The sequence below is a fragment of the Neobacillus sp. C211 genome, from assembly GCF_051842875.1.
GTDB lineage: Bacteria > Bacillota > Bacilli > Bacillales > Cytobacillaceae > Neobacillus.
This window is the reverse complement of record NZ_JBPXRO010000002.1, coordinates 1-57671: the sequence shown is the minus strand read 5'-3', so window position 1 is coordinate 57671 and position 57671 is coordinate 1. Positions and strand designations below refer to the sequence as shown.

The 57671-nt window shown below is 38.1% G+C and carries 47 protein-coding genes (1 of these 47 running past the window's edge); 15 read left to right on the top strand and 32 right to left on the bottom strand.

Annotated elements, in window-relative coordinates; genetic code table 11:
* From ACSU6B_RS02060 to ACSU6B_RS02035, 6 genes are all read right to left on the bottom strand, one after another.
* Positions 1-997, bottom strand: partial view of a DEAD/DEAH box helicase gene (locus tag ACSU6B_RS02060; RefSeq protein ID WP_410882341.1) — the 5' portion only. 491 nt of this gene lie to the left of the window's left edge; 997 of the gene's 1488 nt are visible here — the first part of the coding sequence; its start codon is at positions 995-997; its stop codon lies off the left edge, out of view.
* A complete protein-coding gene (locus ACSU6B_RS02055; protein WP_410882787.1) occupies positions 982-1974 on the bottom strand; it encodes a nuclease-related domain-containing protein in 993 nt (330 codons plus the stop codon). Before ACSU6B_RS02055 ends, ACSU6B_RS02060 begins: the two co-directional genes overlap by 16 nt.
* Before the next feature lie 284 nt (positions 1975-2258).
* On the bottom strand, positions 2259-2402 hold the full coding sequence (locus ACSU6B_RS02050) for a hypothetical protein (RefSeq protein ID WP_410882339.1): 144 nt from the start codon (positions 2400-2402) through the stop codon (positions 2259-2261).
* Between the two features lie 446 nt (positions 2403-2848).
* Positions 2849-3697: a DegV family protein gene (locus ACSU6B_RS02045; protein ID WP_410882337.1), complete on the bottom strand. Its 849-nt coding sequence runs from the start codon at positions 3695-3697 to the stop codon at positions 2849-2851.
* Positions 3698-3833: 136 nt separating this feature from the next.
* A complete protein-coding gene (locus ACSU6B_RS02040; RefSeq protein ID WP_168246289.1) occupies positions 3834-4517 on the bottom strand; it encodes a response regulator in 684 nt (227 codons plus the stop codon).
* Between the two features lie 69 nt (positions 4518-4586).
* Entirely contained in the window at positions 4587-5729 is a 1143-nt protein-coding gene (locus ACSU6B_RS02035; protein WP_410882335.1) for a sensor histidine kinase, read from the bottom strand.
* A 329-nt stretch (positions 5730-6058) separates the two neighbouring features.
* Between ACSU6B_RS02035 and ACSU6B_RS02030 the strand changes: the two genes are divergently transcribed.
* Together ACSU6B_RS02030 and ACSU6B_RS02025 are read left to right on the top strand one after the other, a co-directional pair.
* Positions 6059-6691, top strand: coding sequence for a YigZ family protein (locus ACSU6B_RS02030; protein ID WP_410882333.1), 633 nt, complete (start codon positions 6059-6061; stop codon positions 6689-6691).
* A gap of 146 nt (positions 6692-6837) precedes the next feature.
* Positions 6838-7848: an LCP family protein gene (locus ACSU6B_RS02025; protein WP_410882331.1), complete on the top strand. Its 1011-nt coding sequence runs from the start codon at positions 6838-6840 to the stop codon at positions 7846-7848.
* 114 nt (positions 7849-7962) lie between these two features.
* Here the strand turns inward: ACSU6B_RS02025 and ACSU6B_RS02020 are convergent, their stop codons facing one another.
* From ACSU6B_RS02020 to ACSU6B_RS01965, 12 genes are all read right to left on the bottom strand, one after another.
* Entirely contained in the window at positions 7963-9012 is a 1050-nt protein-coding gene (locus tag ACSU6B_RS02020) for a glycosyltransferase family 4 protein (protein ID WP_214998971.1), read from the bottom strand.
* Between the two features lie 235 nt (positions 9013-9247).
* Positions 9248-9979, bottom strand: a complete 732-nt coding sequence (locus ACSU6B_RS02015) for a WecB/TagA/CpsF family glycosyltransferase (RefSeq protein ID WP_410882329.1) — start codon at positions 9977-9979, stop codon at positions 9248-9250.
* Between the two features lie 87 nt (positions 9980-10066).
* Entirely contained in the window at positions 10067-10876 is an 810-nt protein-coding gene (gene tagH / locus ACSU6B_RS02010) for a teichoic acids export ABC transporter ATP-binding subunit TagH (RefSeq protein ID WP_088089635.1), read from the bottom strand.
* Positions 10877-10892: 16 nt separating this feature from the next.
* Positions 10893-11696: an ABC transporter permease gene (locus ACSU6B_RS02005; protein ID WP_246869604.1), complete on the bottom strand. Its 804-nt coding sequence runs from the start codon at positions 11694-11696 to the stop codon at positions 10893-10895.
* A 136-nt stretch (positions 11697-11832) separates the two neighbouring features.
* On the bottom strand, positions 11833-12981 hold the full coding sequence (locus tag ACSU6B_RS02000; protein WP_410882327.1) for a CDP-glycerol glycerophosphotransferase family protein: 1149 nt from the start codon (positions 12979-12981) through the stop codon (positions 11833-11835).
* A 46-nt stretch (positions 12982-13027) separates the two neighbouring features.
* Positions 13028-13426, bottom strand: coding sequence for a glycerol-3-phosphate cytidylyltransferase (gene tagD / locus ACSU6B_RS01995; protein ID WP_410882325.1), 399 nt, complete (start codon positions 13424-13426; stop codon positions 13028-13030).
* 168 nt (positions 13427-13594) lie between these two features.
* Positions 13595-15901: a bifunctional glycosyltransferase/CDP-glycerol:glycerophosphate glycerophosphotransferase gene (locus ACSU6B_RS01990; protein ID WP_410882323.1), complete on the bottom strand. Its 2307-nt coding sequence runs from the start codon at positions 15899-15901 to the stop codon at positions 13595-13597.
* Positions 15902-16026: 125 nt separating this feature from the next.
* Positions 16027-17223: a CDP-glycerol glycerophosphotransferase family protein gene (locus tag ACSU6B_RS01985; RefSeq protein ID WP_410882321.1), complete on the bottom strand. Its 1197-nt coding sequence runs from the start codon at positions 17221-17223 to the stop codon at positions 16027-16029.
* A gap of 31 nt (positions 17224-17254) precedes the next feature.
* Positions 17255-18421, bottom strand: a complete 1167-nt coding sequence (locus ACSU6B_RS01980; protein ID WP_410882319.1) for a CDP-glycerol glycerophosphotransferase family protein — start codon at positions 18419-18421, stop codon at positions 17255-17257.
* A gap of 22 nt (positions 18422-18443) precedes the next feature.
* Positions 18444-19469 carry a ribitol-5-phosphate dehydrogenase gene (locus ACSU6B_RS01975; protein ID WP_410882317.1) on the bottom strand — a complete coding sequence of 342 codons (1026 nt, stop codon included), beginning with the start codon at positions 19467-19469 and terminating at the stop codon, positions 18444-18446.
* Complete coding sequence (locus tag ACSU6B_RS01970) at positions 19466-20179, bottom strand: IspD/TarI family cytidylyltransferase (protein ID WP_410882315.1); 714 nt, start codon at positions 20177-20179, stop codon at positions 19466-19468. The genes ACSU6B_RS01975 and ACSU6B_RS01970 overlap by 4 nt, the downstream gene beginning before the upstream one ends.
* Positions 20180-20425: 246 nt before the next feature.
* On the bottom strand, positions 20426-23401 hold the full coding sequence (locus ACSU6B_RS01965; protein ID WP_410882313.1) for a PA14 domain-containing protein: 2976 nt from the start codon (positions 23399-23401) through the stop codon (positions 20426-20428).
* 251 nt (positions 23402-23652) lie between these two features.
* Between ACSU6B_RS01965 and ACSU6B_RS01960 the strand changes: the two genes are divergently transcribed.
* Positions 23653-23901: a hypothetical protein gene (locus ACSU6B_RS01960; RefSeq protein ID WP_410882311.1), complete on the top strand. Its 249-nt coding sequence runs from the start codon at positions 23653-23655 to the stop codon at positions 23899-23901.
* A gap of 74 nt (positions 23902-23975) precedes the next feature.
* On the top strand, positions 23976-24170 hold the full coding sequence (locus tag ACSU6B_RS01955) for a hypothetical protein (RefSeq protein WP_410882309.1): 195 nt from the start codon (positions 23976-23978) through the stop codon (positions 24168-24170).
* Positions 24171-24208: 38 nt separating this feature from the next.
* On the opposite strand, the gene ACSU6B_RS01950 is transcribed toward ACSU6B_RS01955, so the two are convergent.
* From ACSU6B_RS01950 to ACSU6B_RS01925, 6 genes are all read right to left on the bottom strand, one after another.
* Positions 24209-24520: a hypothetical protein gene (locus tag ACSU6B_RS01950; protein ID WP_410882307.1), complete on the bottom strand. Its 312-nt coding sequence runs from the start codon at positions 24518-24520 to the stop codon at positions 24209-24211.
* A 53-nt stretch (positions 24521-24573) separates the two neighbouring features.
* Positions 24574-25545 (bottom strand): glycosyltransferase family 2 protein, encoded by a 972-nt coding sequence (locus ACSU6B_RS01945; RefSeq protein ID WP_410882305.1) that lies wholly within the window; start codon positions 25543-25545, stop codon positions 24574-24576.
* A gap of 272 nt (positions 25546-25817) precedes the next feature.
* Positions 25818-26996, bottom strand: coding sequence for a C39 family peptidase (locus ACSU6B_RS01940; protein ID WP_410882303.1), 1179 nt, complete (start codon positions 26994-26996; stop codon positions 25818-25820).
* A 211-nt stretch (positions 26997-27207) separates the two neighbouring features.
* The gene (locus ACSU6B_RS01935) at positions 27208-28410 is read right to left on the bottom strand and encodes a DHHW family protein (RefSeq protein WP_410882301.1); all 1203 of its coding nucleotides are present in this window, start codon (positions 28408-28410) and stop codon (positions 27208-27210) included.
* Between the two features lie 17 nt (positions 28411-28427).
* A complete protein-coding gene (locus tag ACSU6B_RS01930) occupies positions 28428-29846 on the bottom strand; it encodes an MBOAT family O-acyltransferase (RefSeq protein WP_410882299.1) in 1419 nt (472 codons plus the stop codon).
* A 370-nt stretch (positions 29847-30216) separates the two neighbouring features.
* Positions 30217-30651 (bottom strand): hypothetical protein, encoded by a 435-nt coding sequence (locus ACSU6B_RS01925; RefSeq protein ID WP_410882297.1) that lies wholly within the window; start codon positions 30649-30651, stop codon positions 30217-30219.
* A 269-nt stretch (positions 30652-30920) separates the two neighbouring features.
* On the opposite strand from ACSU6B_RS01925, the gene tagU reads away from it, so the two are divergent.
* Positions 30921-31850, top strand: coding sequence for a polyisoprenyl-teichoic acid--peptidoglycan teichoic acid transferase TagU (gene tagU, locus ACSU6B_RS01920; RefSeq protein ID WP_410882295.1), 930 nt, complete (start codon positions 30921-30923; stop codon positions 31848-31850).
* A gap of 270 nt (positions 31851-32120) precedes the next feature.
* Complete coding sequence (locus ACSU6B_RS01915; protein WP_410882293.1) at positions 32121-32696, top strand: 3D domain-containing protein; 576 nt, start codon at positions 32121-32123, stop codon at positions 32694-32696.
* 62 nt (positions 32697-32758) lie between these two features.
* Here the strand turns inward: ACSU6B_RS01915 and ACSU6B_RS01910 are convergent, their stop codons facing one another.
* A complete protein-coding gene (locus tag ACSU6B_RS01910; RefSeq protein ID WP_410882291.1) occupies positions 32759-34162 on the bottom strand; it encodes a L,D-transpeptidase family protein in 1404 nt (467 codons plus the stop codon).
* Positions 34163-34545: 383 nt separating this feature from the next.
* Positions 34546-35472: a CPBP family intramembrane glutamic endopeptidase gene (locus ACSU6B_RS01905; RefSeq protein ID WP_410882289.1), complete on the bottom strand. Its 927-nt coding sequence runs from the start codon at positions 35470-35472 to the stop codon at positions 34546-34548.
* A gap of 428 nt (positions 35473-35900) precedes the next feature.
* On the opposite strand from ACSU6B_RS01905, the gene ACSU6B_RS01900 reads away from it, so the two are divergent.
* Positions 35901-36200, top strand: coding sequence for a DUF4359 domain-containing protein (locus ACSU6B_RS01900; protein ID WP_214999006.1), 300 nt, complete (start codon positions 35901-35903; stop codon positions 36198-36200).
* 180 nt (positions 36201-36380) lie between these two features.
* Here the strand turns inward: ACSU6B_RS01900 and ACSU6B_RS01895 are convergent, their stop codons facing one another.
* The 3 genes from ACSU6B_RS01895 to ACSU6B_RS01885 are packed head-to-tail and all read right to left on the bottom strand — an operon-like array spanning position 36381 to position 39254.
* Entirely contained in the window at positions 36381-38162 is a 1782-nt protein-coding gene (locus ACSU6B_RS01895; protein WP_410882287.1) for a hypothetical protein, read from the bottom strand.
* Positions 38163-38179: 17 nt separating this feature from the next.
* Positions 38180-39112 carry a hypothetical protein gene (locus ACSU6B_RS01890; RefSeq protein WP_410882285.1) on the bottom strand — a complete coding sequence of 311 codons (933 nt, stop codon included), beginning with the start codon at positions 39110-39112 and terminating at the stop codon, positions 38180-38182.
* Positions 39105-39254 (bottom strand): hypothetical protein, encoded by a 150-nt coding sequence (locus tag ACSU6B_RS01885; RefSeq protein ID WP_168245755.1) that lies wholly within the window; start codon positions 39252-39254, stop codon positions 39105-39107. The genes ACSU6B_RS01890 and ACSU6B_RS01885 overlap by 8 nt, the downstream gene beginning before the upstream one ends.
* 222 nt (positions 39255-39476) lie before the next feature.
* Here ACSU6B_RS01885 and ACSU6B_RS01880 point away from each other — a divergent pair, with 222 nt between their 5' ends.
* The 8 genes from ACSU6B_RS01880 (at position 39477) to ACSU6B_RS01845 (ending at position 53451) form a co-directional block, all read left to right on the top strand.
* Positions 39477-41240, top strand: a complete 1764-nt coding sequence (locus tag ACSU6B_RS01880) for a VWA domain-containing protein (RefSeq protein ID WP_410882283.1) — start codon at positions 39477-39479, stop codon at positions 41238-41240.
* A gap of 93 nt (positions 41241-41333) precedes the next feature.
* A complete protein-coding gene (locus ACSU6B_RS01875) occupies positions 41334-44726 on the top strand; it encodes a tubulin-like doman-containing protein (protein WP_410882281.1) in 3393 nt (1130 codons plus the stop codon).
* Positions 44727-44840: 114 nt separating this feature from the next.
* Positions 44841-47186, top strand: a complete 2346-nt coding sequence (locus ACSU6B_RS01870) for a hypothetical protein (RefSeq protein ID WP_410882279.1) — start codon at positions 44841-44843, stop codon at positions 47184-47186.
* A gap of 192 nt (positions 47187-47378) precedes the next feature.
* On the top strand, positions 47379-48653 hold the full coding sequence (locus tag ACSU6B_RS01865; RefSeq protein WP_410882277.1) for a vWA domain-containing protein: 1275 nt from the start codon (positions 47379-47381) through the stop codon (positions 48651-48653).
* Positions 48654-48719: 66 nt separating this feature from the next.
* Positions 48720-49358 carry a beta-mannanase gene (locus ACSU6B_RS01860; protein ID WP_214999024.1) on the top strand — a complete coding sequence of 213 codons (639 nt, stop codon included), beginning with the start codon at positions 48720-48722 and terminating at the stop codon, positions 49356-49358.
* A gap of 13 nt (positions 49359-49371) precedes the next feature.
* Positions 49372-50640 (top strand): TRAFAC clade GTPase domain-containing protein, encoded by a 1269-nt coding sequence (locus tag ACSU6B_RS01855; RefSeq protein ID WP_410882275.1) that lies wholly within the window; start codon positions 49372-49374, stop codon positions 50638-50640.
* Positions 50637-53168, top strand: a complete 2532-nt coding sequence (locus ACSU6B_RS01850; protein ID WP_410882273.1) for a GAP1-N2 domain-containing protein — start codon at positions 50637-50639, stop codon at positions 53166-53168. Before ACSU6B_RS01855 ends, ACSU6B_RS01850 begins: the two co-directional genes overlap by 4 nt.
* Positions 53149-53451: a hypothetical protein gene (locus ACSU6B_RS01845; protein ID WP_410882271.1), complete on the top strand. Its 303-nt coding sequence runs from the start codon at positions 53149-53151 to the stop codon at positions 53449-53451. Before ACSU6B_RS01850 ends, ACSU6B_RS01845 begins: the two co-directional genes overlap by 20 nt.
* Before the next feature lie 244 nt (positions 53452-53695).
* Here ACSU6B_RS01845 and ACSU6B_RS01840 read toward each other — a convergent pair whose 3' ends face one another.
* The 3 genes from ACSU6B_RS01840 to ACSU6B_RS01830 are packed head-to-tail and all read right to left on the bottom strand — an operon-like array spanning position 53696 to position 57393.
* Positions 53696-55051 carry a hypothetical protein gene (locus tag ACSU6B_RS01840; RefSeq protein ID WP_410882269.1) on the bottom strand — a complete coding sequence of 452 codons (1356 nt, stop codon included), beginning with the start codon at positions 55049-55051 and terminating at the stop codon, positions 53696-53698.
* Positions 55052-55088: 37 nt separating this feature from the next.
* A complete protein-coding gene (locus tag ACSU6B_RS01835) occupies positions 55089-55832 on the bottom strand; it encodes an OmpA family protein (RefSeq protein WP_410882267.1) in 744 nt (247 codons plus the stop codon).
* A gap of 16 nt (positions 55833-55848) precedes the next feature.
* Complete coding sequence (locus ACSU6B_RS01830) at positions 55849-57393, bottom strand: MotA/TolQ/ExbB proton channel family protein (protein ID WP_410882265.1); 1545 nt, start codon at positions 57391-57393, stop codon at positions 55849-55851.
* Positions 57394-57671 lie beyond the last annotated feature (278 nt).

Below are 57671 nucleotides of genomic sequence, written 5' to 3'. Positions count from 1 at the left end.
ACCATACAAAGTTGGGGACCGGGAGCGGATGGCGATGGAAACGAGCTGGGATCGTGGTGAATGCTCGTTTCCCTGTACGGCATTCCCTTTGCCACTTTTCATTGGGCGTGGCGGTTAGGTAGATCATGGCCGATGATGGCTTTCTCGCCTGAATGGCGGCATACTGGAGAGATTCCTCAACAGTATAAGGAAAGGCATCGACTTCGTCTAAAATGATCGTATCAAAGGCATGGTGGAAGCGGAGCAGCTGGTGGGTGGTCGCAATCGTGAGAGGAGCATAGAGGTGACGGTCCTCGCTTCCGCCATAAAGAGAAGCAACTTTTATTTCCGGGAAGGCGGCTTTTAGTCTAGGAGTGAGCTCTAAGACGACATCCGTTCGCGGTGTGGCAATACAGATTCTTTTTTTAGCAGCAAGTGCGGCTTCAATTCCAGCGAATAGGACCTCAGTTTTCCCTGCCCCGCAAACGGCCCAAACTAAGTGCTCCTGATTTTGTTGAATGGCTTCAATTACATGCTCTGATGCTTCTTGCTGTCCTTGTGAGAGTGTCCCCTGCCAATGTTTGATTTTTGCAGGGAGATGGGTGTCAGGCACCGGGCCATTCCAGCCGATGAGTGGCGTGCATTCGTTAATTCTTCCCATCATGATGCAATGGCGGCAATAGAGACAGGTTTCGCCACATCGTGAGCATGGGTAAGATGCAAAATGCTGTGGGTCCTTATTTCCGCACCGGGAGCATATGGGCTTTTTTCCGTTGTACTCGATTCCTTTCCGGTAGGTGACATAGCCATTTTCATAATGTGCTTGCACTTCATCTAATGGAATTGGGATATCTTCTAAGAGGAGTTGTTTGCCCGTGAGAAGCTCCTGAAGATCAGGATTGTATTGGAAGTTTGGATTTAGATGCGGCTGCGGGATGCTGGCGATGTGCGTAATTTGGAGTGAATCAACGTCTTTGATGCTAGGAATTAGGAGTTTATTTTTTATAACAAAACGCACGAGGACACCTCCTCCGGAGTCAGATAATAGAGTCGATCTTTTGTTTTACCTGTTGTTTGCAGGTTTAATTTATGAACAACTTTTTGAGTGGTATCAGGGGATGGGAGATGTAAATAGTTTCTCAATTCTAGATTGGTCATTGTTGGCTTGTATAGGTAGAAATAGTGACTGAGGCTTTTTAGGATGGCATCTTTTGAAGAGGTTTGACAGGCGGGACAAATCCATTTTCCTCTTTTGAAATTCATTGGGATATAGTTACATTTATCATCTGGACAACAAACTCCGCTCCGGATATCTTTTTCGGTAAGATTGTATTCTTTTAAGATATCAATTGGTTTTGGACTGTGTTGACTTAAGAGCAATTTTCCGATCTTAGTCAAGGTATCGGTATCTACCTTTTCTTGATGATTTCGTTGTTCCATTGATTCGATTTTATTAAAAAGGTCTCTTCCCTTGCATACTTTACTAAAATCTGTTTTGTCTCCGGAGTTAGTTTTCAAGATCGTACTGGTACTTTTGAAAAAAACAAGGGTGTCTACCGGGAGAAGATTGCAGCCGTTTTGGACCAGCCAATTGCGTAAGAGGGATTGCAGTCGTTGGCATTGAACGCGCGGGTCCTCGAATGATTCTTCAGTTCCATCATCATGGGTACGAATTAGCTGCTTGAAGACATTATCAAAAGTTAATGTGCCTGCGATGTTTTTTGCTTCGATGATTAGGATGTAGTTTTGTGAGAGGAGAAGTGTGTCGATTTGAAAGTGTATGCCATTGTATTTTAATTGGAGGTCATGGAAGATAAGGTATTTATCATGTGGAAGTTCTTTAACGTAGTTTGCTAAGGCAATTTCGCCCCAGTAACCTGCCCATCGTTTGGCGAGATCCTTTTCAATTTCTTGATATTTGCTGTGACCGAGTATTAGTCTTATTTTTAAGATTTGGGTTAAGAATAGTCTTTGCGGAGGGGTTAATTTTTTCATGATCAATTCATTCGTCAGCTCCTTATTCTTTTTTGGAAGATTTCTTCAAAAAATGGAGGAATTCCTGCTAATTTGTCGAAGGTTTTTATATTTTTTGTAGATATGTGACGGTCTGGTGTCTTTACAATTGTTGCTAGGGGATTCCGCCAACTTTTGGAGTTATTCCGCCAATCTTCGTACGGATTCCGCTAACTTCGGAACCTTTTCCGCCGATTCTCCTGATGATTCCGCCAAACCCCTTTAAATTACCTTTTTTTAATATCTCAAGCCTAGCCTCTGGTCATTTACGGCCTGGCTCTCAGCCGTTCGATTCCGACAACTTGGGCCGGGATTCCGCCAACTTTCGGAGTTATTCCGTCAATCTTCGTACGAATTCCGCTAACTTCGGAACCTTTTCCGCCGATTCCCCTGATGATTCCGCCAAACACTTTTTAATTACCTTTTTTTAATGTTTCGAGCCTATTCCCTGGGCATTATACTCCTTGGTCCCTGCCAATGGATTCCGCCGAAATGGTCCGGGATTCCGCGAACTTTTGGAGTTATTCCGCCAATCTTCGTACGGTTTCCGCTAACTTAGGAACCTTTCCCGCCGATTCTCCTGATGATTCCGCCAAACACTTTTTAATTACCTTTTTTTAATGTTTCGAGCCTATTCCCTGGGCATTATACTCCTTGGTCCCTGCCAATGGATTCCGCCGAAATGGTCCCGGATTCCGCGAACTTTTGGAGTTATTCCGCCAAACTTCGTCCAGATTCCGCCGACTTCACAACCTTTTCCACCGATTCCTCTGATGATTCCGCCAAACCCCTATTTTCCCACCAACCGCTTAAAATTAAAAACCATTCCGGCCGAAAGGACGGAATGGTAACTCACTTACTTTTCTAATTTTTTCATCCAGCCTAGGCCCATGGATCCTTCGCCGAGGTGAGTACCGATCACTGCACCGAAGTAGCCTATCGAGAATTCAACGTTTGGATACCTGGCAGCCAATTCATCGCGCCACTCCTTGGCGGCTTCTTCTCGATTGGCATGAATAATGACGGCTTGATATTCGCTGCCGCCTGACACATCCTCACTTAGCAAATCGACCATTCGATTCATTGCTTTTTTCCGGGTGCGGATCTTTTCAAACGGAACAATCACCTTGTTGTCAAAATGAAGCAATGGTTTGACCTGGAGGAGGCTCCCGATAAAAGCCTGAGCACTTGAAAGGCGGCCGCCTCGCTGCAGGTGCTGTAAATCATCTACCATGAAATAGGCACGAGCCGTTTTTTTCAATTCTTCTAAGCGGTCCATAATGGAAGCAGCGTCCTTGCCTCGGGATGCCAGCTTTGCTGCCTCGATCGCGTAAAAGCCTTGAACCATGCAGCTGATTTCTGAATCAAATGGGTAAACGACGATGCCTTCAACCATCGTACTCGCTGCGTTAGCCCCTTGGAAAGTGCCGCTGATCCCACTTGATAGGTGAACACAGATGACGGCATCATATTCCTTTGAAAGGTCTTCAAATAGCTCGACAAATTGGCCAATTGGCGGCTGAGAGGTAGTAGGCAGCGCTTTTGTCTTCACCTCATCATAAAACCGACTCCAAGATATATCAATTTCTTCCTGGTAAACCTCGTTACCGAAGATGACATGTAACGGGATCATATGTATATTCCATTTATCACGTACATCCTTTGGGATATACGCAGTACTATCCGTGACAACAGCTGTCTTCATAAAAACTACCATCCTTATCTATATAACCACTCTATTGATTTTACTATTTTATATGAAATAGAGCTAAATTGCATTACTTCGCAAAAAAACAAAAAGAGCATACCGTGAAGTATGCCCTTTACTATTTTATTAAATCTTACTTTACTTCAACCCAGCCATTTTTAATCGCAACAACAACTGCTTGGGTACGGTCGTTGACATTCATTTTTTGTAAAATGTTTGACACATGGTTTTTGACTGTTTTTTCACTGATGAATAAACCTTCACCGATACCACGGTTGCTTTTTCCATCGGCAAGCATTTGGAGCACTTCGCACTCGCGTCGTGTCAATAAATGCAATGGTCGGCGAATTTCCATTGTTGGCATATAGCCGCCGCCGCCACGAGCCACACCCGCAGCAAGCTTGCGATATTCGTTCACCAAATTATGGGTGACCTTTGGATGTAGATAGGAACCGCCATCCGCCACAACACGCACTGCTTCAATCAGGGCATCGGCATCCATTTCTTTTAATAGATAACCTTGTGCACCCGTCTGCAGGGCATGGGTCACATAGTTTTCATCATCATGTATGGATAAGATAATAATCTTCGTTTTCGGATATTTTTCAACCAACTCACGAGTTGCTTCGATCCCGTTCTTTTGCGGCATGTTAATATCCATGATAACAACGTCGGGTTGGAATTCTTCTACTAATCTTAGTGCTTCACAGCCATCATCGCCTTCAGCCACAACTTGGAACGATTTTTCAAATTCTAGTATTCTCTTAACGCCTTCTCTAAATAGTTGGTGATCGTCTATAATGACAATTTTTGTAATCAATTGGTACGCCCCCTAATCCTTCTAATTTCGAAATTTTTCTCCATTGGCGGTAGGTTCATTTATTTTTTAGTTAATTAGTGGAACTCGAATGAGTACTACGGTTCCCTTGCCTATTTTTGAATCAAAGGTAATTTCGCCTTCAAGCAGGTCGACACGCTCGCGCATCCCTATCATGCCAAATGACTCAGGTTTCTTTTGCATGATATCAAAACCGACCCCATTGTCCTTGATCAAGACGGTAACTGAGGCATTGGTTATTTCTAATCGGACCTTGATTTCACAAGCATTTGCATGCTTCAGTGCATTTTGCACCGATTCCTGGATCATCCGGAAGAGCGCGACTTCATACTTAGTAGGGAGCCTGCGTTCTAGGCCTATATTCACAAACTCGATTTTCGAATGGTTATGATATTCTTCGATGGTTTGTAAGTATTTTCTGAGGGTAGGGACAAGACCTAAATCATCCAATGCCATCGGACGAAGGTCATAAATAATGCGCCGGACCTCATAAAGTGCCGATCGGACCATTTTTTTAAAGCTTTTGACCTCAGAAAAAGCCTCATCCGCGCCCTTTTCCCTATAAACACGTTCGATTAAGTCGGAGCGCATGATGACATTGGCAAGCATTTGGGCGGGACCATCGTGAATCTCCCTTGAAAGCCGCTTGCGTTCCTCTTCCTGTGCTTCAATTATCTTTAAGCCAAAATCTTGTTTGGCTTTCGCATGTTCTAGGACTTTACCAACCTGTTTCAAATCACTCGTTAAGTAATTCATCACGACGGAAATTTGCGAAATAAGCTGGTCGGCACGATCAATTGTTTCATCTAATCCTACTAGACGGTTTTCAAGGTCTGCCCGTTTATCCAAAAGCTGCTTTTTGTACTGCCAATTAATCGAAAGATCCATTTGCAGTTGATGGGCCTTTTCGTAGGCATCACGGACCTCTTCTTCAGAGTAATTTTTAAAATTCATACTGACTTCTGACAGCATACTCCGCGCCTCGAGGACTTGTTTCTCGAGCTTCTCGCCTTCTTTTATGAGTTTGCTCATCATTTTCTTGATATTGTCTAATTCATTGATCATATTTTCGTAATCTTGACGGCATTGCTCGCCTATCTGGAAAATGTCGGTTTTGCTGCAAGTAACAGTTTCAATCATTTCTTCACGAATTTCATCAATTGATTTCATATTAATCTGCTTAAGCTTCATACACATTCCTCCGATAAGAAAAGCAATAAGCGCCTGGACGCTAAGCTAAACAATAATCTAATTTCAGTGAATGATATTTTATTATCTTTGGATTTCAAAATTCATCATACTACCTTTTAACATATTTTACCTTGAATTTTATCAATATGCGAATATGAACTTAGATTGTATCCTTAATTTCAGTAAAAAAGTAGTATAATGGTAGTATCTCTTTTTGTCTATAAAAATAGGTTTTCACTACCTTTATCTTTTTTATTATAACACGGAAACTTTACTGCCATATTAAAGTTATATTACACCAATATGATATTAAGGAAGGAGTGCGCAATATGTTGCCTCGTTACCATACAGTAAAACAAACTGGTGAACATGAAATTATTATTCAAAAATCAAGATTTATTGCCCACATCAAAAGAACCGAATCGGAAGCGGAAGCCCAGGAATTCATTCAAACATTGAAGAAAAAATATTGGGATGCCACGCATAACTGTTCTGCCTATCTGATTGGCGAGCACGATCAAATTCAGAAAGCCAATGATGACGGCGAACCAAGTGGTACAGCCGGCGTTCCAATCCTTGAAGTTTTGAAAAAAAGAAAGCTGAAGGATACAGTTGTGGTCGTTACCCGCTATTTTGGCGGGATTAAATTAGGTGCAGGCGGTTTAATTCGTGCCTATGGGAAAGCCACGTCGGAAGGCTTGGATGCAGTTGGGATTGTCGAAAGAAGGCTAATGCGGGTCTGCCATGTAAAAATTGATTATTCTTGGCTTGGCAAGATTGAAAATGAATTGCGGTCGTCCATCTATATCCTTAAAAATATCCAGTACCAGGAGAATGTCGAAATTGAAGTATTTGTCGAAGAAGAGAACCAACCGGCTTTCACAGAATGGATGATTGAAATGACAAATGGACAAGCCGATATTACTGCTGGAGAAGTTACCTATCTTGAGTCAGATAACTAGGAAATTTCTTTCCCCCCTACCTATTGAGAATAGTAATAATATTGTAAAGAAAATTTCATTTTACCAATCTCAATAAATATTATAAAATAGAGTAGATTTTCAACAAAAATTGACAATTTTCTATTTAAACTACTAGGAGGCAATCTATGTCTATCAATAGACAAGTGTATAAAAATAATAACAAGGGTAAGGTAAAGAGAAGACTAAGACGAAAACGAATCTTACTATGGATCGTAATGCCCCTTCTACTATTAATAATAGGCGCAACAGCTTACGGCGGATTTTTGTATAATAAGGCTGAATCAGTGATGAATAAATCCTACAAGCCAATTGATCGTGATACCAAAGCGAGGGCCAATGTAAAACTTGAAAATACATCAATACTATTTATTGGTGTCGATGATAGTGAAAAGAGAAAATCAAATGGCAGATCTCGTTCAGATGCCTTGATGCTGGCTACTTTTAATAAGAAAGAAAAATCTATTAAGCTATTGAGTATCCCGCGTGATTCATATGTTCACATCCCCAAGAAGAATATTTATACGAAAATTACTCATGCCCATGCTTATGGCGGCGTGAAACTTACGCTTGAAACAGTCGAAGAATTGCTTGATGTACCAGTCGATTATTATGTTAAAATGAATTTCAACGCGTTTATTGACGTTATTAATGCGCTAGATGGTGTGAAAGTAGACGTTCCATTCACATTTTCTGAACAAGATTCCCAGGACCACGCGAAAGCAATCACCTTGAAAAAAGGCGTACAAGAATTAGATGGTGAACAAGCTCTTGCGTTTGCACGGACAAGGAAAATGGATAGTGATATTCAAAGAGGACAGCGCCAGCAGCAGATCTTTAAAGCCATCCTCTCAAAAGGATCATCCATAAAGTCTATTTCTAATTACACAGACGTGATGGAAGCTGTTGGGAAGAATATGTCAACAGACTTAACGTTTGACCAAATGAAATCGTTTATTAGCTATATCCAGGCTGGTAGTGGAATCGATGTTGAATCACTATCACTAAAAGGGTCCGATTCATATATTGATCGTGTTTACTATTATCAGCTTGATGAAACGGCCCTAGAGGAAACAAAATCAACACTTAAGACACACCTTAACAGAACAAATACAGCAAGTGCAACGAAAGTTGAATAAGAAGCAACCCGGATTAGATAGTATCCGGGTTCTTTTTTTACATAAATGTCAAATAAAAGAAAACAATAAAAGGGTAAATCACAACGCCTTCCTCTGTTGTGATTTACCCTTTTATTATCTATTTTTGTTCAAAATCCCCATGATTCGAAGGAGCGGCCGGTAATTCTTATTAATTAAACCAATCGTTTCAACAAATAATTCAATGGCCAGCACGATAATGGTAATGATTAAGATCGAGCCCCATACGGTTGTAATCGTAAAAATAAAGGCTGCGAGGCCAAACATGGCGCTCATAGCATAAATTAACAGAACCGTTTCTCGATGCGTAAAACCTAATTCTAGTAAACAATGATGTAAATGGGACTTATCTGGTGCGGATAATGATTTCTTATTGTAAATACGACGGATGATTGCAAAAAAAGTATCTGAAATCGGAACACCTAAAATAATGATTGGAACAACAAACGAGATCAAGGCAACATTTTTAAAACCGAGCAAAGCTAGAACTGAGATCATGTAGCCAAGGAAGAGTGCCCCGGAATCTCCCATAAAAATTTTTGCCGGATGAAAATTAAATAGTAGAAAGCCTAACGTACTCGCAAGCAGGATTGTCCCCATGGCAACTACATAACCATTTCCCATCACAATCGCCATCCCGGAAATAGTGATAAAGGCAATCGAGGAAACGCCAGCTGCCAAACCATCAAGTCCATCGATTAAATTGATTGCATTGGTAACGCCAACAATCCAGATGACTGTAATTGGAATACTAAAGATACCAAATTCTAAGGTCCCATTAAACGGTAAGTTAATAAATTCAACTTCCACCCCGCCCCAGATCACAACGATCAGGGCAGAAACAATTTGTAAGGTAAATTTTATTTTGGCCGATAATTCAAAGATATCATCTAAAATACCGGTAACTAGTATGATTAAACCACCAGCAACAATAGCTGCATGGTAGGGACTGCTTGGGTGCAGGATTAAAAGACCGAAGAGAAAACTAATATAAATCGCCAGTCCGCCTAAACGCGGCATAATCTTAACATGTACCTTACGCTGATTAGGACTGTCCGTTGCTCCTAATCTAAAAGCCAATTTTTTTACGATTGGAGTGATTAATACGGAGCATAAAAAACATAATATTAAGGTCAGATATAACATGAAGACCCTCCCTATGAATATAATGCCCCATTAATAAATTTTAGAAACAGGCACATATTTCTAAGTACACAACGAACATATTATAGCACATATTTTTTACTTTGGTATATTTTGTTGAATTGTCGGAAAATTTCTTCTTAATAAGCTAGCGTTACTAGGATTTATTAGTCACGATCCCACACCATGTAAGACGAATGGTTACTCCAAAAAGTTACATTTATTTTAGAATAATCGCTTATTTGGTGAACTTTAATTGGAAGATTTCCTGTAAAAAACGGGGGATGGCTAACATTCTCCTCCACCTCGACGGCTGCGAAATCAAGCGATAGAACCATTCGAGGTTCATTTTTTGCCAGAAACGAGGGGCACGCTGGACCTCTCCAGCGAGGACATCGATGCTGCCGCCAACCCCTATACATACTCCTTTTGGAAATTGAGCCAGATTTCTTGCAATCCATTGTTCTTGTTTAGGGAACCCTAATGCCACGAAAATCAAATCGGGGCTTGAGGCTTTAATCTCAGCAGAGATCGGATTGTTCTCCCAATCAAAAAAGCCATTATGACTGCCCACTATTTGAACATGCGGAAATTGACTATTGATATTAGCCACAGCTTTTTGATTGGTCTCTTCGCGCCCGCCCAATAGATAAATTTTCAACTTATTCTCGTTCCCAAGTTCCAGTAGACGGATCATTAAATCATAACCTGCGACCCTCTCCTTAATCGGGGTATTTAATATTTTTGACGCTAGAATAATCCCATAACCATCAGGAACCACCATGTCGGCTGATTGAATGATTTTTTTATAGTCGGGATGTTCATGAGCGTACATGACAATTTCCGGGTTGGCTGTGACAATGAAAGCTTTGCGATTACTTTTTATCATTTCATTAAGAATGTTAACTACTTCATTAAATTGTTTATTGATAAAATCAATACCTAATATATCGACGGTGTTGTTCTGCATGGTTTTTATCCTTTTGTATTTTTTCATATTTATAAAAAAAAGGCTCAAAAAAATGGATCTAGCCAATTATTTTTGAGCCTCTTTTTATTATCTAGCTGTATTTAATACTAATCTGCTCTGCTTTTCTAAGGCTGTTTCTCTAAACTTTCGCTGTTCCTCTTTAGACATGGCCTTAAATTCTTTGAGAAACGCTTCATATTGCGGAACCACTTCCGCAGTCGTCCCATATGCTTTGATTTGACCAAATTCTAACCATAAAGCTTTTTGGCAAAAATCTTTAATCTGGCCAATCGCATGGCTTACAAAAAAGATGGTTTTGCCTTTCTCTTTAAAGCTGTACATTTTTTTCTTTGATTTTTCTGCAAATGCTTGGTCCCCAACGGAGAGCGCCTCGTCGATAATTAATATATCGGGATCCACTGTCACGGAGATGGCAAAACCAAGCTTTGATTTCATACCACTTGAATAGGTTTTTACAGGCTGATCAATAAACCTTCCTAGTTCGGAGAAATCAATAATTTCGGGTTCGAGCTCCCGGATTTCTTTTTTACTAAAACCGAGCATTAAACATTTCAGCTCAATATTTTCTCGACCTGTTAAATTATTGTTTAACCCAGAGGCAATCGCAATTAAAGATGTTTGTCCAATCGTTTCGACCTTTCCATTTGTAGGTGGAACTACGCCTGCAATAATGTTGGATAGAGTCGATTTTCCGGAGCCATTTACACCAATTAAACCAATCACATCGCCTTGTTCAGCGGTGAAACTTATATTTTGCAACGCGTAGAAATCATCACCATAGCCATTGGGCAAAATGATATCAAGAAGCTTATCAGATGTTCTATTATACAATTTGTATTTCTTTGATACATTATCAATAATAACTGTTTTAGTCATTTTATCCACTTCCACTTTACAAGTAGTCTACAAATCGGTTTCGAAATTTCAAGTGCAGTGCGGAGCCTATAAATAACAACACGAAAACAAGTCCCCAAAAGTAGGCGGTATATTTAATGTGTTCAATTAGATACCAGCTATGCCCTAACAGAGCAGCGCGATAACCTTCAGCAATATAGTATAATGGATTAAACTTCATTACGCTTTGAACGATATGTGGAAGTCTTTCAGGCGTCCATAATAATGGTGTCAGATACAGCAGCATTCTGACAATCGCTTGGACAATCATTTGTACATCCCGTACAATCGTCGCTAAGGTAGAGGTAATTAATGAAATAGCTACCAGTAGAATAATGGTGGCAAACATATAATAGGGTAACGACAAATAATAGATCGATATAGGATAGCCAGTAAATTGAAAGATAACCACAATGACTCCAACTAACATGAGATGCTGATAAAATTTCGATATAATGACATAGGTTGGAATAACACTCATCGGAAAGCTCATTTTTGCGATTAAGGCGATCCTCGTATAGATCGACTTTGATGCGTCCAAGATTGCTGGATTAACAAAGAACCAAACTAAAATACCCGCCAGCATCCAATAGAAATACGGAATCCCCTCTACTGCACGTCCACCACGGATACCATATCCGAATACAAAATAATAGATACCTATTTGAATCATGGGATTGATTAATTCCCATAATATCCCTAAATAATGACTGTTATTTGCACTTTTTAATTCAAAAAGGGATAATCTTCTGATGAGATAAAAACTGCTAATCTGTTCCCTTATGACCTTAAACATTGACATCGTGTTGATCCTTCCTAAACGATTTAATTGGGGATATAAGATAAGACCTTTTCATAAAATGAATCATTCCCCCTCAAAGACCATAACATTTTACCATAAAAAAAGGATAAATTCTAACTCAATTAGACATATGTAGTTAGTTTGAGTTCTTATCCCTTTGATACGAGTCGCTTTGTGATTCTTTAAAAATGTAATCTACGAGCTTCTGGCTGGATATCCCGTTTGAATATTTATTCCAAATGTCAGAAAAACTGGTAACCTTCTGATAATCAAATAAGTTATCTTTAATAATCGTAATGATTTCATCCGTATGTTTCGTGATCGGACCTGGAACGGTCTCTTCAAAATCCTCCCACAATCCTCTTTCCACTTTGTATTGTTCAATATCATAAGTAAAGAAGATCATGGGTTTATTTAATAATGAAAACTCATATGGTATGGAAGAATAATCTGTAATCAGCAAGTCAGTGATAAGTAACAGTTCATTAGCATCATAACGTGAGGATGAATAATCATAAACAAAATTAGAATATAATTCATTGTTTTCTAATGAACTTTTTATCGCAGGATGGAAACGGAGCAACAAAACATATTCATCACTGAGCTCCTGATACATTTTTTCTAAATCCAATTTTAATTCAAATTGATCTAATTGATGATCCCTGTAGGTTGGGGCATACAAGATCACCTTTTTGGATGTTAATTCAGGATTCTCATCTAATAATTTAGAAATAATTGCTTTATGTTTGTTCTCATCAAAAAAAAAGTCAGTTCTCGGTATTCCTGTTCGAAGAATGTTTTGATCCTTTAGGGCAAATACCTGTTTAAAAATATCAGCCATTTTGTCTGACCCAACAACAACCTTATGAAATTTTTCGTAAACTCGTAGAAATCGCTTATGAGCCCTTTTACTACGATTGACATTGGACTCATCCTCCAGTCCAAACTTTTTAATCGCACCTGCTGCGTGCCAAAGCTGGATACATTCCACACCCGTTTTAAAATTAGTTGAAGCCAAAACCCCAAAATAGTTATCAATAATAATTTTTTTGGAAGTAGCGAGGTGATAGATGGAACGCAATAGATCGATAAACGATGTTTCAAATGGAATGACAGGAAGAGCAGGATATTTCTTAAAAAGTGAAAGTGAAGAACCCTTACATAAAAAGACAATTTCCTGTTGGATATTCTGGTGAAGAATTTCCTCGTACACATATTTGGCATTATCCCCAAAGGAAACCAGAAAGGTGACCTTATTTTTTAATGGGAATGTTTTACAAATCATAAAAAAACACTTAAATATAAACAAATAAATGGATATGACAATTTCTCTAATCATTTTTCACATAATTTAAATCGGATTTAATTTTGGAGGTTGAGATACCGGTAGTTCTTGGCAAATAAACCACTTCACAATACCTTTTTAGAAAATCAAAATGACCTTTCCAATCATCACCCATTACAAAGACATCAATATTATGGTCAATTACGTCCTGGATCTTTTGTTCCCAGCAGGATTCCGGAATGACGTGGTCAACATAGCGAATTGACTCCAAAATTAATTTTCGGTCCTGATAACTATAGTAGGCTTTTTTATTCTTTTCGATATTAAATTCATCTGTTGATAGACCAACGATTAGAAAATCTCCTAATTCCTTAGCTTTTCTTAATATATTGATATGACCAACATGGAGCAAATCAAAAGTCCCGTACGTTAATACCTTTTTCATTCTTTTCAACTCCTCACCGAGTTTTCATTGCAGCGTTTATTCACCACTTGAAAACTCTTGCAGAAAAACAATCCAGTTCCCATTATATATCCCACTAGTTTTTATTTCAAACACTAGTGAAAGGATTCACGTTCGGTCTATGTAAAAATAAAACCATGATAGTTACTATCATGGTTTTATTAGTATATCCACAAATCTTTTTGCAGATTCTCCGTCAAGATCATCGAAGAATCGATGTTTAAAGCTTTCAATCTTTTTAAAATCAAACTGTTTTTCTTTCACCGTTTTGATAACCTCGTCAGTAGTTTTTACAATTGGCCCTGGAACAAAGTCAGAGTATTCATAGTAAAAACCACGATCTTCGAGATACTCATCAAGGTCATATGCAAAGAAAATCATTGGTCGTTCCAATAAAGAAAATTCAAAAACTAAAGATGAATAATCACTAATTAAAATATCCGTATTGATTAATACATTATTTATTTCATTCGAACTCATATTTATAACAAAGTCTGCAGCTTCCTCCGGTATTTGAACTTTTTTGGTAACAGATGGATGAAGCTTTAATATCAGTACATATTCATCTGAAAGTTCTTCAGCCATTTTTACTAAATCCAATTTAATATTAAAATTAGCCCGCTTACCTGGACCACCTCTAAACGTAGGTGCATAGGTAATCACTTTTTTATTTTTAAGTTGTGGATAGGTTCCCAGATATCGCTGGTGAACGAATTCCATTAAATCCTTATCAAAAAAGACATCCGTTCGCGGCAACCCTAATGAATAAATATTTTCTTCCGGCACTTCAAATGCCTCAGCATAGTGAGGAATAATTTCTTTACTTGTAACTACGGCTTTTGTGTAAATTTGATGAGCACTGCGTTCAAATTGGGCGGAATTACTTTCACGATACCCTACGGCACTATGGCCAAATTTCTTAAAAGCACCAGCTGCGTGCCAGGTTTGAATCACTTCCGTTTGCTTGCGCACACGAAGCTTATATAATGGACGATAATAATCATCTAAGATTAAATAACGGGAAGTCGCGATATCATAATACAGTCTACAGAAATCCCTGAAATTTCGCTTTTTCTTGAAATGACCTCTAATTTTGTAATCTGGGCGCTCATTAATTAATTCATCATAAATATGCTCAAATGAATCCGTTAATCTCGGAAATTTGTTGGTCGCCATCGTAATTTTCTTTTGTACAGGCAGGGTGCTAAAAAATGGAAAAGCTGCCCGCCGGACAAGGGCCGTTTTCACCTTGGTTTTTATTTTTTTAAATTTAACTTTTACTAGATAGAAAAAGATCGGGGAAAGATTATTTCTTTTCCATGCTTTCTTAACCGCCATGAACACTTTTTGTTTTTTCGAAGTCTCTAAGGCATGCAAAGAACCTGGATCCAGTTTTGAGAAACAAACCTTTAGCCATTGTAGATATAGTTTTTTTGCAGCTGGACTAACCAGTTTATACCGATCTGCAATTTCATAGGTCATCACTCTATGTAACGACGGAATCTGATTAAATAAATGATAATCTAAAGTTTTCACCCACTTCAATACCAGGGTAAATGATTCTACTTGAGTTTTTTGATCCTTGCTTACAAGCGCACTTCGAATAGCAGGCCAAATATCTGCTGAAATAATTCTGGTATAATAACTTTTCTTTAAAGCAAATCGGGTATGTTGATTTGAAATATATTTATCCCATAATTGATCGGAAATACGTAAACTTTTAAAAATATCGGTTAAAACCTTTACTGAATTCACGCGCACAGTTTGTGATAAGGATAAGTTCTCCTCCGCTTCCCTAGACCGATATTTATAAATGATTTTATCAACTGTATATATTTTATTTGCCTTCATATAGGCTTCAATCACAAATGGCTGATCCTCGGTTACATGAATATCTGCAGGAAACCGTATTCCTTTAACGATTTTAGAATGGTAAAGCTTATTGCACGGTCCCAATGAGAATAGTAACCCTGGATTGGAGACAAGGCTCTTTTCACCTGGAATGTATACACCATTATTCACGTGACTAGCGATAAACCATGTTTCTGTACTATTAAAGCTTAAAGAAGTTCCTAAAACGATATCTGCCTTTTCTTTTAACGCACTATTATACATGGTTTCTAAGGCATCTAGTGGTAAGAGGTCATCTGAATCAACAAAACTAATGAATTCACCTCTCGCAACTTCTAAACCATTGTTCCGAGCTACCCCGGGTCCTGAATTTTCTTGTTTAATAAAGACAATATTTCCGTATTTATTTGCAAATTCCTCAATGATTTCTGGACTTCGGTCACTTGACCCATCATCAACCATAATAATTTCAATGTGATCTAACGTCTGGTTGACAAGAGACTCCAATGTCTCCGTAATATATTCTTCCACATTAAAAACTGGGGTAATTATACTTACCTTTACATCTTCTAATTCAGGATGAATGATATATTGAAGTTTACTCATATAATATCTCCTCTGTTGTAAAAAAAACAAAGCACCATTTTTTGAAACGCTCATCTTTTTTAACTATTATTTACATCATTTTCCTCTTTTATTATTAAATATAAGAATACGGATAAAATTCGATTCTATTTGGAATCTGCATCTACGATGAGTTGGTCTACTACACGATCGCTTGATTTCCCATCTGTATGATCAAAAAAGTAATCAACAAATGTCTCGATTTTTCCCATTTTGAAGTCTTTATTTTGAATGGTTTCAATTAATTCATCTAATGTCCTTGCTAATGGACCAGGGATAAATGAATCATATTTATAATAAAAATCTCGTGTTGCTATATATTCCTCTACATCTGGAGAATAGAAAATCATCGGTTTATTTAATAATGCATACTCAAAGCAAACAGAGGAGTAATCGGTTATTAATAGATCTGAGATAAATAATAAATCATTAATTTCCCGATAATGTGAAATGTCGTAGAAAAAATCTTTATATTCTTCAGGGATTTGCCAATAGTCTTTTACAAATGGATGCATTTTAAATAGAAAAACATACTCATCATGTAAGGCATGATAAAGTTTATCTAGATGAAGATAATCCTTCGGATAATAGGCAGACTGCTGGCCGTCCCCTCGAAAGGTCGGTGCAAACATAATGACTTTTTTTTCAGATAAAATGGGATACTTTCTGTATAATTCTTCTTTAACCTTCACTTGGTAAGCTTGATCAAAAAAGACATCCGTTCTTGGTATCCCAGTTGCAAAGACTCGATTTTCACTAATCCCAAAGCCTTCAGCATAATGCTTTGCCACACTCTTCGAACTTACGATTACCTTCGTGTAATTGCGATGATTCAAAGAATGAGGGTCTGGACCGCCTGGAAGACCTACACGGCTGTATCCAAAGGTTTTAAACGCACCGACTGCATGCCATAACTGGATAAGATCGGCATCTTTCCGTATCTTTAATGGATAGACCATCGGATAAAAGTCATCCAACAAAATAAATTTTGCGGTTGCCAGATGAAAAGCTAAACGAACCATTTCCCAATAGGTTTTATAAGCACGCGTACTCTCTTTTAAAAAAAAATGGTATTGGTAATTTACATTTTTTCTTTTTAATGTCTGATATACAAATTCAAAGTTACCGCTTAAATCGGTTCGGCTATCTGATGCAAATAATATTTTTTTTTTATTTAACGGAAATAGGCAAAAAAGTAGGTAAAGCAATCGAAACATAACTTTACGGAAAAAACGGTAAACAAGACTAAATTGAGAGCTGTTTCCTTTACTTTCCGCTTGGTTTTCCATTTTATTTTTTAACATTATTAATCTCCTACTGGAAAATTTATGCGATCTAGCTTTTTTCAATTAAATTATCTACGATTCTTTTACTTGTTTTTCCATCAAAGTATGTAAAAAAACGATTTCTAAATTGCTCAATTTTTTTCAGATCAAATTCATCTTGTTGGATCCACTCAATCAGATCTTGCGTTTGATGAAAGAACGGCCCTGGAATGAATGACAGGAAAGGAAAATAAAAATCTCGTTCCTTTATATACTCTTCAAGGTCATCAGCTATAAAGGCAATTGGCCTGACTAATAAACTATAATCAAAAATAACCGATGAATAATCTGTTAAAAGAATATCAGCTAGAACTAGTAATTGTTCGATGTTGAATTTTTCCTTTACATGAAAGACAAAATCTTTATCTTCTTCCTTAATGGTGATCTCCGAACGCATATATGGATGTAAATGAATCAGTAGTACATATTCATCTCCGAGAGTTTCCCTCATAGCTGAAAAATCGATAGGACAGTGAAATGATTCTTGATAATGACTTTTCCCTCTAAACGTAGGAGCATATAAGATAATCTTTCTTCCCTGAATCTCAGGAAATTCACTCTGTAATTCTCCCATCAATCTGAACTGCTCTCGTTTATTAAAAAAATAATCTGTTCTCGGTACACCTAATGGGAATATCCTTGAGGATGGCATATCGAAGGCTTCAGCATAAAAAGGAATGACTTCCGAGGAACTCACAAATACTTTACTATAATTTGAATGAACCTTAACATGTCGTAAATAATCTGAACTTGGACCAAATTCTTTATCTACGGTGCTTAAGCCAAATTTCTTGAATGCACCTGCTGCATGCCAAAGCTGAACTATATCCGTTCCCTGTCGAGGTTTTATCACATAAACGGGGAAATAATAATCATCGATGATAAAATAACGGGATGTTGCTAAATGATAACTCGCTTTAACCATATGTAGGACATAGTGGAATTTGCCTAGAAATGAGCTGCTATACTTTTTAAAAAGAAAATTACACGTCCAATTGGGATATCTTCCGTGTAATTCCTTATAAATATAATAGAGATTTCCCTGAATCTCAGTGGCCCGATAGGAAGCAAAGGTGACCTTTTCATTATTTACTTTAAAAAGAAGGCATGACAGGTAAAAGATCATCTGAATGAATCCCTTCACCATAATTGTTGGAAAAATTCTCACTAAATACATCGCCATGCCTGCCTTTTTTATTTTATATTTTCCATTCGAGAATGGTTTTTCCCCACGAGTTTGTCAGGTCTTTTTCAAATGCATCAATAATATCTTGGATGTTCTTTACTTGGTGAACTTCTCCAATCAACATGCCAAAATAATCGACCACTTCCGGGTGCTCAACCATGAAATTTACAGTGTTGACAAAATCATTTCGTCCACTTCGACTGCTGCCAATCATTGTAAGACCTTTTTCTAGAATCATTCTAGTGTTTATTTCAACAGGATATTCTGAGACACCGAGAATACAAATAGATCCCTCTGGATTAATATAATCAATCATTTGATTAATCGCAGATTGGCTGCCATGCCCGCCAACACATTCAAATCCATGATCAATCCGTAAATCATCCGGAATCTCATCAATTTGATACGCTTCATCAACAAACGAAAAATGATCCATTTTATATTTTGTTTTCCCAAAAATATAAACTTTGCTATCCGGATAGCGTTTCTTTAAAATCAGCGTGGTTATATAACCTAAATTCCCATCTCCCCATACCCCGAACGTATTTTTTCGAGCATGTGCCCTTGCCTCAAAGCGCACTAATGCATGCATACTGATGGTGATTAATTCCATAAAAGCTGCAACCGATGGATTAATTTCTTCTGGTAAAGGGACAATCCGATCCCTATTAAGAAAAACATAGTCCTGCATAAATCCATCGTAACCACTTGAACGAAATTTACTTGATCGCAAGTAATTTTCTGCAATAACTTCATCTTTTTCAGTTGGGGTATTCGGTACCATTACGACCCGGGTACCAGGTGCAAACTCATTATTTGGATCATAAACGACCTTACCAATCCCTTCATGGATAAGCGCCATTGGCAGTTTCTTTGCCATTGCTTCCTTTCCACGAGTGCCGGTGTAATACCTTTGGTCCGCCGCACATATGGAGAGATGGGTGGGACGCACCACAATTTTATCGGACTGAATGGAACGATCTTTATAGGTCACTTCAAACTGCCGTGGCGACACTAAACGATACACTTGATTAATCATCGTGAAACCCTTTCTTGTAGGATTGCATTAGCAACCTTCAAATCATATGGGGTTGTTACCTTTATATTAAATAATTCACCCTTGACAATCTTAACCTTTTCACCTGCAAGCGCGCAAATTTTACATGCATCCGTAAGAATCATTTTTTGTTCCTCGGTTAGTGCATTATAATAAGTAACCAATTTCTTGATATTAAAGCTTTGTGGCGTTTGTCCCTGGTACATAGTATCCCTTACCGGAATGTTTGAGATAAATTCTCCATCCTCAGATTGGATAATCGTATCAATCGCCTCGATCACTGTATCAACAGCCCCAAACTTAATGGCCGCTTCAATATTCTCTTCAATAATTCGATGCGTTAGAAATGGTCTAACAGAATCATGGGTAATAATCACATCATCATCGTTAATTCCAAAAGTTTTTTCGATATATCGGATGCCGCTCATGATCGATTCATTGCGATCTTTTCCGCCTTCAATCACAACAATCCTTGCGTCTTTTCCAATATATTTATTAATAATATCTTTGGCATGATTGACCCATTCTTTCGGTGTAACGACTAGAATCTTCTCAAAACGATCATTCAGGATAAACTTTTCAATTGTATGTATAATGATAGGTTTACTATTTAAAGTTAAAAACTGCTTGGGCATATTAATATTACCCATTCTTGTTCCTTTTCCTCCGGCAAGAATTTCTGCAAAAATCATTGTCCACACTCCTTATCATACTTAACATGCTTAATTTATTTAAAGTAACTTTATTATTAAAATGATACATAATTAACCGTACCACTCTTCATCCTAATTAACAAAAAACGACAAATTTCTTGACAAAAACTCAATTAAAACTATACACTCTTTCAAATACATTTTCAAGCGAGGTAAGATTTCAGTTCAGTGACTTTATTGCAAAAAAAATGAAGGGAAGAAATCTTCCACTTCATTTTTTGGGGCTTAATAATATTTAGGGACATCAAAGACTAAAGTATAGCTATCTAGTATACTATAAAGATTGAAAATGTTAGGTGTTTGTTTCACAGCCCAGCCAATGTCAGTTGCATATTGATGTGTACCTGGAGCTGCAGGATTCCATTTCATTTTATAAAGCGTGTCCTGCCCTTTATCAATATAATTCAAGGCAACGAATTTTGCCCCACCCACAATCGCTTTATCCGGTGTAGTCCAGCCCTGATTAAATGCCCTTCTTGCTCCACAATGAAGCGGACACTTATCAAAAGCACCAACACCATACATATTATAAACGATCGCATCATAGGAGGCTGCATCACTTGCTAATTCGGTAATCTCTTCTTCTCCTGTAGCAGGATCAATGACAGGATTCCCATTACTATCAATCTTTTTCTTTACCTTAACCCCTTTTGCTAACGTAGAACTGCCATTGCCTGTTTCAAGCAGCGCGTGGGAAATCAAGTAAATTTCATTGATGTTATACAGTGCACCTGCGTTAACAAAAACTTGTCCTTTTCCTGTAAGAATTCCTTTATTGGTCAATATTTTTTGATTCACTTCGTACGCATCTGCTCCAGCAATTTCGGAAAGCTTAAGAAATTGATAATAACTTGAAGTGCCAATTCCAAAATTGGTAGGGTTAATATAGTAGCTAATATCAGTTGGACTTGGATTAACCCATTCTTCATTATACTGAATCTTATACCAGTAATATCCATCCTTTTGCATCGTCTTGGAATAGATGGTCACTTTTTCATTTAAATCTAACTTTCCAAGGATCCAACCATCAACTGGTATTCCTCTAGCATTTGTATTGTCTGTGTTTACAACCCCGACATTCGGTGTTGAGGCATTGACTGTTAATAAATCACTTCGTACATAGGCGTCATATTTTTTATCAGTTTGTGATACACCAATTTGTTTATCGAGAAGTTCTCCTAATGAAATATCATAATTGGTATTTTGAGTAGTGGTTTTCTTAATGACCTCTAAAAAGTTTACTATTAATGAGGCACTATACTTACCATCATAATACTCAACCTTAATGGTGTGGATTCCTTCCGACAATTGTTGGGGGGAAGAACTATAATTATTTACCCCGTCCTTCCAGCTATCCACTTTACGTACACCATCAACATATATACGCACGCCATCATCGGCTTTACCTGATAGTTTATAATTACCTGATTTTGCGATATATACCTTTTTTTCAAAAACAGCAGAAAAATTATCTGCTGGGATATCGGTTATAGGAGATCCACTCCAATAAAAATTCAGCGCATCAAACGTTTTTTGAACAGGAGTCCCTGTCAAATTATTGCTAGGATAGAATTTCGCTTCCCAAAAATCTTCAATGAGGTCTAATTTCATTGTGGCACTATATTTTGAATCATAATACTCAACCTTAATGGTATGGGTACCCGTCGTAAGAGTTACCTGATCATCGATGATATTCACGCCATCTTTCCATTTATCGACATTGAGTACTCCGTCTACATAAACTCGTACACCATCATCTGCTTTTCCTATGAATCTATAGTTTCCAGGTTTCGTCACAACATATTGTTTTTCAAAGGTTCCAGAGAAACCATCAGTTGGGAGCATAGGATCTGGCGAGCCATTTCCCCAAGAAAATTGTAATTCATCATAAACTTTTATTAATGGGGTACCTGTAAAATCCTTTGATGGATAATAAGTTGCTTTCCATTTTGTAGGATCAATCGTTTCATTCTCTTGATTAATTGGTTCTAAATTTAAATTCAATGAAGCGCTATATTTTGAATCATAATACTCGACTTTAACGGTATGGGTCCCAGGCTCTAGCGTAATCGGAACATCAATGTAATTCACGCCATCTGTCCATTTATCCACATAACGGATTCCGTCAATATACACTCTTGCTCCATCGTCCGCTTTTCCTACGATTTTATAATCGCCTGTTTTATCAACAACATAATTTCTTTCAAAAATACCTGAGAAATTATCAGTTGGAATAGTAGAATCTGGTGAGCCGCTTCCCCAAGAAAATTGCAATTGATCATATTCTTTCTTAATAGGTGTACCTGTAAAATCCTTAGTAGGATAAAATCTGGCACTCCACTTATCAACTGGAATTGTTACCACTTCTTCTGGGATGGATTCCACTACTTCATTCATGTTAAATGCAAAGGAAGAACTCCATTTGTCATCAAAATACTCTATTAATATCGTATGACTGCCAGATTCTAGATAAACCTCTTGATTAAATGAATTAATTCCCGACTTCCACTTATCAACTTTTTTGGTACCGTCGACGTAAACACGCACTCCATCATCTGCCTTGCCTGTTAAGCTGTAATTTCCAGATTTAGTAACCTGTACTTGTTTTTTAAATACAGCCGTAAAATGGTCAGATGGAATGCCTGAAATTGGTGATCCGCTCCCCCAATGAAAGTCTAAGGTTGGATAAAATTTCTTTACTGGACTCCCAGAAAAATCAACTGACGGATAAAATTCTGCTGACCACGAATCTGATCCGATACTTTCAGAAAGTTTTACCAAATCAATGGCTAGAGCAGCGCTCCACTTTTTTTCATAATATTGAACCTTTAGCGTATGAGTGCCTGCGGTTAAATAGATTTCTTGATTAATAGAATGTACACCGTCACTCCAAAAATCTATTCTTTTCTTTCCATCTACATAAATCCGTACCCCATCATCAGCTTTTCCTGTTAGGCGATATTTCCCCGGACTTGAGATAGTTACCGTTTTCTCAAATACTGCCGAGAAATTGTCTTTTGGAATTTTTGGATCAGGCGAATTAGCCTTCCAATCGAATTTTACATTTGTATATGTTTTAGTTATCCCAGTTCCAGTAAAATCAATTCTGGGGTAGAAAGTAGCTTTCCACGCTCCATCCTCAGCCTTAGCGGAATCATCGTTTATAAAAAATAATCCGAAGAATCCAAGAAAGAATATCATTAATGGAATATTCAATTGTCGAAATTTGATTTTTAAGCCCTCCTAAATAATTTTTTTGTCGATATATAAACTATTATCTTAAAGTTTCATAGAAATGTTAATACATAATATAAATATAGTAAAAAAGACCCAGCATAACAACTGGAGATATGCCCCAACTAGGGAATATTCAGTTAAAATGGTAAAATTTATGTACATTTATTAAATAATATTGAATAAGTTATAGATAATCCTAGAAAGAGGTGGAAGATATGAGTAATCAAATGTTGGAAATTCAAAAAATAAGAATTTTTTTTGAAACTGTTGATCAGGATACTTCCGTCGAGAAAATAAGAGCAATGGGACTAAATTTGATTTCCATTATTGATGAAATGATACAACAAAATCAGCTCCTCAAGGATAAATGGCTTGAGGCCAATGAAGATCTCCACTGGCTAAGAAGAAGGGCTGATGACTGGATGTTAAGGGCTATGGAAAAGGATTCCCAAGTTAATAAATAAAATCTACTTTAGTATGATTAATAATTTTTAGGACAAAATATTATACAAAGTTAACTGAAATAGAAGGTGGTACTATGGCACTATGCGCTGATTGCGGACGGGAAGATATTTCATACTACTTAATAAATGGTTTTTGTGAGGATTGTATTGAATATAATAGTATTTCTGAATGGAATGATGAGGATGAAGATGGAGATGAAAATGGAGATACTGGCAATGTAATGCCCTTAGATCCTGTCCTTCATTTATTACAAACAGATGAAATTTGAGTTGAGTTTTTTGGAATCGGTGAGGAGTATAGTATTCCTCACCTTTTGCTTTTTACCATTGCACTTCTAAGAAATTTTATTGTTAGAGGTTTAATTCTCATTAGACGTCTGGCTTTTTCTTTCATAACAAAGATCAAATATTCCGTACTGTACCGGATATCTTCTTTCCGAATAAATTCTACGGTCTTTATATTATCCTTATCGACTCGCCTGATCTCAAACCAACCTCTTATACATGGATAAACAATATGCTCCTGCCCAGGTATTTCATAGTGATTGGCTGGAATAGATTTAATGGAAGGTCTAGTATAAGTGATTACATTTGCCCTTTTTGTTTTCATTTTCCACATGGTGGTCACCTCTATATTTTTTCTGTATTCCTCTCATGTCCAGAATAACGATTCTACATTTGGACTGAAGCCAGTTTATGAATATCATTTTCTTTTGCCACTTCCATAAAGTAATGGAACCGAGGTTCTAGAGAAGTAAGTAAGCTGTCATCCACATGGTTATCAATAAATCTTTTTGTTTCACTTAACCAGTCTTTTTTTTGTTCATGTGTTAACCGGGAAGTTAATAGATGCCCACGTAAACGGCTGGCATGTAGAAACCGATTTAAGAAAGCAACCTTTAACCTTGTTTTATATGATTCATCATGGTTACATTCATGTAAAAATTCCATGAGTCGATTAAAGGAAAAAAAGAATTGCTCTGCAGGGAAATACTTTACACTCAGATTCTCTTTCCCACGCGATACAACGAAGTAATAATGATAATCCGCGAGTACGGTAATAACCTTAGCTGTCACATAGCATTGCATGACAAAAAGCTGATCTTCACCCACTACAGCCTTTGGATGGAATCTAAAATCATTTTGTCTCAGAAAAGAGCGCTTAAACATCTTGTGAGGTGCTAAAGAGTTAACTAAATTATCTTTGATAATATCAGCCTTCGGACGGTTCCCTTTTTTAAACATAGACCCAGGTACTTTGCGCCCATTGATACCAACATACTTGCCATAAATGACATCTGACTGATTTTTTTTTGCTTCTATATAAAGGCGTTCTAGCGCTTCTTCTCCTAGGAAATCGTCATTGTCCAGGAAAAGAATATATTCACCACGAGCCGCATCTATCGCATCGTTTCGTGGAATCATTGGGCCTCCTGAATTACCAATCCGATCAATTAGAACAATGTTACTCATAAACTTACTAAAGTTCTCAATAACTTCCTTACTATTATCTGTAGAGCAATCATTCACACAAATGACCTCAAATTCTGACGCATCCATCGTTTGGTGCATTAAGGAATCCAACGTTACATTCAAATGTCTTGCCGCGTTATATACAGGTATAGCCACCGTAACCTTTAACAAGTCCATTCCTCCAACTAGGTAGTCCAAAATAAATTTATATGTATTACTTTTTCACTTTTTGTATCAATATATAACAGAAGCATAAAAATAAGAACCTAACTTCGGGTTACATTCATTATTCCCGTATTAATCTCGTATTAATCTTGATTGTCTGTGTTATAACGCAAAAAAGGCCGCCAAAAGGCCGCCTTATGTTTTGTATTCACGTATTTAATACCATAAATTCCTGGAAAGCACGCGAATAAGCTGACAAGCGGATAAAGGATTTTTAATTAATAAGATATGGCTCGCTTACTTTGGTTGCCCCATAATCTATTAAATTCCGCTTTGCTGATTTTGGCATTCTTTTCCCCTGTCCAGCAATCATTATAATAATAATTAAATTGATCAAGACCTGTTAGCACCAATGCATGCACTGAAAAACCATGCATACGTGAAACCAAAACAACAACCGGTTTATTATTTACTAATTGTTTTTCTATTGTTCCATTACTAGCACCTGTTAGGTTTTTGGCACTTCCAGCATATTCCTTTACTAATCCCATTAGGGCAGGAGGATAAATAGTCCATCCTGATCTTGTAAACGGATTCCCAACATAACCAAGGTTTGGATTACTTGAATGCCTTGGCATTTTTTTCGCTAAGGTGACTTTATCGACATGCACTCCTTTATACTGGAGCATCATTGTGACTGCAGTAATTTCACAACCTGTTGGCAGCTCTGGCCTTTGATTGATCAAGGGTACATTTAATTTAAGACTACTGACCTTAGATGCGTGGTTCCCGTAAACCGTTTTTGCTTGATATTGATACCACGAAAGAACGCGTTGTGTTCCTTTTTCTCTTTGAGTAGCCTGGGTCACATACCCTAAATTATTTAGGGTATAGCTAAACTTGATATTTTTCCCATGGGTGCCATACACCGTATTAGGGTAATACTCGTATCTAGTAAGATTTCGCTGGGTTCCTTTTTCTCGTAATATAGCATTTGACACATACCCGGAGGCATTAAAGTTCAGGACATATTTGATATTTTTCCCATGGGTACCATACACAGTGTTTGGGTAATACACATACCTCGAAAGAATTCGTTGCGTCTGTTTTTCTCGTAAAACCGCATTGGTCACATATCCAGAGGCATTAAAGTTCAAAACATACTTGATATTTTCCCCATGGGTACCATAAACCGTTTTGGGATAATAAACATATCTAGCTAGAATTCGCTGCGTTCCCTTTTCTTTTAAAACAGCATGGGACAAATACCCGGAGGCATCAAAATATAAGATATACTTAATATTATTTCCTTGTGTTCCATTTACAGCGGCTGGGTAATACACATATTTTTGAGTGGACTTATTTGGTGTCGTCGGGCTTATTGCGTGAGCATAATTCCCTAAAGCAGGGAATAAAAGCACAAGGATCAGTAAAGAAACAGATAATTTTTTACTCATTATTTTCCCCTTCCTAAAAAAACTTAGATACTATTATTATAGCATTATACACTTATAAGGCTTTCTATAAATTTACCAAAATTCAAAAAATTAAAAGCCATACTATACGGGTGAAGTTTGCCTAAGAACAACATCCTTATCAGAACCTGTCAACGAAAAAAGCCCTCCATTTCAGCAAAAGGCTTAGATGGAGAGCTTTTTTCAAAGTTGTTTATTGATTTTCACCCTGCCCTGGATGGTCAAAATTTGTTAAAGCAGGAGTGACAAAAATCGAGTTAATATTATTTAACAGGACAATTTGATCAATTTTATTTTCATCTACATATTTCTCGATTGGCATTTTATTATAATGGCGTAAATCCAATACATGTATCTCTTTATAGTGAGGAACTAGAAATTGAACAAATGCATTGGCATAGGAATCCTTAATGACTAAAAGTTTTTTATTATTCGTTTGATTCGGATTTGTAATCGTCAGTTGCGCAAAATCTCCGCCTAAATAGGCCTGGTAACGATTTGTATACAGATCCTCCATGGTTAAAAAGTCCGTATTGTATAAGCCACTGCGTGATTTTATTCCCCACTTCATTACGTACGGCTTGTGGTTTTCTTTAAGCTCCGCTACAAGGATTTTATCCGCTTTTTTTGCATTTGCACTTGTTGTTTTCCTTGCATCTGAACCATAGAACGGTTTGCCTTTTAATTTCCAAGAATAATCGTTATACTGCGAAATTGAATCCTTCATATTTTCCTTATCAATAATTTCAGACATTACATTCTGGTACGCGTAAAAAGCGGCCTTAGCTTGCCAGTGATGGTCTGAATAGAAAAACATATAGTCCTCATTCATATGTTTTTCTAAAGTAGCACGCGAGTCAATCGGATGGGTATTCTCATCTAGCTCCTTATATAAGAGGTCCATATTTTTTTGACCATAGCTTGGAAAATAAGAGGGAAATTTATTCTCCATCATCGTCGGTTTATTTGGCATTAATGCGGTATAAACACCAATGTTCTTTTTAGCTAAACTATCGGCCAACTCATTGATTCCAATAGCTATTTTTTGGGCATCGGCCGACGTTCCCTCTGCTATCTGGGATAACAAATAACCGTCATCCGATACATAGACATCATCAATAATATTTTGTCTAAGAACATTCTTATTAATTCTACTGTTGGTTTCAATAAACGTATCACGCATCGGAAATTGATCATTGTAATACTGCTCAAATCGCTTGGAATACTCACCGGTAAGTAGATTTTCAGAGTTTAAATCAGGTCTTTGTGCTAAATTTCTATTTTCTAAAAGCGACATTGACTTTGATGGCGTTACAAAAGTAAAGATAAAGAATCCAAAGATCGTTAGTAGGAAAATTGTAATTAAGGCGAGACCTTGTATATTAGCTTTTTTCATAATATCCTCCATACTTATTAAAACCGAAAATAAATAAATGGATTGAAGGTGGATGAAACCACGCTTATAAGCGTTAAGAAGAAAATAACAGCGTAACTTGCTGTGACAATGAAATCCCTGCTGCTTGTGACACCGACTGTTCCCTGCTTTAAGAATCTGTCTTTGATGAATGGGATAACAGGCATGGAAGCGATGATCGCAATCAAAAGGATGATTCCATATTGTGAAATATAAAAACTAGCCTGGCGGTCCCAGACAGGGTTCCCATTGGCACCGAACAAAACCTTCAGATAATTAAACCCATAAGTAAATGTCTCTGCACGGAAGAACACCCAGCCAATCATAACGGCTAATAGTGCATAAAGATGTTGGAATACCCTCGGAATACTTCTTATAAATTTCAGCAAAAAGGCTTTTTCTAACATAATCAATACACCGTAATAAACACCCCAGGCAATAAATGTCCATGCGGCGCCATGCCAAATCCCTGTAGCCAGCCAGACAATGAACAAGTTCCGATAGGTCTTAAAGGTTCCGCCGCGGTTCCCGCCTAACGGAATATATAAATAATCCTTAAACCAGGTACTTAGTGAAATATGCCACCTTCTCCAAAATTCCGTGGCCGAACGAGAAATATAGGGATAGTTAAAGTTTTCAAGGAAATCAAAGCCAAACATTTTTCCTAAACCTATCGCCATATCGGAATAACCCGAAAAGTCAAAATAGATTTGTAAGGAATAAGCAATGATGCCAATCCAGGCCAGACCAACAGATAACTCACTTGCAGGCATTGAGAAAATTTGATCAGCCACCCAGCCGCAATTATTGGCTATAATCATTTTTTTCGCTAACCCTATGATAAATCTTTTGGTACCTTCAGCAAACTTCGGTAACGATTCTTTTCTGTCGGTAATTTGGTCGGCCACCGTTACATAGCGAACAATTGGTCCTGCAATAAGCTGAGGAAACAAAGCTTTATACATCGCCATGTTAATCAGATTTTTTTGCGCCTTCCCGTCTTTCCTGTACACATCAATAACATAGCTTAGTCCCTGAAACGTAAAAAAGGAAATCCCTAACGGAAACGGGATGTTGCCTAATTCAATCGTCGTTCCAAACAAGTTATTTATGTTATCTACAATAAAGTTGGCATATTTAAAAATAATCAGAATGGAAAGGTTTGCAAAGACAGTAAGGCCTAACACCCACTTTACCAATACACGTTTCTCTCTATTTTGATCGACTAACAGGGCAAAAACATAATTAAGAAGAATGGAAAGAAATAAAAACAACACAAACTTTGGTTCGCCCCATGCGTAAAAAAACAAACTTGCCAAAAGTAAGACCGTGTTCCTTAACTTTCTGGGTGAAAAAAAATATATAGTTAGTGTAAGAGGCAAAAATAAAAATAAAAATACTGTTGAACTAAATAGCACGATTCTTATCCTCCGTATACGTACCTTTTAAGCCTTTTGGGCTTTTAACCGCATTTTACAAGTTTCTTGCTTGATTATAACTGTTTCGTTGTAAGTCAGGATTTGATTGATGCCGTCTAGACTTGTTTAGTTTTCATACAAATTTTGTCACACTCCCTGAAATTTCGACAATATTTATATAAGATTTTATCAATGATTAGTTGATATGTATAGAATTTGTTAACTTATTAAAAATATACAACTAAAGGAATACACTACTTCTAAAACCATACGGTTACCGTTTTTCCCTTTAAATTTTAATACCTTAAAGGGCTCCCAAACGGAAGCCCTTTTGACAGATATCCAATTCGCTTTTGCTAAAACGGTAAACTTAATTGCCAACACTAAGAGCCGTAATATATTTACTAGCTACATAACCAACTCTTCCACCTATGTCAACAACATAGTAGTCTTTTTCCTTTTTGAAAAAATAATATTCTTGATATTTATTAATATAGCCAATTACCTTACCTGCAGTGGATTTGTCGACAATAGGTGCCTTTTCCCTCATTTTAATCATACCGGTTTTCGGCTGATTCGTGACCCAGCCGCTTTGTGCTTGCTTGATCAGCGCGATCACCGATTTCTTTTCGATATAACCGGTTCCTTTACCAAATTTGATCCCATACCATGTACCTTGATTCGAAACAATATGAAGGATTTGGTATTTCGTCAAGGTTCCAATTGCAGCTGTTTTTGATATACTTTGATAGATTGTCACATCTGCTTTACTCGTTTTGAGTAGAATCTCATCGATTTCTTGCAAAAAAGGCCTATCTAAAAATCAATATTCTTGATTTTAGATAGGCTCTTCTTAAATAAACTTCATTTCTAGCATATTGTCCCTAGGGAATTTTTGTTTAGCATACTCTATTATGATGGATTACACTATTTAGTTAACAACAATTTGTGTAAAAAGTTTTTCCAAATTATCCAGTTAAAGAATATGTAAGTACTTCAAATAAATGTATTAAATTTCGATAATTTCTGCTATTCTATAGGTTGGTCCAAAATAACGTTATGGAGGAAAACTAGATGAGAGCTGAAAAGAATAAAAAGAAAAAGAAAACATGGCTCCGCGTAACTGGAATTGTTTTATTACTACTTATAATTGGAATCGGGGTTTACGCCTATTCAGTATATAGCTCATTAACAACTGCTGTCGAAACGATGCATCACCCTGTCGATCGAAAATCCGACAAACGTACCGAGGAAGTATCATTACAAGAAAAGGAGCCTTTCTCGGTATTGCTCTTGGGTGTGGACCAGCGTAAAGGCGATAAAGGTCGTTCTGACACCATGATTGTTTTGTCAGTGAATCCAAAACTAAATTCTGTAAAGATGTTAAGTATTCCACGTGATACCCGAACAGAAATAGTTGGTAAAGGCACCGAGGATAAAATCAACCATGCTTACGCATTCGGCAACGAAGAAATGGCAATGAACACGGTTGAAAATTTCTTGGACATTCCCATTGATTATTTTGTAAAAATAAACATGGAAGGCTTTGAGGATATTGTCGATGCGGTTGGCGGCATCACGGTAAACAATGATTTAGACTTTTCTCAAGGCGGTTACCATTTTCCTAAAGGTCAAGTAACTTTAGATGGCAAAAAAGCGTTAGCCTTTACTCGAATGAGACATGAAGACCCTCGTGGTGATTTTGGGCGCCAATTACGTCAGCGTGAAATTATTCAAGGTGTTTTAAGAGAAGGTGCGAGCCTCTCATCGCTTACTAAATATCAAAGTATTTTTACAGCCCTTGGCAATAATGTGAGAACAAATCTAACATTTGATCAAATGATGGATATTCAAAAGAATTACCGTAGTGCGGCTGGTAACGTTGAGCAAATGACAATAAAAGGCGGCGGGACGAAAATTAACGGAATCTATTACTACATCGTTCCGCAAGACGAAAAACAACGGATTCAAAGTGAACTGAAAACACAATTAGATATTAAATAGTATTAAAACCTCTGCCGAGATAATAATTGGCAGAGGTTTTTTTGCTATTTTATTATTCACCCGAATCGAAACACAAAGGAACAAATTATATTAAAATGAACTTCCTTGCCTTCAGTGTCCGTCATCTGCGGACAAATTAGGAGTTTTGTCCACGGCTGGTGCCTGACACCTTATTATCACGGTTTTGTCATGAAACTAGTAAGCTATTGAAATATTTGTGTAATATTATTGTGGTAACTTTTATATAACAGAAGGAAGGGGTTTTCAATTATGAAGAAATTCCTAGTCATGTGTAGTTTGGCAGGTATGTTATTATTCGGAAGTAGCAACGGCGCATCAGCAGCATCCAATACATATAAAGTTAAGAGTGGCGATTCGCTTTATCGTATTGCAAAAACATATAAAATCTCCGTGAACACATTAAAACAATGGAATAAACTTAAATCAAATACTATTCACCCGAATCAAATATTAAAGATTACTAATGTACCAGCTAGTAAACCGGTTGTTAAGAAGGCCAGCACTAGTACGAGTAAAGCACCGAAGTTAAAGGTAGTAAAGACTTTAACAGTAAGTGCAACTGCCTATACAGCGAATTGTAAACGATGCTCTGGCATCACAGCGATCGGTTTAAATCTAAAGAAAAATCCAAACCTAAAGGTCATCTCTGTAGACCCGAAAGTAATTAAGCTCGGAACAAAGGTCTATGTTGAAGGTTATGGCTATGCAGTTGCCGGCGACACTGGCGGTGCCATGAAAGGTAAAAAAATTGATATTTTTGTCCCCTCTCATAAAAGCGCGATACAATGGGGAAGGAAAACGGTAAAAGTACAAATATTAAAATAAGCAAAGTCCCAAGTGAATGAACTCACTTGGGACTTATTATTGTTTTAATGAAATGTTAAAACTTAAGGCAATATTGGTTCTGTTATTGGTTCTGCTATTTCAATAATAAACACTACAGTTGTCTTGTTGCCGGCCGCATCAGTAACCACTAATGTATGTGTTCCCTCTGCACTAACAACTGTTCCTGTATTCACTGCTACTCCATCCAATGTTGCTTTTCCTTCATTAAAAGAGATCTTCACATCTTGGCTGTAGCTTTCGTTATTACTTACTCCGCTAACCACTGGTGCTGTTTTATCAATTGTAAACACAACAGTTCTCTTATTGCCAACAGCATCAGCTATCGTAACTCTGTGTGTTCCTTCTGAAGTAACAGCCTTTCCTGTTTTCACTCGATTTCCATCTAACCACGCTGTTCCTTCTTTAAAGGCGATGGTAACATCCTTGTTGTAGAATGCGTTATTACTTACTCCGCTCACAACTGGCGCTGTTCTATCAATCGTAAAAATAACAATTGTTTTGTTGCCGGCCGCATCAGTTAACACAACTCTGTGTGTTCCTTCTGAAGTAACAACCTTTCCTGTTTTTACTCGATTTCCATCTAACCAAGCTGTTCCTTCTTTAAAGGAGATAGTAACATCCTTGTTGTAAACTCGGTTATTACTTACTCCGCTAACCACTGGAGCCGTTCTGTCAAGCACAACAACCGTTTTAGTCTTACTGATATTTCCAGATTTATCTTTAGCAGTAAAAGATAATTTTAGGCCAGCCCTTTGTTTCGGAATATTGACCTTAAATGTTCCCTTGGAATCTGCAGGTTTTGCTGTATACCTTTTTGACCCAATCGCAACAGTGACCGTGGCTCCTTTTTCTGTTTTACCAGATACTTCAATTGTTTTGTCTGAAACAGTATTAACCGTTGGAACGGCGGGAGCTTTGATGTCCATATTTTTGTAATACGGTGCTGCTAACTGATTAAAGCTTTTTTTCGAGGAAACGATCATTACTTTCGTCCTCGTCTTTACCTTACTGAACAATTCTCTTACCTCATTATTATGCATCCGGATACATCCGCCAGAGACATATTTTCCAATCGAATTTTCATTATTGTTACCATGTATTGCGTACGGATATCCGCCATTCTCTTTTTTACTTAAACCTATCCAGCGGTTTCCTAATGGATTACGAGGATCGCCGCCAGCAATATGTTTTTTATAGTAAGGTCTGTTTACAATTTTTTCTCTTATGTAAAAAGTTCCTTCCGGGGTGAGTCTTGAAGTTCTTCCTGTTGCCACCCTATATGTTTTTATTAATTTACCATTCTCGTAAAATGCGAGTTTATTAACCTTTTTGTTAATAATAATTAATTGATTCTTAGTTGTACTAGCCTCAGCCTCTTGGGAGTTGGGAAAAACTGAAAATCCCAAGCATAAAATAATAAATCCAATCAGAAAACGTTTAAACACAAGTACATCCCCTTTGCAATTTCCATTTATTACTACAATACCATAATTAATGTTTTAATAGAAAAGATTAACTATATATATATTTCGGCAATTTATTACAAACTTCTCACATCATAATAAAACAAAATTCGCCATAAAAAATATGAAGATCCATTGAATCATGGTGCCTGACACCACAGTGACACCAAAAACACAAAAAACGTCATTTCTCGGGAAATACCACCAATTATTTTGGGGTTGACGGTCATTGTTGACTTAATGAAGAAAAGATTGGATAAAATATGGATTTATTGTCTCTTTTTTTAGTAGGATATTAATAGTTTCAAATCATTCTAAAAAATGACAAAAGAGGTTGCCGGACTCACCCGGCAACCTCTTTCCTTTTATTCTACACTTTGAGTCAATTCTGCCATTTGACCTTCCTGAACCGTCACCAACTGGCTCATTAATCGTTTTTGGTGTATTTTTTCTAAAATAAAGAGACTCAAGTGAATAATTAAAACACCAAGGGTGAAATATTCGACCGCATAATCGATATAGTACCATGAAAGAGTTGCTGTGATATCGTATATAGCATGGACAATAACTGTTAGCCAAAGGTTCCGGGTCCATAATAGGATAATTCCAAACATCAATCCCATATTTGCGAAGGTTACAATCGCCCCAGTTCGGATCGCCCATGGCTCCTCTGTATCGAGCGTATGGTCTATGCCGAAAAGAATAGAGGTGATAAACAGCGCAGCCATTAGAAAAACATCTCTTGAGCCACTTTCCCAACGCCTCGGAAACAACTTTTTACATACCACAAGCAGTAGAATGATATAAGCTAGACGCCAAACCTCTTCCAGGCCAGCCAATGTGTCGTTATATAGATCATATCCAATTGTATCTACCTTTTCAAAAATGGACCAGACTGGATCGTCTGGAAGGCCAGAATCCACTCCATCTTCCACATCAAAGGCTTGGGACTCCGTATAGTCTTGAACATATTGATCATAATCCTCATTAAAATCCTCAAATGTGATACTAGAGTACACATTAACAATCGTACTTCCAAGGAAGAAGATGAGAAAAGCACCAGTGAATTGCAGCATGATCTGGCGCGGGCTTTTCTGATGACCCTGCTGATTCCCAAGCCTCCGGTAAAGCTTCCAACCGATAAAAAAGGAGGACACCATGACGGCATCATATAAGGTGCTGGCCATAGAACTGTAACGAGTAAGATAAAGAAGAACCTCTGCCCCGATGGTTACAATGATCATTGCAAATAGCAGCTTTTTTGAAATCGGTTTTGTTAAATTCGTTATCATTCTCATCATTCCCTACCTGAAAAATTTGGCGGAGAAATCCCGTTTCCCCTTACCTGCCCAATATCTTTACTGCAATGATCCCGAACGCATTAAATAAAAGCAGGAAAAAGAAACAAGCAATCGTCCACTTCCATTTTCTCGTCACGAAATGATCCCCTCTTTTTCAAAAAATATATTAGTAATAATTTAGCATATTGGTAGGTAAATATCACGAAAATAATGATTGCTTTTTATTACCATAAAAAATTTACCGATAGTCTTCTATTCCAAACGTTCGAAACATATATTTAATCAAAATAAAAAGTTTGATAGAGTCTCGAAAACCGATCAAGCTTTTCTTTTTAAAATTTACAAAGGGATCCTTCCAATTTATACTTATTTATATAAAAATTTACAATTAATAATTTACGAGATAGGAGAATGTTACTATGAGACGTCTTTTTTCGATCATTGTTTTAATCGTTTTGATTTTTATTCTATCAGCCACAAATCCTGAGCGCTCTGCCTATATCGACTGGGCCAATCACAAAACAATGGATAAATCTTCGAGTCTGATAGAAAAGGGATTATTATCTGTTGCTGGGAAATCCATTTATGATGCGGGAACAACGCAAAAGGATTATTTTATTTTCTCGATCTACAAAACCGATTTTTCCGAAGTAGGCCTGGGAAAAGTCACATCGATTGGCATCTTCAATAAATTCATTACCATCTCGAGTAAAAAATAATCAAATAATCAAAAGCCGGTCTCATTAGGGACTGGCTTATTTTTTCTAAAAGGCTATGTTAAAGCTTATTGTTAATTTTAGCACCCTGTTGATTGGAGCGGAAATCAACAGGCAAGTTTAACAGAGCCAATCAAAAAAAGACCAAACATCAGCAATAGCCCTTGTTTGGTCCTCTTTCATTTATTCAACTTTTTCTACTTGAAAAACGGGTACGCGAACTGATTCGCCGTTTTCGTCGGTAATATTCTCATAACTATTGAAAGTACCAATAACGGTATAATTCTCATAGATTGTGAAATCGGAATCTCCCTTTAATAACAAATACTTTTTCTCCCATAGTCCCGTGCTATTGTTATAGGTTTCCGATAAGGTTACCAAGGCCCCGCCATTTTGAACTGTATCTGCGAAAGCAGTGAAGCGAACCTTCTCCCCATAATAGTTGGATATATCAGTGACTTGTATATCAACATAGTCTACCTTTATTCTAGAAAACTGATATTCCCCGCTACTATCGGGTTCGAAGTAAACAAGCTCCCCTTCACCCTGTCCAACAGGATTATCTACAACCAACACTTGCTCTGATTCGAAAGTTAGCTTATCCGCTTCCACATCGAGGATCTTTACCATCGAACCGCCGCTAACTTCATAGGCTATATAATGATGCTTCCGTTCGGATGACTTCGCCTCAATATAAAGGACTGGATTGTCAGAAGTGCTGAAGTTACTATTAAAAGCCAACTTATTAATGGACGCTGCCCCTTCGATCGACCCCTCGGTTACAACCATTGCTTCCTCTCCCGTAAGCTTGCCAAAATATATGCCGCCGTCCGTGGAGATTGCTGCAACGACGCTGTCTGCGCCCCATTTGTTTTTTGCATTTACAACGTTCGAAAACTCTTTTCCTGGATACAGACGTTTTAAAACGCGAATGGGTTCATATTTATCCCAAGCAAGATTGGCACTCGCAATTGATTCAGTCGTGTCCTTTAGTGGTTTTAATGCTTCATAAATGCTAATTGCATCCTCGTATTTATTAGCCTCTATGAGATTCTCCGCTTTAACGAATAGATCTGAGGTTGTTTTTTCAATATAAGCAAATACATCGGCACCATTCATATTCGCTTCTAACCTTTTGATTGAATTTGCGGCTTCGGCAAATGCGCCATAATCCTTTTTATCGATCGCAGCCTTTACAATCCTTAACAGGTTCGAATCAAGGGTTTGCTCAAGCCAGCTAGCATCCAACGACAATATTCTTAGTGCACTAAACTGCCTGTTCCCCTCGTCAATAATCGATGAGACAGTGCCAGTTTCAACCATTTTATTTATCTTTGCCGCATAATAGTTTTTGAATGAAGATTGGATCTCCTCTGTCTTAGCTGACGGACGACTGCCGTAATATTCTGCAGGAATCTTATTGAGGACGGTAAATATCTCCTCCTCTTCAGAAATGTCATTAGCCGTTTCATTCATTAATTTATCCAGATTTTCCTTTTTAATCGTGGAAAAATAACCCTTCATATCCGTATCTAGCTTCGTCAACGCCACCATTTCCCCGTACATATCCTTTTGAACATTGGTGCCTGACACCCACTTTTTCTCGCTTGCCTTCCAACGATCGTATATTTTAATGAGGTTGTCGAGGTCATTTCCTTCATTATAATCAGCAGCTTTTTCATCTAGATCTTCCATGACTTCACGAATCGGTGACAGAATGGATAGCATGAAATTGATGTCATTGTTATGGTCAGTGACAGAAACATTTAGCTTTGCGGCATGGAACTTTTCCTCTGCAGCGACTAATTCACCGGACTTAAATAATTTTACTGCTTCATTGTAGGTGTCAATTTTTTCATGTGCCAAGACGATTTTTGCGCTAACAAGCCCAAGCAAGATAACCAGCATCAACAAGAAAAAATTCCTAGACATATTCACTTTTCTATAAACGGTAAATTTAAACATATTGAGTAAGATCCTTTCTACGATACGAACTGCTTGAAATCAGGATCGTAATGATACTTCACCATAACTAAACGCTTGGTTTTTTCCTCTAGACTGCCCCAATCAACTTCCGGGTTGGAATAGATGATACTGCACAGTCGTAAGAACCGGTCCCTTGGGAAATATTCAAGGCATTCCTCGATGAACTCTGAAAATTCTAGGATGTACAGTTTCATTCGTAACGCTGAGCCGGCCACAGAAATGAGTGATTCCATTCCAAAATCGCTGACAATCGCCTCTCGATACTTAATAAAGTAGGCAATACACTTTTTCGTAAAAAGCGTCCGATTAATTTTTAACACCTCAAGTGCATATTTTACAAAATTCGAATCATAGGATGAAGGGATAAGGGGTTCTAGTTCAAGCTCCATATCACTTCTTAGAACGATTTCATTTAAGACCATGATACGGCGGATTTTCACCTGATCACTCGCAATAAAATCGCCAATATCGCGGAGCTTTTCATATGCCGGGGCTAGTCTCTCAGCATGAACATCCTCTTTGGCTAGTTCACTGTCATATTGAATACCTGCGGCAATTTTTCTAAGGTCGATTCGAAGTAGTTTTTTCAGTTGCATGAAATACTCACTTTTCATGAAGATGGAGGTAAGAATGACATATCCAATGACAAACACTACCCCGGCAATAAACGAGTAATATAACATCTTTACCGTTGGAGCAGCCAAAATACCTACACAAACAAACATTAGGATCCATATCGCTTCAGTAAATAAACGGTTTTTAAAAATCGACTTCACGAGTGTTTCAATTCCGATAAAATCCGAACCGCAATTCTGGCATTTTTCATCCCCTAAAATGGAATAACGGTTGCATTTTTTACACATCTTTAGCTTTTGAAATCGATATTTTGTTCTTTTTTTCTTGGAGAGCTGGACGGCCTGTTTAGCCAATCGAATCACCTTCATTTAGCATGATGACTAATTCATCATCAATACCTTCAAAATCACCGCTATTTCGCTTATTTTTCATTAATTTATAGGTTTTCCAACAAAGGATTAAAACTAGAAGACTAGTGAATACCACACCGTACATTTTACTTCTCCTTTTGAGATCATTTTATGAAAACTAATTATCCACAATCAAACCCAGATATTTTCCAATAAATACATTAACTTATATTATAATAGTAGAATTATAATATATCTAGGGAATAATTGTTTCGGTATATAATAGGAAAGTGGTAGAATAGTTGTACAATGCAAGAATTGTAATTATTACCCGAAATAGGAAAAATGCAGTGGGGGTTGCACACAGATGTTAAGAAAATGTATCAGTAGTTTAATCATAGTTGCGTGTCTATTCTGGAATATTTCCTTATATAATGTACACGCTGCAAGTCCGTTAAATTCCACTTCTCGAATGGAGGGAATGCTTGTCGTTGATGTGAGTAATTCCATGAAGAGCAGTGACCCAAAGAATATCAGTAACGAAGCGATGAAGATGTTCATTGATATGGCCTCCTTTAATGGCGATAAAATTGGTGCCATCGCTTACGCTGACGAAGTCATGCGTGAAAAAGCGCTTGTCAAAATCAAGTCAGAACAGGATAAGAAGGACCTAAAGTCGTTCATCGACTCTGTTCAAAAATATATGTACACCGATTTATCAACTGGGGTTAAGGAAGCCGTCAACGTATTAGATAGTAGTCACGAGCAAGGTTATTACCCACTGATCGTGCTGCTTGCCGATGGGAATAACGAACTAGACCCAAAGAACTCCAAAACCGAAAAGCAAGCGGAAAAAGACCTAAACCAAGCAGTCGCCGCCGCTAAAGCGAAAGGATACCCAATCTATACGATTGGCTTAAACGCTAATGGTAAGCTAAATAAACAGGTTCTCACAAATATAGCCAAGAGCACGAATGGGGAATTCTTCGAAGCAAGTTCTGCCGATAAATTGCCCGGCATACTTAGTGAAATTTTCGCCAACCATTTAAAATTAAAAATCGTTCCGATTAATCAAATAGTAGGTAATGGTGATTTTCAAGATATCAAAATAAATGTTCCCAATGAAAATGTATTAGAAGCCAACATCTCATTAATGTCAAACCATCCGGTCGAGGTTAAGCTCGTTGATCCTTCCGGTAAAGAGCTCGCCATCCCTTCAGACCAAGTCCTACTTTCAAAATCGAAGACCTACTCTATGGTCAAACTGTTGAAACCAGTTCAGGGAGATTGGACACTGAAGGTTAAAGGGGTAGCAAAGGACAAAATCGATATCAACCTTGTTTTCAATTATGATTTACAGTTGAAGCTAGATAAGCTTGCTAAGCAAAGTTACAAGCCGGGCGAAACAGTTAAGGTCCACTCCTTTTTTGAAGATAATAGTACACCTATCGCTGATAAAAGCATTTATCAATCAATGAAATCGACTCTATATGTGAAAGATCTCGATCAAGGGAAAACCGAGGAAGTAAGCTTAACAGCGGATGACCAAGGCTTTTCAGGTCAATTTAAGTTAGGAAACTCAAGCAGTTATGAAGTAGTGGTAAAAGCGGAAGATAATAGCTTTTTCCGTGAAACGCAGCCGCAAAAAATAACGGTCCAAAACACAGCCAAGACATCTGTAGCAGCTAAAACCACTCAACCAAAAGAAGAGACGCCGTTTTCATGGCTTTATGCGGCTGCTGGAGTGATTGTGCTCATTCTTCTTGCCGTATTTGCTTACAACAAGTTAAGGAAAAAGCAAGGTTTTAGTGGTCAAATCGTTGTGGAAGTAAAAGACGAGGATACTGGTGAACGCTCAAATCCGCAATACAAGCCATTAAAAGGTTTTAAAGGGAAGTTTCAGCTGCATCAGCTGCTGGGACTGCATCCTGAATTCGCTGAAACCAATCAAATTATCTTCAAGCCGCATGCCGGGGATTCTCTCCTGCTAATCAACAACTCGGACTGTTCGATTGAAAAAAGCGGCCGGGCAATCGATGCCAAGAAAGGTCAGCAGATCAAACGAAATGACCGTCTGCGCATTGTGTTAAAGAAGGTAAATAAGTCTATTTATATTGAATATATAAGCTAAGCGGTTTTCGGTGTCAGGCACCGAAAAAGGAATCCTAATCAATTTATTTTTCGTCTATTTATTAGTAGTTCACAGCTAGGGAGGAATAGTTGCATGAAAGCAAGTGTTAAAGAGCATATATCACAGTTGGAAGTCGCCCATGGCGGCGGGATTATATCAGAGAAAATCCGCGTTGATACGATTGACAATCCGATGCTTGTCATTGGACTTGGCGGTACAGGAATTGATGCCCTATTAAGACTCAAATACCAAGTAAATCGCCGTTTTAAACTTCCAGAAGATCCCTTATCGAAAAAAAAGAAAGATAAACCAAGTAACATTGAGTTTTTAGCATTTGAAACGAATGAGCATGATCGTAATAAAAAATATAATGGGATTGGCCTTGACCCCCATAAAGAATTCGTCCTGCTTTCCAACCCAGAAATCGGCAGCGTTCTTTCAAATCGCAGCACGATTGAACCTTATATTAAAGACTGGTTATCACCCGAATTGTCAATAACGGATGGAATCAGCGGGGCTTCAGGCGTACGCCAAGCGGGCAGACTGCTCATGTTTACAAAAATCAATCAGGTTGTAACGATCATCCAAAACAAAATGGATGCCGTACTTGAAGGGTCTGGAAAACGATTATACGTCTTCCTGCTTACCGGACTTTCTGGTGGGACTGGCAGTGGCTGTTACCTAGATATTGCCTACATTATAAGAGGAATCATGGATAAAAAGTTTGGGGCAAAAGGTGTTGACCGTTTAAGTATCCTTGGCTACCTTTTCACTCCTGACGTAAATTTGTCTAAAAAAGGAATCAACCACCATACGGCTGAATACATCCAGAAAAACGGCTATGCTGCCTTAAAAGAACTCGATTACTGGATGAACTGTGATGAAAGAAATGAACGTTTTATTCAGAAGTACGGCAATTTATTAACCGTAAACTCACAAGTACCGCCGTTTAATCTCTGCCATTTAATATCAGGTACGAATACTGAGGGTAAATGGCTTGAGAATGCCTACGATTACTGCATGAATGTAACAGCAGAAAATATTACAAACTTTATGGCTAGTGAAGATAAAGGATCCGGCGAGGAATTTGCCATCCATGACTATATCAGCAATATCAGATCCAATATTGCCGGCATGCATAAGCCGTATCCAGCTAACTATCAATACAACATTATCGGCGCTTCCATGGCAGAAATTCCACTGGAAGAAATGACAACCTACATCGCCTACAAGCTGTTTGAAAAAATGGATAATATGTTTGAAGCAGGTCCTGAGCAATCAGATGTGGAGCAATTTGCTGAAAAACTGCGGATTGACCCTGATTCCGTCCACCAACGCTTTAATGAACGTGTACCAGAACCGCTTTCAGGCTATGAGAATAGTGACCGTTTCTCCTACAACAATGTCATCAAAACATCGGTAACCAACATCAATGATGAATTAGACAGAGAGTTTCTTTTAAAAGCAAAAGATCAGTATCGTAAATGCAGAAAGCAGCATCCAGGCGAAATCATGGAAGAATTCCGCCGACAAATTGAGAAAATGTTTTTAAATTCCAAAAAAGGCCCTATCTACGCATCACGTTTAATCTACCAGAAGGACGGGTTTTGCTTATTAACGACCCTGCAAACCTATGTAGAAAGCTTACGCGAACGTCTAGAACGTATGCCTAAAGCCATTCAATCGGCTGAGGAGTATACCTACAATAAACTTGAAGATGCCAGAAGTGCATTTATATCTAAGGAAAAGAAAAAGAATGCCTATATCGAGTCCAAGTTGAATGAGTATGATCTTCGCGCCGAAAAAGAACGAATGGAAGAAATGATTGAATTCTATGAAGATCTATATCAGCTAATCAATAGCCAAAACAACAAGATTTATGTGGTCTATAAAGAAATCCTCGATGCACTTAGAGGGATATTTGAACAGAACGCCAATATTCTTGTGAATGGTGAGGAAGTCAAACAACAAGATAATGTCACCTATTACTGGCATTTAGTCAGTGTACCGGATGTGGCCCGTGAAATTGAGAGCATGTTCGATTCAAAGGATGGAGAACAACTTGTCCAGCAATGGTCAGAAATGCTTCTCGAAAAGTCATCCTATTGGGTCAATGAATCAGATATCGATATCGTTGGTACCGTTTCAGAATTCCTAAGCGACCAGTTTGGCGAGTTGATTACGAAATCAATGGAAGACTTTTTAAGGCTTAAACATGGCGAAGATATGCCAATTGATCGAATCATCCAAGACAAAATTGCTGCACGACTTGATGGTGATGCAACACCAGTGTTCCATTTAGATAACGGTCGTGGTGCACTTCATTTCCCAGAATGGGGATTTGTATCCGTTCCAGTAAAGGCTCCTAATATTTTAAAAGGAGTGAAGGAATACCAAAAGCATTCGATTAGTGAATCTCATTTCACCATTAAAGAGAGTGAACTGAAGAATCGGATCTTCTGGTTAAACACAAAAAATGGTATTCCATTGTTCTCGTACTCCCCACTCTCCATTTATGAGGAGTCCTATGAAAAAACGATTTTAGAAAGAGAAGGCGTTGGCCGCCACCTTGTTCAAACAGATAAAGAAAACTGGGCCTACCTCCCTTCACCGATTCCTGAAGAATCATGGGGAGATACGTACCGCAACAAGCGCGTTCAGCAATACAATGCCAGTATCCGTTCCATGTTTGAACAAGCGATGGAATTTAAAGTCATTACGGTGAAGAATTCCGATCACAGCACTAGTGCTCGCTACGAATGCCATTTTACAAAAGAAATGAACATTTCGGACTTATTTGCTCAGTACGAAATAGATCCGAAACAGTTAAACAAAGCAACCCTTGGCAGCCTGAAGCAAATCCTTCGCCAGCTTAAAGACATGTTTAACGGCGCCATGGAGTCCGACGGTGTGAGTGATATCTTTGACAGCACCACCTTGGAATTGGCAAAAGAAAATCTCATCCGTACACCTAAACTAATTGAAAAAGTAAAACTAGAAGTTAGAAAGTATCACTTAATCAAAGAGAAAATCTCTGAGATTGAGCAATATATTGCCTCACAAGAAGAAAAAGAGGTTTCTTTAACTCAATTCATTCAAGCCGTTTATACAAAAACAATTCGGAAACGCGGCGCCTTATACGTGTACGATAAAGAGATTGAAGAAGATGCATGGGAACCATTTGTGAATTTAATGAAGACAACGAAGTTTGTTGATTATGAACTTTATCATGCCTTCAAAGCATTGAGCCAAAAGAAAATGGATCAACTGCAAAAGAAATCAGATCGTCGCAGCAATGACATGATCAACCAAGAAAACACGACCGAACTTGTTACTGCTTTAGAGGAAATGGCTGCAACCTATTCAAGGGAAAAAGAAGCCCTTGATTACGATTACCAGGATTTAGTCAATGGCGAAGAAATATACCGTTTCTATAAAGAAATGATGCTCAAGGTTAATGACATGCTCCGTCAATTGAAATCATAACAAACAATTACAGATAATTTTATTTAGGCCACTTGCAGCTTTTGCATGTGGCCGCCTCTAATCACACCCATTATTTTATAAATAGGGGAATGTTTTCAACGGGGGGAAACAGCTTTGAAAGAACTCTTACAAAAATACGCAAACACCTTTTCAAACCAGCTGGAAAAAATGACATTGGAGGAAAATGAACAGCGCAGTGTAAACCATCCCATTGTCTTTTTATTTCTAGGCGACTCTGTCAAGGAAGCCATGACATCCATCATGACCATTAATGAAGAAAAATGGCATAACAGCACGGGTGTGTTATATTTCCATGCCTATCAAACCAATACCATCAGCCACGATAACGTGTTATCCATTCAACTTCCAGGCAATCAGTTTGATCCCAAAACCATTCGTAGAAGCATTTACGAGACCTTTTATCAGGATGAGAATTTGCTGATTGAACTAAATAAAACCTTCCGTAAACTTTCGTCAAAAATTGCTGAGTACGGTAAGGTCTATTCCTCACTAGTTAAACTAAACCTATGTGTGGTGACGGCCGTCGATGACCCTGCAAATATCCTGATTCAAGAATTTACTTTGCTGTTAAAAAGTATTTTACAAGAGTCTTTTCGTCAAGTGGAAGTAGATTTGTATGGATTAATAAAGGAAAAGCAGGATGGCGAAAATTTTGCCCTCTCTACTTCACTAGGGATTAGTTTTTTTAATGAGTTAAATCAGTTTCAACACGATAAATACACCTTTGAAAAAGAACTTCAGTTGGAAGAAGATCTGCGGCTGCCAGTCGTTCACCCCCCTTCCCCGCTCTTTGACATGGTGTATTTGTTAAGCGATAAAAATGAAGATGGCTTAATTTCAAGTGATGCCGGGAAGCAAAACTACGAAATTATTAGCAATCTAAATCTCTTAAAAAACCGAAAAATGATTACCGATTATCATGAAAAGATGGACAGCTATAATCATCAGGACTTTAAACGTAGTTTCAGAGGAAACTCTGAGGAACCAGTATTCGCCTCAGCTGGCTTTTCCAAGGTGAACCGCCCCAATAAAGCGATTGCGCTTCATGCGGCCAGCCATTTCTTCCATGAACTGCTGACATCATTAAAAGCAGCCAGCTCCGAGAAACGCGAAAATGTACTCGGCTTATTTGAGTTGACGGAGGCTTCTTTCCAGAAATATTATCATGACATTATTCCTTCGGACGAAAAGCTCGTGGATATGAATGACATGATGGGAGTGTCCAATTCCTATCAAACGGTAAAAAGAATGTCTGTCAAGGAGGCAGAAGAGCATCTGTATGAAGGTGGTACAGAACGCTTTTTCCATACTAACTTTAAAGAGCCGGTCAGTGCGCATTTACAAACCATGAACTTGAAAGCACATATTGAGCGGTGCCTCCATGAAAACGTAATTAATAATGAAAAGTACGGGTTATATTGCGCCTATTTATGGACCTCTGATGCCACAGGCTCGAATTTTAGCATACTGGATGAAATCCATAAAATGATTCGTGAAGCCAAAAATGAACGAGCAGAAACTGAAGCACGGCTCGAGCAGCTCTATCATCGAATCGTGGATAGCTGTGATTTTAAAAAAAGCTATCTCCCATTTTCAGACAAGAAAAACCTAACTAGCTTTTTACGGTATTTTTTTGAAGAAGCTTACGGTTTAAAGTATCAAATAGTCAAACTTGAGGTAAAGCAAGCCATCTTAAAGCAATATCATAAAGTATTACAAGAAAACCACCAGTATCTGCGCGCGAAAATAGAGATTGTCGATCAGGTGGAATCTTTATTGAAACAAGCAGCTGCGGAGAGTCTGTATGATTCGGATGAGTATTTAGATAAAAATATCGCGGAATATTATGGACAAATGCTTAGCAGCATAACGAAAAAGCTGAAGGAAAAACGCGGTCCTCATTTCTTTTCTGATGAGCGCTTTTTTGGAAACCTGCTAACATTCCTTGAAAACGGTGCGACCGAACTGATCGAAAGATTGCTGTTTGTCTGTAATCGTGAGGTATTGACCCAAGAGGAATTCCAGCGCAGCTTTGAAGATGAACTGTTAGAACGGGCGAATGTTATGACGCACTATGATAATCAAGACGTTCTAACCAAAGAGGATTTGTTTAAGCAATTAAACACGCGCTTAAGCGAAAATTCATCGATTCATATTGAAGTTTTTAACTACAAACAGGAACATCGCTATGAAGAAAAATACTTCTTCGGTGACTTTCACAGCAAATTCATGAAGTTCGCTTTAGAAAAAGAACAAGAAACACGCCATTTTAAGGTGGGCTGTGCCCATGAGAAGAATAGCAGCGGAATCGAAAAGCTTACCCTGATGGGCGGCTTTAAGCTGAGTGACTTAATGTACTACCAAAGAGGGGAAAAATACTACAAGGCCTATACAGAAAAAGGATACGAATTCCATCCAAAAGCGGAAACGCCCGCATAGCGGCGTATGGACTGGAGCACTTCGACTGAGATATAGGAAACACGGAGAGCGATAGCGCATTCGTGCTTGACTTATCGTAGGGAGAAGGGCGAAGTCCACTAGCCGTTGGGCGTTGGAGCTAGACGGTAATCAAATTTCAAGGAATTACTTTTAATCATTGAAAACGAACTCTTTTAGTAAGGAGATTTGAACATGCCTGTTCGGAAATTTAGTATCCTGTTTTTTGTTTTTAGTATCATTGCCGGGCTTCTAGGAGCTATCCTTGGTGAGTGGTTAATCGAGTCCTATTATGGCGTTTGGCCTAATATCCTTTTAATGGGCGCCTATTTTGGCCAGCTAGCCCTGATCGCAGGTCTCTTCTGCTTAGGTGCTGAGTTAATTAGTCCCATTATTAATGGACGCAGTTGGCGCTTGGAATACTCAGGCCTTTCTTGGAAAATGCTTGTACCTGCCACTCTCGTCATGCTGTTTGCTGCCGGCCTTTTATTTCAATTCTTATATTCTCTTAATTTCTCAAATATCAAACCGCCCGATGATATCGTGATGGTCATGGATATTTCAGACAGCATGAATGAAACGGACCCTGGACACGAAAGCTTGAAGGCTGCTGGAAAGCTCATATCCAATATGAAGCCGACCCACCGTGCCTCCGTTATATCATTTAACGAAGACGCTGTTATTACAAAATCGATGTTTAACGTCAGTGATAAACAAGAACGCACCGATGCGATTGAGCAAATCAATCGTTTACAAGCTACAGGAAGCACCGATATTGGCAACGCCTTAGACACAGCTATTCAAGAGATTGATGACCACCAAAAAAATGGACGAAAACCAATGGTCATTCTGTTCTCAGATGGTTATAGTGAACTTGACCTTAATGCAGTGGTAGAGCCATACCAGAATAAGGACATTGTCATAAATACGATTGGGATGAGCAAGATTGATAAAGGCGGTGCCCAATTACTTAGATTAATTGCATCAAGTACCGGCGGTTCCTTTTATGATGTTAAAAATGCCAATGAATTAACGAACGTATTTGAAAAAATCTACTTAGAAAACCAGGACCGTTTGCTTGTGACCCAAAGACACGGATTGTTTCAAGACAGCACCTATCTCGCCATTCTCCGAGTAGTCTTAATCACGTTAATCGGCGGATTGTTTGGTCTCGCGCTTGGAATAATTTTCGACAACCGTTATTTAGCTAAAAGCTATGCTATTACTGGGGTGTTTGCTGGACTATTAGCAGGATTGGTACTTGAACTTGGTTTGCAAGATAGCCTGCAGTCAGGATTTTCTTACCGCCTCGCTGCCGATATTCTCTTAACTGCGTTAACTGGTCTTGGAACGCTGCTTATTCCGATCCGTGAAAAGTTTTCGGGCAGTGCGCCGCGTAACACCAGTGGTTCCGATTTTTCCTTAAAAAGAAATTCATCAAAAAGGGATCATTTTAAAAAGGGATTTTGATGGACAGCGTTCAGGAGCGGCTTGGATCTCTCCGTACCAATTAGAAAAGATAGTGGGTGATTTCTGGTGAACTGGGAAACCCTTGCTTCCCCTGATTATGAAATAAAGGATATACGAAAAACAATAAGAGATTCAGAGGTTCACTTAACTTGGTTCTGGTCTAAAGATATCGACTTTGTCTATATTTATAAAACGCCCTCAGAAAATGTGAAACCAATCAGCGAAATCAATGAGCAGGATTTGAAACTCTATACCCGCGAGGAATATAAAGCCAATCATGGATATGTTGGAAGACTGGATGCGATTGGCCGCTATGCCTATCGCATCTTCCCCTGCCAAAAACGTAACGGAAAGCTGGCTGTTTTTAGTCAGGAAAACGATAACAATCTCATTTATATAACGGGATCGAAGGCAAAGATTTATTTTTCAATTACCTATAAAAATAAATTCCTTCAGCCGAAAAAAAGAGTCCGCATGTCCATCATGACAGAAATCGTGCTTGATAAAGATCTGTTAGTCTATGTTAAAAAAACGGGCAGTCCTCCCATGTCTATTGAAGATGGCACCGTCTTCCCATTTATTCGTGACTTCCCACCTGGAAAAACGGAGCTGCTCGAAAAGGAAATCGGCAAGGATGAATATATTAGAATCTTTTTTAGTAATGGAAGGAAATCAGCTGAAATTTTTGAACTGATTCCACAATAAGGAGAGACCCTACATGTTTGGACTACTAAAACGAGTGTTTGAAAAAAAGCGGCCAGAACCTACCAGACTGCCTTTTTATGATATTGTCTGCCCCTACTGCTTTTCAAAATTTCATCATGAAGATGTCGTCTTCCGTGCCGCACACCACCGTGATGATGATGAGGTATTTTACCTTCAGGAAGATGATAAATTGAATGATTATCGGGCGAAATTTGGGCTTGCCCCTATTGATGAACTGGAGGCAATTGTTTATCCTTCGACGATTCCAGATGAAAATAAGATATACTCCGACCGTGTGCTTATGGGTGTTTCTGATAAATATGCGGTTGTAACGAGAAAGCGACTTTGCCCAGGGTGCCATAACGAACTCCCCGTTACAGCAGGTAAATATCCAAGTAATATTCTTTCCATTGTCGGTGCTACTTCTGTCGGGAAATCTGTTTATATTACGTCTCTCATTCATACCTTGCAGCATGTAACAGCTAATAATTTTAATGCGGCATGTATTCCGCTTAATAACGCGATTAGCAGAAGATTCAGGGATGACTATGAAATTCCTTTATTTGAAAATGGAAATTTGCTTGATGCTACCGCTGTGACAAAGCGCCAAGAACCGTTTATTTTCCAATTTGTGTTTAAAGATGAAGACAAAGCACCACTGACACTCGTATTTTTTGATGTAGCTGGTGAGGGTATGACTGAACAAGAATATCTTCAACTTCATGCTCCCCATATCAAAAATTCAGCGGGAATTTTATTCTTAGTCGACCCAATGCAAATTCGAGCAATCCGTCAGAAAATGCTTCATCAAATGGGTGAAAATCCGGGGGAGATAGTTGGACTTGCTCGTGAACCCCGCGAGGTTGTTGTCGCATTATTTGAGGATTTCATTTCCCAACAGGAAAACAACAAAACGAATATTCCAACTGCAGTCGTGCTGACAAAAAGTGATTTATTGTATACCCTAAGTTCCGACGAGGGTGAATATATTCGTTCTAATAGCAATGTGTTCCGCAATGTCACACATAGTGGATACCTTAACCTGGATGAATACGAGAATATTAATGGAGAGATTAGAAGATTTCTATCAAAGGTAGATACTCCGTTCGTCGGTTCCATTGATGTTTTTTTTAACGAGGCTTCCTATTTTGCCGTGTCTGCCCTCGGAAGCAATCCAGTCGATCGACAAGTTAGTGGGATTATTAGTCCGATTCGTGTGGATGAACCGTTTATTTGGCTCCTGTATAAGCTGGGTTATATTGAAGGGAGACATGTGCAGTGACCGGAAAGTTAATTCAACAACAAATGTATACCAGGGAACGGGGCGGAATATTCCTCTCAACGGACGGATATGATACCATTGCTATTTCCGAAGGCTTGGATAAGTCATTTGTGAAAAAATATTTACATCCCTTTTGCATTTATCAATCGCCAAAGGCTTTAACAACACGTGGGGAAAAGGACAGCTCCCTCTACCCGGAAACTGTCACACTATTTCAGCCGGAAACCGGTGACATGGTCATTGGTCAATCTGTATTTGTGCCTGCTGATTTTACGGGTCAGCGCAGCGCTTATTTCATGCATAACTATGTACTCCCGCCTAATCGAAAGGAAGAATGGATTAAACATCCTGAAAAGCTATTTCAAATAAATGACTTTCAGACTTCCTATAAAACGGAGCAAGGCCATGTTCTTCCGGCACTGGAAGAAACCGGATATGATGATATGGATGTTCTTGCCGGAAAAGATACTCTTTTGGGGAATTTAGGAATTCGCGAAGAACAGTTTAAACAACTATTATTTGCAGTCATGTCGTCCATTGCTGGGAAGAAAAAGGTGTTTATCTCATTAAATATACCTTTGCAGGAATATTCGAAGGCTGCACTTCAACTGTTGGAGTTAGTTTATCTTTATTTGCCCTATGCACACCGCCGCAAATTAGGCGCAATGACCTTTTCAAGTGAGCCAGAGAGTAAAAACTATATCCATGTGATGTTTTATGAGCCAGGTACATTAAACATGAATGATCGTTCGATTGAAAAGCAATTCATTTTTGATTTTGCAAATGATAGGATTTCTGGCCTCGATATTTCTGGTCAGAAGCATGAGTATCTAGACTTTGCACTCGACCATTTTTCCCAATCGAAGCGAATGGATGATTTCTTTGCGTTCGCAGAAACAGCGTTATCAGGCTTAACTGAGGAGCAGAAGCTAGAGGTGGCTAGCTACTATCAGTTGACCTCCCTTTATCAAACACTTAATAGTCATGATGACTCCTTATATAATGATAATAAACTAGGCTTTTTAAATAGTTTGCAGAAGTTTCTACAGGTGAATAGTGACGAGAAACAACCTTTGATTGAGCTATTTTTAAAAATCCTAGCGATGGAAAAATATGCAGGCGATCCTGCAACAGCTCTAGATTACATTCACGCTGTATTGTCCATCAATCAAGTGGTACGAAGCGATGAGGCTCTCTCATTCATACTAGAAACACTCAACTATTATCAAAATGCTCAACTTTTCCATAAGCTCTGGAAATTGGTTGAACAGGACAATCGCTCTTATAAAGAGATTTTGATGTTTATTAATGAGCATCCCAACTATGACAGGCTCCTTGAGCTTTATCTGGATGAACGGTTCAATCGGATCATTCGAGTCGAAGACATTCTGTGTGAGCTCAAATCAATGCTTGGCTCACCATACCTTTTAGCTATTGAAAAATTTAAATCGGTTGTGATTACCAAAATTGAAGCCTCGTTAAAACAGGAGAGTAATGCTTTCACCGCTGTTCTTGCCATCAAGGACTTTAAAGTGGATATGGCAGACAAGGATTTTCTCGATTTTAAACAAAAGATGTTTGGGCGGTCAGTATGGGTCATGTTAGATCATATTCGTCCAAAAGAGCTGACGGCTCAGGATATCATGACATTCGGTAAAATTTTCAACCAACCGATAAACCCGAGAGATATGAAGGATGGCAAGGCAAAAGATAATTATCTAATGACTGATGCCCTATACCAGGTGCTCAGCATGCCATCTCAGGCTAGTCCTAATCAGCTTAAATCGTTATCAAGATCGGGCCGGGAACTGGTGCGGGAGATTTTGCAGCAGCTCTTACGAGTCAAGGTTACCACTGAGCACATTCCAGTTCTAAATATTGCCTTTGGATCGGAACATGGTGAAGTAGATTATGGGATGCTATTTAAACACTTGATCCAATACGGCGATGACAAAACGATGATGGCTTTTATAAAGGATCATTCAAATTTAGTTGGAATTGACTTACCCTATCGAAGTGCTTTACGAAGCTATTTAGTTTCCGATCCAAAATCAATTTGGCGGAATAAAAAGTACAATAAAGAATTGAAATTAATCCGAAAGAGCAGCTTTAAGAACTTTTTAAAGGAAGTTGAAACAGAAACAGCAAGTCCTCTTGTCAAATTCTTTAAAAAGTATGGGGTAAAACTGTTAATTATTGTAGTCGTACTTGGCGGAGCAGGCGGTGCAGCTTGGTTTGGAGTGGACTATTATTCCAGTAAACATTCCACAAAAAAGGTTACATCGACACCGGCTGTGAAAAAGAATGTCAAGAAAGCAGAGAATGTAGTATCTCTAGACCAATTTAAAAAGTTATCTGATGAAAAAGTAGACGGTGAGAACTTTAGTCTACCTCTTGATGGAAAGCAATTTGAAAAAATTGTTGGACAAGCCCAAGGGGTAACCCTGACCGATCGACAAGAGGGTAATTTCCAGTTGGATCTGAAAGCTGAAACGGAAGCCAGCCCCTTTGAAAATGGGCAGGCTTAAAGGTGGATTCTCGCTTGTTGGGACGGAATATGATTTTGATCCTGCAGATAATACATCTGAAGTGGTAATCGTTTCAAAAAGCCAGTCAGGAGAGTCCTATCTTTGGGTCTTCTCGACTAATACTGGTCTAAAAGGCACAGCAGAACCACTTGAGCCTATTTTTAAGGCGGTGGGAATTACAGACGTAAGGTTGGATAATAAAAAACTTACGCTGCTTCAAGGGGCAAACGAAGTTGCGAATGAATTCCCATTTACCGACCAAATAAGTGACAGCCAAGAATAGTGCAAAAAAGAGCATTCCAATGGTGGGATGCTCTTTTTTTGTGGAAACCTATATTGTTGATTTTGGGGAACTAGACATTGGAGACACTTTTTACTTTTTTTTATGATTTTTGTCCCCAATAGCCCTCATTGGATACACTTTTTTCTGTTTTTATCTAATTTTTGTTGCCAATAGCCCTCATTGGACACACTTTTTTCTGTTTTTATCTAATTTTTGTTGCCAATAGACTCATTGGAGTTACTTTTCATTTTTTCTCTAAGGTAAACTTATTATTTTTCAAAGAAAGATTGGACAATTCTGTTCCTGTCACGCTGATAACATCTTTGCTCTGCTTAACCTCAGTACCATAGTCACTCCATACCTGTTTGGCACTTCCATTTGCTTGTACTGTTAGTGCGATCACTTCTGAAATTAAACCACTATCATCTGGAAGTTCAAAAACCAGCAGACCGGTTTGCCCATTTTCTGCTGTAATTGTTAGTAACGAATCTATATATGATTTTGTTTCGGAAGAATTGCCATTATACTCATGCGATTCCCCTACCTTCTTGCCCTGGGATAAAATAAAAACTTTCACCTTGCCTGATGAATCGTCTTGTTTCTGGGCAGCGGCAACTAAAGTATATTCATGACCTGCTACTTTGATGGAAGCATGTTTGATTGGATCCCAGCCAGAAACTACTTGCGAGAATTGACTTAAATCAACCTGACCCTTTTTCTCCACTGCCTTCACCTTTGGATTGTCCTTTTCCACAGCTGTTTCTTGCTTACTTTCGCTCGCTTGATTCGAGGTTTTTTCCGCTCCACCCTTTAAAAAGTTAATGGAAAAGATGACGATTATAAGTATAGCAGCAACAGCAACGCCTATAAACAATGAGACGGATTTCCGCTTTTCTTTAGGGGGCGAAGGAGCAGGAGTTACAAACTCTGGCTCTTCCCTTTTGTTTTTCTCCTGAATAGCTGATTCAAAAACGGTCTTTGAGGATTCACCTAGATTCACTAATCCGGGCTTGGGAATCGCTAATTTCCTTAGAATCCACCCTTGCAGTTCCTCGATGTGATCAAAGCTTATCCCCTCAAAATGCGATTCAGCAAGGGAAGAATGATTTTTTAATACGGATAGCACTTGTTTAAGGTCATCCTGAATGGTTATTTTTCTATCTGGTTGAAAAACGGTTCTCTCACCTGCGCCATATAAGATAATCTCTCCATTTTCTTTTATCCAGATATTAAATCGATTGATCTTACCATGAAGAATTCCATGTTTGTGCAAATATACGACGGCATCGACGAACTGATCAATTTGTTTCCCGGTAAGCATCTGCTCTTTTTCTAAAAAGTTTCCTTCGTTTCCTTCCATCACAACAAAGGGCTTACGGTCCCATACATCTAGCACCTTCACTGCAGGAAGGTGCTTATAATTGGTAATCTTCGCCTCGTACTCATGATAGAACTGGTTCCACTCATCACGAAGCGGCAACTGATGGATCAAGCGAAGGATTCCTGATTCTCCGTCCTTTGGATCTTCCACTTGATAAACGGTTAATTGCTCACCAGTATATAGTTCTTTAATGATCTTGAATTGGTTAATGTCAGCCATTTTCACAGCTCCCTGGTCATACTAATACCGAAGGAACCTACTTCCCAGTTTGGGTTTCGCTTCCCTCGTAGCTATTTTTCAGCCTAAATTTGAACTCAACCCGCCTCGACTGTGCACGGTCCACCTTGCCTTTGACGATCTTCAACTGGCTCTCAGACCGTCCGTTGGCGGTAATATTTTTTGTTACCTGATTCTTATATGGAAAATCTCCGAATTCATCACTTAAAATGTATTTCACGACACTGAAAGCCCTGCGCTGGGATAGATCGAGGTTATACATATAGTCGCCTTTATCATCGGTATGCCCTTCGACCACGACTTCAGCAATACTGTTGTTATACTTTCCGTAAAGTGTCTTAAAATAAATGGGGATAAACTTATCCAGCTGTTTTTTAAATTCTGGCTTAATAACATCCTTGCCCTTTTCAAATAACAAGTCATCCTTAAACTTAATTGCACCCGTGTCTTTATCGATTGAAATTTCCATATGCTGCTTTTTAAATTCCTTGTCTAAATCTTTGACAATATCCTTTTGAATGTAGGATAACGCCTCAATCTGCTTTTCTTTGTCAGCAATTTGCTTTGCTTGTTTCTTAATTTCCGTCTGGCTTTCCATCGCTTTTGCCTGCATCGCTTTGCTTTCTTTATTAATACTAATGATGATCGCGACAAAGATAATTAAGACAACTAAAAGGATGGTTGATAACAAATCTGTAAACGTGGGCCAGAAATCTGATTCTCCGGAACCGTCATTGATTAGTCGTTTATATTTTTCCTTCATTGCTCAGACCCTTTTCCTATTTTGATAGATTAACTGCATATTGTTTTTCATTCATTTTTTCTGAAAAAGTCTCTAGACTCTTCATTAAATCATTCAAAGTTGACTCAAGAGAGTTTAAAGCTTCAGGTGTCTCCTTAGCCCCTTTTGAAAAGCTTTGGTCCAGTTTTCCGATGAGATCATTTGTATTTTTAATATTGTTGCTCAGGGCGTATAGGCTCGTTTCTAAAGATTGATTAGATGACTCTTGAATGCTCATATAATTTCCCATACTGGTCACGGCATCCTTAAACAAGTCCTTCACTTCTCCGTTTTCTGTATTCGTCTCTTTCAGCTGCTTCAATAGACCTGCTTGCTCTTTTTTAATTTGTTTATAGATCGATTCAGTCAATTGCTTATGCATATCTACTTGTGATTCATTTTGAGTTACAATTTGAGAAATTTGAGACGTCGTACCTTCGAAAAAGTTGGCCATTTCTTTGTAAGCTTGTTGGATCTCCTGTTGTGAACTATCCACTAATGATTTATATGAATTGTGTAAGTTATAATTGTTTTTCATAAAACCATCAATCACATTGTTTTGGTTCGCGACAAACGACTTAATGTCATGGGCTGTATTTTCAAACGTCATCTTAATTTCGTTATTAAGATTGTGCTGATTATTAAAATAAGTAAACATTCTCTCAAAATCATCATGAATTAACGCGGTCTTTTGATTAAACAATTCAGTAATGGCCATCATGTCTTTAAATAAACCACTAACTGCCATCGTGTTTTGCTGAAAGTTTTTATTAAATTTTTGTAAATTATCAGTAGCTATTTTAAATTCCTTCGAAAAGCCGGCGACCTCCAGGAAGGCATTTCCCATATTGTGAACGGCCTCTTTAACTCCACCAATAGCCTCGACCACATAATAGTCAGAGGTTTTTTGATCCTTTTGGTGAATAAAGTTTTCAACTTTCAACATAACTTGCAATAGTAATTGTTCCGAGTTTCTTACCTTTGAATGAAGATTGATCGCGATCGAAAATAGAATTCCACCGATACTAGTGAAAAAGGCAGTATGGACGCCCCCTAACACCTTTAAGATGGATTTATCAATATCACTTGGGTTAAGGGCAGCTAGCGTGATTACGAGGCCTGTAAAGGTACCGAGGACCCCGACGAGTATGGAAATCGATGCAAACGTATGAATCAGTTTCATTCGTTTGACAATACTTGTTCTATTATCAATATGATATTCAGACATAAACACCTCAATAAACGATGGAATATTGAGCTGTGTCTTTGTTCTTTCTTTTTTATCATTAAATGCTCGCCATATCGTTACAGCAAGTTGATTATTTTCTGGATTTTTCGAAAGATCTTCATCCTGTTTATTTAAAAATGTAAAGATGGTGTTATTACTTTTTATTGAGAAATTGGCAATCATGCCAAGAACAATTAAAACGGCTAGTACAAGAAACTCATTTGCACCAAGCTTGGTGGCCCCTCTACTTAAATAATAGATTAATAGTAAAAAAGTCGGTAAAAACATTAAAAGAGGTAATAAAAATCGATTCATTCTATTTGTCCCTTTCCTTTAGATGTAAGTAATTTGTCAATTTGTCTAGAATTCCATCTTTAATTGTAACAAAGAAAAGTAATTTTTAGGGAAAAATATAAATTTTTGTCGATGGAAACTACTGGTGAGGGGTTATTTTTAAGGCATAAGGTTTAGAAGTGGTTTAGATTTTCTAAATAGAAGAGATTGGTAAATTTCGAGGCTTTTTAATTAAGGCTTTGTTGTGTTTATTTTAGTGGAAATTCTTAAAAGAAGACAAAAAAGACAACCTTTTTCAA

Bases quoted from the DNA above. Each gene is read 5' to 3' on its own strand.
- ACSU6B_RS02055 (WP_410882787.1), bottom strand. From the start codon at position 1,974: ATGAAAAAATTAACCCCTCCGCAAAGACTATTCTTAACCCAAATCTTA.
- ACSU6B_RS02045 (WP_410882337.1), bottom strand. From the start codon at position 3,697: ATGAAGACAGCTGTTGTCACGGATAGTACTGCGTATATCCCAAAGGAT.
- ACSU6B_RS02035 (WP_410882335.1), bottom strand. From the start codon at position 5,729: ATGAAGCTTAAGCAGATTAATATGAAATCAATTGATGAAATTCGTGAA.
- ACSU6B_RS02030 (WP_410882333.1), top strand. From the start codon at position 6,059: ATGTTGCCTCGTTACCATACAGTAAAACAAACTGGTGAACATGAAATT.
- ACSU6B_RS02025 (WP_410882331.1), top strand. From the start codon at position 6,838: ATGTCTATCAATAGACAAGTGTATAAAAATAATAACAAGGGTAAGGTA.
- ACSU6B_RS02020 (WP_214998971.1), bottom strand. From the start codon at position 9,012: ATGTTATATCTGACCTTAATATTATGTTTTTTATGCTCCGTATTAATC.
- ACSU6B_RS02015 (WP_410882329.1), bottom strand. From the start codon at position 9,979: ATGCAGAACAACACCGTCGATATATTAGGTATTGATTTTATCAATAAA.
- tagH (WP_088089635.1), bottom strand. From the start codon at position 10,876: ATGACTAAAACAGTTATTATTGATAATGTATCAAAGAAATACAAATTG.
- ACSU6B_RS02005 (WP_246869604.1), bottom strand. From the start codon at position 11,696: ATGTCAATGTTTAAGGTCATAAGGGAACAGATTAGCAGTTTTTATCTC.
- ACSU6B_RS02000 (WP_410882327.1), bottom strand. From the start codon at position 12,981: ATGATTTGTAAAACATTCCCATTAAAAAATAAGGTCACCTTTCTGGTT.
- tagD (WP_410882325.1), bottom strand. From the start codon at position 13,426: ATGAAAAAGGTATTAACGTACGGGACTTTTGATTTGCTCCATGTTGGT.
- ACSU6B_RS01990 (WP_410882323.1), bottom strand. From the start codon at position 15,901: ATGAGTAAACTTCAATATATCATTCATCCTGAATTAGAAGATGTAAAG.
- ACSU6B_RS01985 (WP_410882321.1), bottom strand. From the start codon at position 17,223: ATGTTAAAAAATAAAATGGAAAACCAAGCGGAAAGTAAAGGAAACAGC.
- ACSU6B_RS01980 (WP_410882319.1), bottom strand. From the start codon at position 18,421: ATGTATTTAGTGAGAATTTTTCCAACAATTATGGTGAAGGGATTCATT.
- ACSU6B_RS01975 (WP_410882317.1), bottom strand. From the start codon at position 19,469: ATGATTAATCAAGTGTATCGTTTAGTGTCGCCACGGCAGTTTGAAGTG.
- ACSU6B_RS01970 (WP_410882315.1), bottom strand. From the start codon at position 20,179: ATGATTTTTGCAGAAATTCTTGCCGGAGGAAAAGGAACAAGAATGGGT.
- ACSU6B_RS01965 (WP_410882313.1), bottom strand. From the start codon at position 23,401: ATGATATTCTTTCTTGGATTCTTCGGATTATTTTTTATAAACGATGAT.
- ACSU6B_RS01960 (WP_410882311.1), top strand. From the start codon at position 23,653: ATGAGTAATCAAATGTTGGAAATTCAAAAAATAAGAATTTTTTTTGAA.
- ACSU6B_RS01955 (WP_410882309.1), top strand. From the start codon at position 23,976: ATGGCACTATGCGCTGATTGCGGACGGGAAGATATTTCATACTACTTA.
- ACSU6B_RS01950 (WP_410882307.1), bottom strand. From the start codon at position 24,520: ATGTGGAAAATGAAAACAAAAAGGGCAAATGTAATCACTTATACTAGA.
- ACSU6B_RS01940 (WP_410882303.1), bottom strand. From the start codon at position 26,996: ATGAGTAAAAAATTATCTGTTTCTTTACTGATCCTTGTGCTTTTATTC.
- ACSU6B_RS01935 (WP_410882301.1), bottom strand. From the start codon at position 28,410: ATGAAAAAAGCTAATATACAAGGTCTCGCCTTAATTACAATTTTCCTA.
- tagU (WP_410882295.1), top strand. From the start codon at position 30,921: ATGAGAGCTGAAAAGAATAAAAAGAAAAAGAAAACATGGCTCCGCGTA.
- ACSU6B_RS01915 (WP_410882293.1), top strand. From the start codon at position 32,121: ATGAAGAAATTCCTAGTCATGTGTAGTTTGGCAGGTATGTTATTATTC.
- ACSU6B_RS01905 (WP_410882289.1), bottom strand. From the start codon at position 35,472: ATGATAACGAATTTAACAAAACCGATTTCAAAAAAGCTGCTATTTGCA.
- ACSU6B_RS01900 (WP_214999006.1), top strand. From the start codon at position 35,901: ATGAGACGTCTTTTTTCGATCATTGTTTTAATCGTTTTGATTTTTATT.
- ACSU6B_RS01895 (WP_410882287.1), bottom strand. From the start codon at position 38,162: ATGTTTAAATTTACCGTTTATAGAAAAGTGAATATGTCTAGGAATTTT.
- ACSU6B_RS01885 (WP_168245755.1), bottom strand. From the start codon at position 39,254: ATGTACGGTGTGGTATTCACTAGTCTTCTAGTTTTAATCCTTTGTTGG.
- ACSU6B_RS01880 (WP_410882283.1), top strand. From the start codon at position 39,477: ATGTTAAGAAAATGTATCAGTAGTTTAATCATAGTTGCGTGTCTATTC.
- ACSU6B_RS01875 (WP_410882281.1), top strand. From the start codon at position 41,334: ATGAAAGCAAGTGTTAAAGAGCATATATCACAGTTGGAAGTCGCCCAT.
- ACSU6B_RS01865 (WP_410882277.1), top strand. From the start codon at position 47,379: ATGCCTGTTCGGAAATTTAGTATCCTGTTTTTTGTTTTTAGTATCATT.
- ACSU6B_RS01855 (WP_410882275.1), top strand. From the start codon at position 49,372: ATGTTTGGACTACTAAAACGAGTGTTTGAAAAAAAGCGGCCAGAACCT.
- ACSU6B_RS01840 (WP_410882269.1), bottom strand. From the start codon at position 55,051: ATGGCTGACATTAACCAATTCAAGATCATTAAAGAACTATATACTGGT.
- ACSU6B_RS01835 (WP_410882267.1), bottom strand. From the start codon at position 55,832: ATGAAGGAAAAATATAAACGACTAATCAATGACGGTTCCGGAGAATCA.
- ACSU6B_RS01830 (WP_410882265.1), bottom strand. From the start codon at position 57,393: ATGAATCGATTTTTATTACCTCTTTTAATGTTTTTACCGACTTTTTTA.